Annotated in this window: 52 protein-coding genes (1 of these 52 running past the window's edge); 18 read left to right on the top strand and 34 right to left on the bottom strand. The window is 63.3% G+C overall.

Features of this window, described 5'->3' with window-relative positions; translation table 11 throughout:
- Both ftsH and rlmE read right to left on the bottom strand, forming a co-directional pair.
- Positions 1-1,373, bottom strand: partial view of an ATP-dependent zinc metalloprotease FtsH gene (gene ftsH, locus JHD59_RS11980; RefSeq protein ID WP_103316540.1) — the 5' portion only. The gene continues 550 nt to the left of window position 1, outside the view; the window shows 1,373 of its 1,923 coding nt (coding positions 1-1,373); the start codon lies at positions 1,371-1,373; its stop codon lies beyond the left edge, outside the window.
- 84 nt (positions 1,374-1,457) lie between these two features.
- Positions 1,458-2,075: a 23S rRNA (uridine(2552)-2'-O)-methyltransferase RlmE gene (gene rlmE, locus JHD59_RS11975; RefSeq protein WP_103316537.1), complete on the bottom strand. Its 618-nt coding sequence runs from the start codon at positions 2,073-2,075 to the stop codon at positions 1,458-1,460.
- Positions 2,076-2,228: 153 nt separating this feature from the next.
- Here rlmE and yhbY point away from each other — a divergent pair, with 153 nt between their 5' ends.
- A complete protein-coding gene (gene yhbY / locus JHD59_RS11970; protein WP_043621842.1) occupies positions 2,229-2,549 on the top strand; it encodes a ribosome assembly RNA-binding protein YhbY in 321 nt (106 codons plus the stop codon).
- 91 nt (positions 2,550-2,640) lie between these two features.
- Here the strand turns inward: yhbY and JHD59_RS11965 are convergent, their stop codons facing one another.
- From JHD59_RS11965 to JHD59_RS11865, 21 genes are all read right to left on the bottom strand, one after another.
- Complete coding sequence (locus JHD59_RS11965; protein ID WP_043621845.1) at positions 2,641-3,069, bottom strand: DUF4149 domain-containing protein; 429 nt, start codon at positions 3,067-3,069, stop codon at positions 2,641-2,643.
- Between the two features lie 71 nt (positions 3,070-3,140).
- Positions 3,141-3,617, bottom strand: coding sequence for a transcription elongation factor GreA (greA, locus tag JHD59_RS11960; RefSeq protein ID WP_043621847.1), 477 nt, complete (start codon positions 3,615-3,617; stop codon positions 3,141-3,143).
- 142 nt (positions 3,618-3,759) lie between these two features.
- The gene (gene carB, locus JHD59_RS11955; RefSeq protein ID WP_103316535.1) at positions 3,760-6,969 is read right to left on the bottom strand and encodes a carbamoyl-phosphate synthase large subunit; all 3,210 of its coding nucleotides are present in this window, start codon (positions 6,967-6,969) and stop codon (positions 3,760-3,762) included.
- 73 nt (positions 6,970-7,042) lie between these two features.
- Positions 7,043-7,693 (bottom strand): leucine efflux protein LeuE, encoded by a 651-nt coding sequence (gene leuE, locus JHD59_RS11950; protein ID WP_199154408.1) that lies wholly within the window; start codon positions 7,691-7,693, stop codon positions 7,043-7,045.
- Between the two features lie 15 nt (positions 7,694-7,708).
- Positions 7,709-8,836, bottom strand: a complete 1,128-nt coding sequence (gene carA / locus JHD59_RS11945; RefSeq protein WP_103316531.1) for a glutamine-hydrolyzing carbamoyl-phosphate synthase small subunit — start codon at positions 8,834-8,836, stop codon at positions 7,709-7,711.
- Between the two features lie 203 nt (positions 8,837-9,039).
- Positions 9,040-9,789, bottom strand: coding sequence for a type II secretion system protein N (locus JHD59_RS11940; RefSeq protein ID WP_199154407.1), 750 nt, complete (start codon positions 9,787-9,789; stop codon positions 9,040-9,042).
- A complete protein-coding gene (gene gspM / locus JHD59_RS11935; RefSeq protein WP_199154406.1) occupies positions 9,786-10,292 on the bottom strand; it encodes a type II secretion system protein GspM in 507 nt (168 codons plus the stop codon). Before gspM ends, JHD59_RS11940 begins: the two co-directional genes overlap by 4 nt.
- A gap of 2 nt (positions 10,293-10,294) precedes the next feature.
- On the bottom strand, positions 10,295-11,485 hold the full coding sequence (gene gspL, locus JHD59_RS11930) for a type II secretion system protein GspL (protein WP_199154405.1): 1,191 nt from the start codon (positions 11,483-11,485) through the stop codon (positions 10,295-10,297).
- The gene (gene gspK / locus JHD59_RS11925; protein WP_199154404.1) at positions 11,442-12,434 is read right to left on the bottom strand and encodes a type II secretion system minor pseudopilin GspK; all 993 of its coding nucleotides are present in this window, start codon (positions 12,432-12,434) and stop codon (positions 11,442-11,444) included. The genes gspL and gspK overlap by 44 nt, the downstream gene beginning before the upstream one ends.
- Entirely contained in the window at positions 12,431-13,009 is a 579-nt protein-coding gene (locus tag JHD59_RS11920; protein ID WP_199154403.1) for a type II secretion system protein GspJ, read from the bottom strand. Before JHD59_RS11920 ends, gspK begins: the two co-directional genes overlap by 4 nt.
- Positions 13,006-13,386: a type II secretion system minor pseudopilin GspI gene (gene gspI, locus JHD59_RS11915; RefSeq protein WP_043621872.1), complete on the bottom strand. Its 381-nt coding sequence runs from the start codon at positions 13,384-13,386 to the stop codon at positions 13,006-13,008. Before gspI ends, JHD59_RS11920 begins: the two co-directional genes overlap by 4 nt.
- Complete coding sequence (locus JHD59_RS11910) at positions 13,383-13,859, bottom strand: prepilin-type N-terminal cleavage/methylation domain-containing protein (RefSeq protein ID WP_199154402.1); 477 nt, start codon at positions 13,857-13,859, stop codon at positions 13,383-13,385. The genes gspI and JHD59_RS11910 overlap by 4 nt, the downstream gene beginning before the upstream one ends.
- A gap of 15 nt (positions 13,860-13,874) precedes the next feature.
- Positions 13,875-14,318, bottom strand: a complete 444-nt coding sequence (gene gspG, locus JHD59_RS11905) for a type II secretion system major pseudopilin GspG (RefSeq protein WP_103316516.1) — start codon at positions 14,316-14,318, stop codon at positions 13,875-13,877.
- Between the two features lie 98 nt (positions 14,319-14,416).
- The gene (locus tag JHD59_RS11900) at positions 14,417-14,749 is read right to left on the bottom strand and encodes a hypothetical protein (protein ID WP_199154401.1); all 333 of its coding nucleotides are present in this window, start codon (positions 14,747-14,749) and stop codon (positions 14,417-14,419) included.
- Positions 14,750-14,777: 28 nt separating this feature from the next.
- A complete protein-coding gene (gene gspF, locus JHD59_RS11895; protein WP_199154400.1) occupies positions 14,778-15,989 on the bottom strand; it encodes a type II secretion system inner membrane protein GspF in 1,212 nt (403 codons plus the stop codon).
- Positions 15,989-17,446: a type II secretion system ATPase GspE gene (gene gspE, locus JHD59_RS11890; protein ID WP_304491563.1), complete on the bottom strand. Its 1,458-nt coding sequence runs from the start codon at positions 17,444-17,446 to the stop codon at positions 15,989-15,991. The genes gspF and gspE overlap by 1 nt, the downstream gene beginning before the upstream one ends.
- Entirely contained in the window at positions 17,446-19,569 is a 2,124-nt protein-coding gene (gene gspD, locus JHD59_RS11885) for a type II secretion system secretin GspD (RefSeq protein WP_199154399.1), read from the bottom strand. The genes gspE and gspD overlap by 1 nt, the downstream gene beginning before the upstream one ends.
- Before the next feature lie 9 nt (positions 19,570-19,578).
- The gene (locus tag JHD59_RS11880) at positions 19,579-20,217 is read right to left on the bottom strand and encodes a type II secretion system protein N (protein WP_199154398.1); all 639 of its coding nucleotides are present in this window, start codon (positions 20,215-20,217) and stop codon (positions 19,579-19,581) included.
- Between the two features lie 269 nt (positions 20,218-20,486).
- Positions 20,487-22,268 (bottom strand): acyl-CoA dehydrogenase, encoded by a 1,782-nt coding sequence (locus JHD59_RS11875; protein ID WP_199154397.1) that lies wholly within the window; start codon positions 22,266-22,268, stop codon positions 20,487-20,489.
- 152 nt (positions 22,269-22,420) lie between these two features.
- Positions 22,421-23,353 carry an electron transfer flavoprotein subunit alpha/FixB family protein gene (locus JHD59_RS11870; protein ID WP_199154396.1) on the bottom strand — a complete coding sequence of 311 codons (933 nt, stop codon included), beginning with the start codon at positions 23,351-23,353 and terminating at the stop codon, positions 22,421-22,423.
- 3 nt (positions 23,354-23,356) lie between these two features.
- Positions 23,357-24,106 carry an electron transfer flavoprotein subunit beta/FixA family protein gene (locus tag JHD59_RS11865; protein WP_199154395.1) on the bottom strand — a complete coding sequence of 250 codons (750 nt, stop codon included), beginning with the start codon at positions 24,104-24,106 and terminating at the stop codon, positions 23,357-23,359.
- Positions 24,107-24,367: 261 nt separating this feature from the next.
- Here JHD59_RS11865 and JHD59_RS11860 point away from each other — a divergent pair, with 261 nt between their 5' ends.
- Entirely contained in the window at positions 24,368-24,784 is a 417-nt protein-coding gene (locus tag JHD59_RS11860) for a MaoC family dehydratase (protein WP_043621896.1), read from the top strand.
- On the opposite strand, the gene queG is transcribed toward JHD59_RS11860, so the two are convergent.
- The gene (gene queG, locus JHD59_RS11855; RefSeq protein ID WP_199154394.1) at positions 24,781-25,863 is read right to left on the bottom strand and encodes a tRNA epoxyqueuosine(34) reductase QueG; all 1,083 of its coding nucleotides are present in this window, start codon (positions 25,861-25,863) and stop codon (positions 24,781-24,783) included. The two genes, JHD59_RS11860 and queG, sit on opposite strands and share 4 nt — an antisense overlap.
- On the opposite strand from queG, the gene tsaE reads away from it, so the two are divergent.
- The gene (gene tsaE, locus JHD59_RS11850; protein WP_199154393.1) at positions 25,862-26,356 is read left to right on the top strand and encodes a tRNA (adenosine(37)-N6)-threonylcarbamoyltransferase complex ATPase subunit type 1 TsaE; all 495 of its coding nucleotides are present in this window, start codon (positions 25,862-25,864) and stop codon (positions 26,354-26,356) included. The two genes, queG and tsaE, sit on opposite strands and share 2 nt — an antisense overlap.
- Positions 26,314-27,555: an N-acetylmuramoyl-L-alanine amidase gene (locus tag JHD59_RS11845; protein ID WP_199154392.1), complete on the top strand. Its 1,242-nt coding sequence runs from the start codon at positions 26,314-26,316 to the stop codon at positions 27,553-27,555. Before tsaE ends, JHD59_RS11845 begins: the two co-directional genes overlap by 43 nt.
- A gap of 70 nt (positions 27,556-27,625) precedes the next feature.
- Here JHD59_RS11845 and yacG read toward each other — a convergent pair whose 3' ends face one another.
- From yacG to JHD59_RS11795, 10 genes are all read right to left on the bottom strand, one after another.
- The gene (yacG, locus tag JHD59_RS11840; protein WP_103316495.1) at positions 27,626-27,820 is read right to left on the bottom strand and encodes a DNA gyrase inhibitor YacG; all 195 of its coding nucleotides are present in this window, start codon (positions 27,818-27,820) and stop codon (positions 27,626-27,628) included.
- Between the two features lie 5 nt (positions 27,821-27,825).
- The gene (zapD, locus tag JHD59_RS11835; protein ID WP_199154391.1) at positions 27,826-28,584 is read right to left on the bottom strand and encodes a cell division protein ZapD; all 759 of its coding nucleotides are present in this window, start codon (positions 28,582-28,584) and stop codon (positions 27,826-27,828) included.
- A 36-nt stretch (positions 28,585-28,620) separates the two neighbouring features.
- Entirely contained in the window at positions 28,621-29,220 is a 600-nt protein-coding gene (gene coaE, locus JHD59_RS11830) for a dephospho-CoA kinase (protein ID WP_368671578.1), read from the bottom strand.
- On the bottom strand, positions 29,220-30,140 hold the full coding sequence (locus JHD59_RS11825) for an A24 family peptidase (protein WP_199154390.1): 921 nt from the start codon (positions 30,138-30,140) through the stop codon (positions 29,220-29,222). Before JHD59_RS11825 ends, coaE begins: the two co-directional genes overlap by 1 nt.
- Positions 30,140-31,363, bottom strand: a complete 1,224-nt coding sequence (locus JHD59_RS11820) for a type II secretion system F family protein (RefSeq protein WP_199154389.1) — start codon at positions 31,361-31,363, stop codon at positions 30,140-30,142. Before JHD59_RS11820 ends, JHD59_RS11825 begins: the two co-directional genes overlap by 1 nt.
- Positions 31,364-31,424: 61 nt before the next feature.
- A complete protein-coding gene (gene pilB / locus JHD59_RS11815; protein ID WP_199154388.1) occupies positions 31,425-33,131 on the bottom strand; it encodes a type IV-A pilus assembly ATPase PilB in 1,707 nt (568 codons plus the stop codon).
- 187 nt (positions 33,132-33,318) lie between these two features.
- A complete protein-coding gene (locus JHD59_RS11810) occupies positions 33,319-34,536 on the bottom strand; it encodes a porin (protein ID WP_199154387.1) in 1,218 nt (405 codons plus the stop codon).
- Between the two features lie 16 nt (positions 34,537-34,552).
- A complete protein-coding gene (locus tag JHD59_RS11805; protein WP_146042035.1) occupies positions 34,553-34,891 on the bottom strand; it encodes a hypothetical protein in 339 nt (112 codons plus the stop codon).
- A 34-nt stretch (positions 34,892-34,925) separates the two neighbouring features.
- Positions 34,926-35,234: a ComEA family DNA-binding protein gene (locus JHD59_RS11800; protein WP_199154386.1), complete on the bottom strand. Its 309-nt coding sequence runs from the start codon at positions 35,232-35,234 to the stop codon at positions 34,926-34,928.
- A gap of 58 nt (positions 35,235-35,292) precedes the next feature.
- Positions 35,293-36,114: an inner membrane protein YpjD gene (locus JHD59_RS11795; RefSeq protein ID WP_103316481.1), complete on the bottom strand. Its 822-nt coding sequence runs from the start codon at positions 36,112-36,114 to the stop codon at positions 35,293-35,295.
- A 113-nt stretch (positions 36,115-36,227) separates the two neighbouring features.
- Here JHD59_RS11795 and ffh point away from each other — a divergent pair, with 113 nt between their 5' ends.
- From ffh to JHD59_RS11725, 14 genes are all read left to right on the top strand, one after another.
- Positions 36,228-37,583 (top strand): signal recognition particle protein, encoded by a 1,356-nt coding sequence (ffh, locus tag JHD59_RS11790; RefSeq protein ID WP_103316479.1) that lies wholly within the window; start codon positions 36,228-36,230, stop codon positions 37,581-37,583.
- Positions 37,584-37,867: 284 nt separating this feature from the next.
- Complete coding sequence (gene purB / locus JHD59_RS11785) at positions 37,868-39,238, top strand: adenylosuccinate lyase (RefSeq protein ID WP_199154385.1); 1,371 nt, start codon at positions 37,868-37,870, stop codon at positions 39,236-39,238.
- 261 nt (positions 39,239-39,499) lie between these two features.
- Positions 39,500-41,659 carry a hypothetical protein gene (locus JHD59_RS11780; RefSeq protein ID WP_103316476.1) on the top strand — a complete coding sequence of 720 codons (2,160 nt, stop codon included), beginning with the start codon at positions 39,500-39,502 and terminating at the stop codon, positions 41,657-41,659.
- Between the two features lie 308 nt (positions 41,660-41,967).
- Positions 41,968-45,159: an efflux RND transporter permease subunit gene (locus JHD59_RS11775; RefSeq protein ID WP_199154384.1), complete on the top strand. Its 3,192-nt coding sequence runs from the start codon at positions 41,968-41,970 to the stop codon at positions 45,157-45,159.
- Position 45,160: 1 nt separating this feature from the next.
- Positions 45,161-46,321 (top strand): efflux RND transporter periplasmic adaptor subunit, encoded by a 1,161-nt coding sequence (locus tag JHD59_RS11770; RefSeq protein ID WP_199154383.1) that lies wholly within the window; start codon positions 45,161-45,163, stop codon positions 46,319-46,321.
- Positions 46,322-46,325: 4 nt separating this feature from the next.
- Complete coding sequence (locus tag JHD59_RS11765; protein WP_199154382.1) at positions 46,326-47,747, top strand: efflux transporter outer membrane subunit; 1,422 nt, start codon at positions 46,326-46,328, stop codon at positions 47,745-47,747.
- A 304-nt stretch (positions 47,748-48,051) separates the two neighbouring features.
- Positions 48,052-51,108, top strand: coding sequence for a formate dehydrogenase-N subunit alpha (gene fdnG, locus JHD59_RS11760; RefSeq protein WP_199154381.1), 3,057 nt, complete (start codon positions 48,052-48,054; stop codon positions 51,106-51,108).
- Positions 51,109-51,120: 12 nt separating this feature from the next.
- Complete coding sequence (fdxH, locus tag JHD59_RS11755) at positions 51,121-52,008, top strand: formate dehydrogenase subunit beta (protein WP_103317844.1); 888 nt, start codon at positions 51,121-51,123, stop codon at positions 52,006-52,008.
- Positions 52,005-52,622 carry a formate dehydrogenase subunit gamma gene (locus JHD59_RS11750; RefSeq protein ID WP_043621945.1) on the top strand — a complete coding sequence of 206 codons (618 nt, stop codon included), beginning with the start codon at positions 52,005-52,007 and terminating at the stop codon, positions 52,620-52,622. Before fdxH ends, JHD59_RS11750 begins: the two co-directional genes overlap by 4 nt.
- Before the next feature lie 434 nt (positions 52,623-53,056).
- The gene (gene fdhE, locus JHD59_RS11745) at positions 53,057-53,953 is read left to right on the top strand and encodes a formate dehydrogenase accessory protein FdhE (protein ID WP_199154380.1); all 897 of its coding nucleotides are present in this window, start codon (positions 53,057-53,059) and stop codon (positions 53,951-53,953) included.
- Between the two features lie 63 nt (positions 53,954-54,016).
- Positions 54,017-54,736 (top strand): two-component system response regulator RstA, encoded by a 720-nt coding sequence (gene rstA, locus JHD59_RS11740; protein WP_043622070.1) that lies wholly within the window; start codon positions 54,017-54,019, stop codon positions 54,734-54,736.
- A gap of 6 nt (positions 54,737-54,742) precedes the next feature.
- Positions 54,743-56,017 (top strand): two-component system sensor histidine kinase RstB, encoded by a 1,275-nt coding sequence (gene rstB, locus JHD59_RS11735; protein WP_199154379.1) that lies wholly within the window; start codon positions 54,743-54,745, stop codon positions 56,015-56,017.
- 133 nt (positions 56,018-56,150) lie between these two features.
- Positions 56,151-57,041, top strand: coding sequence for a hypothetical protein (locus JHD59_RS11730; RefSeq protein WP_146042094.1), 891 nt, complete (start codon positions 56,151-56,153; stop codon positions 57,039-57,041).
- A gap of 89 nt (positions 57,042-57,130) precedes the next feature.
- Positions 57,131-57,671 (top strand): serine protease (locus JHD59_RS11725; protein WP_199154378.1); only part of this gene is annotated, 541 nt, incomplete at its 3' end.

Raw genomic sequence — 57,671 nt, 5'->3', positions numbered from 1 at the left:
TCCGGCAGCTGCATGGTCACGCCCAGCGCGCGGCCGCGCGGGATGATGGTGACCTTGTGCACCGGGTCGGACTTCGGCAGCAGCTTGGCGACGACGGCGTGGCCGGACTCGTGGTAAGCGGTATTGCGCTTCTCTTCCTCGGTCATCACCATGCTGCGGCGCTCGGCGCCCATCATGATCTTGTCCTTGGCGGACTCCAGATCTTCCATGTCCACCAGACGCTTGTTGCGGCGGGCGGCGAACAGGGCGGCCTCGTTGATCAGGTTGGCCAGGTCGGCGCCGGAGAAGCCCGGCGTGCCGCGGGCGATCACTTCGGCGTTGACGTCGGCGGCGATCGGCACCTTGCGCATGTGCACGTTCAGGATCTGTTCGCGGCCGCGGATGTCCGGCAGCGGCACCACCACCTGGCGGTCGAAGCGGCCCGGGCGTTGCAGCGCCGGGTCCAGCACGTCCGGACGGTTGGTAGCGGCGATCACGATCACCGTGGAGTTGGTGTCGAAGCCGTCCATTTCCACCAACAGCTGGTTCAGCGTCTGTTCGCGCTCATCGTTGCCGCCGCCAAGACCGGCGCCGCGCTGGCGGCCGACCGCGTCGATTTCGTCGATGAAGATGATGCACGGCGAGTTCTTCTTGGCCTGCTCGAACATGTCGCGCACGCGCGCCGCGCCGACGCCGACGAACATTTCGACGAAGTCGGAGCCGGAGATGCTGAAGAACGGCACCTTGGCTTCGCCGGCGATGGCCTTGGCCAGCAGGGTTTTACCCGTGCCGGGCGAGCCGGCCAGCAGGATGCCGCGCGGAATGCGGCCGCCCAGGCTCTGGTAGCGGGAAGGATCGCGCAGGTAATCGACGATTTCCTTCACTTCTTCCTTGGCTTCGTCGCAGCCGGCCACGTCCGCGAACATCACGGTGTTCGCGTCCTGGTCCAGCATGCGCGCCTTGCTCTTGCCGAAGGAGAACGCGCCGCCCTTGCCGCCGCCTTGCATCTGGCGCATGAAGAACACCCACACGCCGATCAACAGCAGCATCGGGAACCAGCTGATGAAGATGCTCATCAGCATGGACGGCTCCTCCTCCGGCTTGGCGGAGAAGCGCACATTGTTCTTGATCAGGTCGTCCACCAGTTGTGGATCGTACGGAGCGTAAGTGGAGAAGGCGGTGCCGTCGGTCAGCTTGCCTTTCAGCCACTGGCCGCGCAGCGGATGACCCTCTATGGTCAGGGACTGCACCTTGCCGGACTCGACATCGCTGACAAACTGCGAGTATTCGAGCTGGTTCTGGGTGTCCTGGCGCTTGCTGAACTGATTGAACACCGTCATCAGCACCAAGCCGATGATCACCCAGATGGCGATGTTTTTGCCGATATTGTTCACGAGTAGCGGACTCCTCTGTGCCCTGACTTTATTGGTTGCTTGTACGTTAAATGGCTACGATTGTACGCTCCGCGCCCATTCGTGTCAGCGGCGATGCTTGCCCAGCAGATAGATTTCGCTGGAACGATCGCGCGACGCCTTGGGTTTGCGGGTGACCACCTCGCCGAACAGCTCGCGCATGGCTTTGAGGTAATCCTGAAAATCGCTGCCCTGGAACACTTTGACGAGAAAGTGGCCGCCGGGTTTCAAATGATCGCGCGCAAAATCCAGCGCCAGCTCGCACAGGAGGAAACTACGGGCCTGATCGATGGCGCTCATGCCTGACATATTGGGTGCCATGTCGGAAATTACAAGATCCAGCGCGCGGCCGCCCAATAATTGCTCGAACTCGCGCAAAACCGCTTCTTCGCGGAAGTCGCCCTGGATGAAATCGACACCGGGCACCGGGTCCATCGGCAGGATATCGAGCGCGAACACCTTGCCCTTGTCGCCGACAATGCGCGCCGCCACCTGCGACCAGCTGCCCGGCGTGGAGCCCAGATCCGCCAGCACGGTGCCGGGGCGGATCAGTTTGTCCTTGTCGTTGATCTCCAAGAGCTTGTAGGCGGCGCGGGCGCGATAGCCATCTTTCTGCGCCATTTGCACATATTGGTCGTTGACGTGTTCCTGCAGCCAGCTGTTGCTGCTCTTGCTTCTTGCCATCTCGGCGCTTTCTGTGGTCTCAATGCTCAGGATAGCCGATGGACCCGCGGCGCACGACGCTATCCTGTTGTTTTTCGGTTAATTCAGGCCCAAATTTGGGGCGGAGGGGCAAATTCTAGTAGAATCGCGTTTTGCTTTGAATTCCGTATTTCCATGAAAATTGAAATCAAGCCGTTTCAGCGCAAGTACCTGCAAGGTCTGGCGCACGGCATCGACCCGGTGGTAATGATCGGCAACAACGGCCTGACCGAGTCCGTAGTGCGCGAAATCGCCATCAATCTGGATGCCCACGAACTGATCAAGGTTCGCGTGCTCGGCGACGATCGCGAAGCCCGCGTCGCCATGTTCGAGCAGATCTGCGACGAGCTGGGCTGCGCCCCGGTTCAGCATATCGGCAAGCTGTTGGTGCTGTGGCGCCCCAGCGACAAGCAGCGCATCCCGCTGCCGAAAAACAAGCAGGCGATGAAGGACTGAGTCCGTTTGCCGGTAAACAAAAAGCGGTGGCCCAGCCACCGCTTTTTTGTTGCCTGCGCGGCACAGCGCCGGCCATCCGGGCATACGGCGCTTACTCGCTGCGCCAGATAAAAGCCAGGCCGAGCAGGCTCTGCACCAGGTAGATCAGGCTGGAAATGGCATGCCAGGTGGCGAAGCCGCCGCCGAACAGGCCCTCGGCCGCATGGTTCATCTGTTGCTTCAGCGTAACAATGATCGGCGCCACGCCAAACTGGTTGATCAGCGTGCACGCCAGCATGCCGACGATGAGCCAGAACGCGCCCTGCTTCAAGCCGGACACGCCGTTGCGCCATACCAGGTCCACCATCAGGAACACGCCGCACACCAGCCCAACCCAGGCGATGACGGCGAACAGACGCCCGGCCACCATGCCGGCGGTCACCGCGTCCAGCGTTTTGAACAGCACCGGCGCCACGATCAGGCCGATTACCCACAAACCGCCAATCCAGAAAGTTTTGGCGAAAGCACGCAAGCCGTCCATTTTCCCCCCAGCAACAGAAAGCCGCTCATGAAAAACGCGCGATCAGGCGTCGCGCGCGGTTCGGATTCAGGTCAGATGTACTTGACGTCGAGCACTTCGTACTCGCGGATGCCGCCCGGGGCCACGACTTCGGCCACGTCGCCGGCTTCCTTGCCGATCAGGGCGCGCGAGATCGGCGAGTTCACCGATACCTTGCTGACCTTGATGTCGGCTTCGTCGTCGCCGACGATCTGGTAGGTCACGTTCTCTTCGGTTTCCAGATCCATCAGTTCGACGGTGGCGCCGAACACCACGCGGCCATCGGCGTCCAGCTCGGCCGGATTGATGATCACGGCGTTGGACAGCTTGGCTTCCAGCTCGGCGATGCGGCCTTCAACAAAGGCCTGACGTTCTTTGGCCGCGTCGTATTCGGCGTTTTCCGACAGGTCGCCATGAGAACGGGCCTCGGCGATCGCCTCGATCACCGCCGGACGCTCCACGCTCTTCAGGCGTTGCAGTTCTTCCTTCAGAAGCTCGGCGCCGCGTACAGTCAACGGGACTTTGGTCATTACAGTATTCTCCACAGGCGGTTGTCCGCCTTTATCAAAAGCACAAGCCGCCGTACAGGACGGCGGCTTGCACAAGCGGGTTTGAGCGGAATTGTAACGGCAAATCGCCTCCGCATCAAAGCCTACCGATGGACTGCTACCCTCAACCCGCGATCTGCGCGTGCAATTGCTGCACGCTGTACACATCGAAGGCCTCGGCATGCTTCATGCCCACGCACACCGCCTTGGCGGCGGACAGCGTGGTGTACTGCGGCACGCGCGCCTGCAGGGCGGAGCGGCGGATCGAATGGCTGTCCTGGATCGCGGTGCGCTTCTCGTCCACCGTGTTGATCACCAGATCGATTTCGCCGTTCTTGATCATGTCCACGATGTGCGGGCGGCCTTCGTTCACCTTGTTGACCACCTGCACGATCAGGCCGGCCTCGGTCAGGTGCTTGGCGGTGCCGCGGGTGCAGCAGATGCCGAAGCCCAGACGCTGCAGCTCGCGCGCCACATCCACCGCGCCGTTCTTGTCGCCGTCGCGCACCGACAGGAACACCTTGCCGGTCTTGGGCAAGCGGTCGCCGGCGCCCAGCTGCGCCTTGACGTAGGCTTCGGCGAAGGTTTTGCCGACGCCCATCACCTCGCCGGTAGACTTCATTTCCGGCCCCAGGATGGTATCGACGCCCGGGAACTTGATGAAGGGGAACACGGCTTCCTTCACCGCGTAGAACGGCGGGATCACCTCCTTGGTGAAGCCCTGCTCGGTCAGGCTGATGCCGGCCATGGCGCGGGCGGCGATCTTGGCCAGCGGCGCCGAGGTCACCTTGGAGACGAAAGGCACGGTGCGCGAGGCGCGCGGGTTCACTTCCAGCACGTAGATGGTGTCGCCCTGGATGGCGAACTGCACGTTCATCAGGCCCACCACGTTCAGCGCGCGCGCCATGGCCTCGGTCTGGCGGCGGATCTCGTCCTGCAGCGCCGGGAACAGGCTGTACGGCGGCAGCGAGCAGGCCGAGTCGCCGGAGTGGACGCCGGCTTGCTCCACGTGCTGCATGATGCCGCCGATCACCACGTTCTGGCCGTCGGACACGCAATCCACGTCCACTTCGATGGCGTCGTTGAGGAAGCGGTCCAGCAACACCGGGCTGTCATTCGACACCTTCACCGCTTCGCGCATATAGCGCTCCAGATCGGCCGGCTCGTGCACGATTTCCATGGCGCGGCCGCCCAGCACATAGGACGGGCGTACCACCAGCGGATAGCCGATTTCCTCGGCCAGCTTCATCGCCTCGGCCGGCGCGCGGGCGGTGCGGTTCGGCGGCTGCTTCAGGCCCAGCTCGTTCAGCAGTTTCTGGAAGCGCTCGCGGTCTTCGGCGGCGTCGATCATGTCCGGCGAGGTGCCGATGATGGGCACGCCGTTGGCCTCCAGCGCGCGCGCCAGCTTCAGCGGGGTCTGGCCGCCGTACTGGACGATGACGCCGAACGGCTTCTCGATGCGGCAGATTTCCAGCACGTCTTCCAGCGTCAGCGGCTCGAAATACAGGCGGTCCGAGGTGTCGTAGTCAGTGGACACGGTTTCCGGGTTGCAGTTGACCATGATGGTCTCGAAGCCCGACTCGCGCAGGCTGAGCGCGGCGTGCACGCAGCAGTAGTCGAACTCGATGCCCTGGCCGATGCGGTTCGGCCCGCCGCCCAGCACCATCACCTTCTTGCGGTCCGACGGCTTGGATTCGCACTCTTCCTCATAGGTGGAGTACATGTAAGCGGTATTGGTGGCGAACTCGGCGGCGCAGGTGTCGACGCGCTTGTATACCGGGTGCAGGCCCAGCGCCCAGCGCTTGGCGCGCACGGCAGCCTGGTCGGTTCCCAAGAGTTCGCCCAGGCGGCGGTCGGAGAAACCCTTGCGCTTCAGGCGGCGCAGCTCGGCGTAGTCCATGTCCTCGACCTTGCGGCCGGACAGCGCCTGCTCCTCGCCGACGATGTCTTCGATCTGCGCCAGGAACCACGGGTCGATCTTGCTGACGGCGTGGATGTCGTCGCGGCTCATGCCGATGCGGAAGGCGTCGGCCACGTACAGGATGCGTTCCGGTCCCGGCGCGCCCAGCTCGTGGCGGATGGCGGCTTCGTCGGTGGTGACCGAGTCGAAGCCGGACAGGCCGGTCTCCAGGCCGCGCAGGGCTTTTTGCATCGATTCCTGCAGCGTGCGGCCCATGGCCATCACCTCGCCCACCGACTTCATCTGCGTGGTCAGGCGGTCGTCGGCCTGCGGGAATTTTTCAAAGGCGAAACGCGGAATCTTGGTGACCACGTAGTCGATGGACGGCTCGAACGAAGCCGGGGTGGCGCCGCCGGTGATGTCGTTCTTCAGTTCGTCCAGCGTGAAGCCGACGGCCAGCTTGGCGGCGATCTTGGCGATCGGGAAGCCGGTGGCCTTGGACGCCAGCGCGGATGAACGCGACACACGCGGGTTCATCTCGATGACGATCATCTCGCCGGTGGCCGGATTGGTGGCGAACTGCACATTGGAGCCGCCGGTATCCACGCCAATCTCGCGCAGCACCGCCAGCGAGGCGTTGCGCATGATCTGGTATTCCTTGTCGGTCAGCGTCTGCGCCGGGGCCACGGTGATGGAGTCGCCGGTGTGCACGCCCATCGGGTCGAAGTTTTCGATGGAGCAGATGATGATGCAGTTGTCGTTCTTGTCGCGAACGACCTCCATCTCATACTCTTTCCAGCCCAGCACCGACTGCTCGATCAGCAGCTCGTGGGTGGGAGACGCCTCGAAGCCGCGCTCGCAAATGGCGACGAACTCTTCCTTGTTGTAGGCGATGCCGCCGCCGGAGCCGCCCATGGTGAAGGACGGACGGATCAGCGTGGGGAAGCCCACCTTGGCCTGCGCCTCCAGCGACTCTTCCATGGTGTGGCAGACGAAGGACAGCGGGCAGGACAGGCCGATCTTGGCCATGGCTTCCTTGAAGCGGCCGCGGTCCTCGGCCTTGTCGATGGCGTCTTCGGTGGCGCCGATCAGCTCCACTTTATATTTTTCGAGGACGCCGTGCTTGGCCAGGTCCAGCGCGCAGTTCAGCGCGGTCTGGCCGCCCATGGTCGGCAGAATGGCGTCCGGACGCTCCTTGGCGATGATCTTTTCCACCACCGGCCAGCTGATGGGCTCGATGTAGGTGACGTCGGCCATGTCCGGGTCGGTCATGATGGTGGCCGGGTTGGAGTTCACCAAGATGACCTTGTAACCCTCCTCGCGCAGCGCCTTGCAGGCCTGGGCGCCGGAGTAGTCGAACTCGCAGGCCTGGCCGATGACGATCGGGCCGGCGCCAATGATCAGAATGCTTTTGATGTCGGTACGCTTTGGCATGGCTTCTACTCTTTGATGACTTGTATTTTCCGGCCGCGCCGCACACGGCGACGCGGCATGTTCACTATTGACCTTACAGGCTGGCCGCCGCCAGCTTGGCGCCGAATCCGACGAAGATGGCTCCCACCGAGCCACCGAGCGCCGCCGTCAGCTTGCGGCGGCGGCGGAAGGCCGCGGCCAGCTTGTCGCCCAGCAGGATCAGCATGGACAGATTGGCGATGCTGCAGCACTGCACGATGGCGCCCAGCGCGGCGAAGGTCAGAGCCGGGTGCGGATAGGCCGGATCGACGAACTGCACGAAGAACGATACGAAGAACAGGATGGCCTTCGGGTTCATCAGGCTGATCAGCAGCGCCTTGCGGTAAGGGTGGCCGCCGGACAACGGCGACGCGGCCGAGGCGGACTCTTCGCCGCGACGCGCGCGGCGCCAGGCCAGCAGGCCGGACTTCAGCATATTGATGCCCAGCCAGGCCAGATAGCCGCCGCCTATGTACTTGACCACCGCGAACAGCGCCGGATTGGCCTGCAGCAGACCGGCCGCGCCGGTGGCCGCCAGCGTCATCAGGATGAAGTCGCCGCTGACCACGCCGCCCGCCGCGGCGAAACCGGCGCGCTTGCCGCGCTGCGCCGCCACCGACAGCACATACATGGCGTTCGGCCCCGGCAACAGGATGACGATCAGCGTGCCGATCAGGTAGGTGGTAAGGTCGGTAATGCCCAACATGATTCGACTCCGCCCTTACTGCCGCGCGGCCATCGCGTCGATGAAACGGTCGAACAGATAAGCCACGTCCTCCGGTCCCGGGCTGGCTTCCGGGTGGCCCTGGAAGGAAAAAGCCGGGCGGTCGGTCAGCGCGATGCCCTGCACCGTGCCGTCGAACAGCGAACGGTGGGTGACGCGGACATTGGCCGGCAGGCTGGTTTCGTCCACCTGGAAGCCATGGTTCTGGCTGGTGATCATCACGCGGCCGCTGTCCAGGTCCTGCACCGGATGGTTGGCGCCGTGGTGGCCGAACTTCATCTTGGAGGTGTTGGCGCCGGTGGCCAGGCCCAAGAGCTGGTGGCCGAGGCAAATGCCGAACACCGGCAGCTTGGTTTCCAGAATCTCGCGGATGGCGGAAATGGCGTAGTCGCACGGTTCCGGGTCGCCGGGGCCGTTGGACAGGAACACGCCGTGCGGATTCATCGCCAGCACATCGGCCGCCGGCGTTTGCGCCGGCACGATGGTCAGCTGGCAGCCGCGTTCGGCCAGCATACGCAGGATGTTGTGCTTGACGCCGAAGTCATAGGCCACCACGTGGTAGCGGGTGGACGACTGCACCTGGTAGCCCGCGCCCAGCTTCCATTCCTTCTCGGTCCAGGCATAGGGCTTCTGGCAGCTGACCACCTTGGCCAAGTCCTGGCCGGCCATGGAGCCGAAGCCGCGCGCCAGCTCCAGGGCTTTGGCCTCGTCGATGTCGCCGGCCATGATGCAGCCGGCCTGGGCGCCCTTCTCGCGCAGGATGCGGGTCAGCTTGCGGGTGTCGATGTCGGCGATGGCGACGACATTGTGCTTTTTCAGGTAATCGGACAGCGAATCTTCGGCGCGGAAGTTGCTGTGCAGCAGCGGCAGATCGCGGATGATGAGCCCGGATGCAAAAACGGCGCGGGATTCGGTATCTTCCGAATTCGCGCCGACATTGCCAATGTGGGGATAAGTGAGAGTGACGATCTGCCTGGTATAGGAGGGATCCGTCAGGATCTCCTGGTAACCGGTGATGGCGGTATTGAATACCACCTCACCCACCGTATGGCCGGTGGCACCGATAGCACTACCTTTGAAAAGCGTGCCGTCAGCCAAGACAAGGATTGCGGGGAGGTTTGACACTGGCTGGCTCCTGTTGCTTTGCCTGGGCGCTTACACAAAAACCGGCTGCGCCGGTTTCTGGTTTCACACCCTGGGATTTTCAAAATTCTTATGTGAATAACGGGACTCGGCGCCTGCGCCTGTCCCGTTTGGTTAAACCTTTCTATAGTACCGCACATTTTTCGACTGCACAATACCATCCAGCCTGTTTTGCTGAAAAATCCTTACATGCCGGTCTTGGATTGCCAACTGACGCTGGTCGGCCCCGACGGCTGCCCCAGCATCAGCATCAAGGGCTTCAGCGCGTCGTACTTGTCCGGCGGGCTATCCGCCGTGCCGGCCATATTGAAAGCGCCGTTGGCCGGCCAGCTGCCCTGGCCATTCAGCATCAGCGGGCCCTCCAGCGTGGACAGGTTCAGACTCAGCCCTTGCGGCGTGCCGGACAGGTCCAGCTGATAGCTGCCGAACGGCAGCGCCGTCGTCAGCGGGGTGGACGCGCCGCGCCATAGCACTTGCGCGGTGCCGCTGATAGTCTTGCCCTGGCGCGCCAGCTGCGGGATGTTCAATTGCAGCTCGCCGCCCAGCCGCGCCGCCTGCCAGGTCTTGGACAGATTGGCCAGCGCCGCCACCGGCAAGGAGACGGCCAACCCTCTCACCTCCTGCTTGCCGAATCCCAGCTGCACCAGCCCCGGCTGGCCGGCGCTGTCCACATGCCACACCAGCAGGCCGGATAGCAGCGCGCGCGGCTGCCATTGCCAGGCCAGCGGGCTCGTCGTCTGCACTTCGCCTGACGGTCCCAGATACACCAGCTGCGCGCTGCCGTTCCACAGCGTGCCCTTGGCCTCGTTGACATCCCAGTGCCGATCGCTGAGCCTGGCCACCGGCCACGACAGCCAGCTGGCCGGCAATGCCGACAGCGCGCCCGCCAGGAACAGCAGCGCCAGGGCCAAGCCCTTCCCTATCTTGCGCCTCATGCTTCTGCCCCCGTATGCGCCAGCAGCGCCTTGATCTTCACCTGCCCCGGCACCGGCTGCGCCTCCACCTTGACGTTCAGCACGCGCACCTGCTGCTGCGCCGACAATACGCCGGCGAAGCGCACCCAATCGTCAAACCCCATCACGCCTTCCATGCTGACGCCGGAATCGCCTTCGGGATTGAACTGGATGCCGCCCGGCAAGCCCTGGCTCTTGGCCGTTTGCTGCAGCAGCGGTATCAGCTCCTTGGCCGGCAGCGGAGCCTGCGCCGGCTGGCGCTTCAATTTGGCCGCTTCGTCCGCCAGCGCCTGCACCATGCCCTGCTCCGCCTGCAAGCGCGCCACCGCCGCGCGGTTGCGCTGCAGCGAGGCATTGGCCGGCTCCCATACTCCCAGGTACAGAAAAGCCGCGCCCAGCACCGCCGCCATGGCCGCCAGCAGCCGTTGCTCGCGCACGGTGCGCTGCTGCCAGTAATCGAGAAACTGTTGCTTGTACGCTTTCATCGTCACGGCTCCCGCGCCACCACCAGTTGCTTGCTGCCGGGCTGGCTGCTCGTCGCGTCCAGCATGATCTGCCGCGCCGCCAGCAGCTTGCGCCAGCGCGCCAGGCTTTCCGCCGGCACCTCCGCGACCTGCAGCCTCAGGCGGCCGGCCTCATATTCCATTTGGCGCACCTGCAGATCGCGCCCGGCCACCGCCGCCAGCGCGCCCATCAGTTCCACCATATCGTCGCGCGCCGGCAAGCCATGGCTCAGCCTGAGCTTGTCCACCGCGCGCAGCATGGGCAAGGCGCTGCTGCCCGGCAAGGCTTGGCCGCCTATCCACGGCGTGGCGGCGCTCCTGATCTGCTGCGACAGGCTGTACTTCTGCCAGGCATACCAGGCGGACTGGCTCAACGTCAGCGCCAGCTGCGCCGCGAGCAGGCCGCCCAGCAGCCAGCCCGCCCGTTTCAGCGACGGTGCCCAGTCGCGCCAACGCCGGTTGGCGGCCAATTCGCCTTGGGCGAAGTCGAAGTGGCCATGGCGGCGGCCGCTGCGCCAATCGTAAGCCTCGCCGCGCGCGGTTTCGCCCTGCCATCCCGGCAGGCGCGACAACAGCTCGTCCGCGCTGTCGACGCCGCTCAGCTGCAAGCGCGCCGGCACGGCTGCGGTCAGCAGCGAACTGAACAGCGCCTGTTCCAGCGCCGCGCCGCCGCGCGGCAAGCTGGCGGCGAAAGGCGAAGCGGCGCGCACCAGCCAGCGGTCGGCCAGCCGAGTCACGCTCCAACCGCCAGCCGGCGGCGGCGCCAGCAGGCATTCCTCCGGCACGATGCGGTCGCACAGCCGGCCCAGGCTTTTCAACATGGCCACGGCGCGGCGCACCGCTGCCGCTTCAGTCACCGCCACCGCGCGCCGGCCGTCGGCCGCCGCGTCGCCCAGCGCGTACAGATTGGCCGCCGGGTCATTGCCCAGGCCCTCTTCCAGCGCGAAGCCGATCACCGCCGGCGTCGGCTGCTTCACCGCATCCGGCAGTTTCACCTCGCTGAACAGCGTGCGGCCGGCAGGCAGCACCAGTTCGCAATGGTCGGCCTTGGGCCATCCTCCGGGCGCGCTGTCGCCCTGCGCGGCCAGCTCGCCGCGCGCGCCCAGCAAGGCCCACGGCAGGCCCGGCTCGCTATCGGGCCAGCCGGCCCGCAGATAGAGTCGCAGCGTCGTCATTGATTTCTCCACCAGACCGCGCCGCCAGGGCGCGGTCGTCATTGCCATCCTGTCGCCACACCAGCCGGACGACATTGAGGTTGCTGTAAATCATCGCCCGCATCCGCAGCTTGGCTTTGCCATAGCTGGAGCGGCTGTCGAGCAGAAAATAATTGGAGGCGGCGCCTATCATGTTGCTAAAGTTGCTCTTGACCATATTGCCCGGCGGCCGAGCCAGAAAATCGGCCTTGTCGCGGTAGTAAACGGTCTGCCGCTGCTTCATCATCACCATCAGATTGCCGTCGCCTATGCCCGGCATCAGCGTCTTCAGCACCTTGTCGGTGGCGGTATTGACGTTGATCGTCGTCGCCGTCGGCGGCAAGGCGGCGATGTGCGGCAACAGCTTGTCCATCACCTCTGGCGTATAGCCCGGCAGCCAGCGCAGCATCTCCACCCGCGCCAGCGGATGGCTGGGCCGCGGCGCCGAGTTTTGATCGGTCTGGGCCATCGGATCCTCGCTGTCCGACATGCCGCGCAGCTTGCGCAGCAAGGGCTCGGACAAGGTGCTGGGCAAACCCAGCGTCTTCAGCAGGTCGCGGTAGAACATCAGCTGATCCTTATCCACCTGCCCACCGTCATTGACCAGCGAGTTGATGTTGAAGCGCCCCTGCAAATCGGTCAGCGCGCCGCTGACCTTCACGCCCTGCGCCTCGGTCTGCGGCAGGGGCTGTGCCCAAAGCTGGGACAACGCCACCACGCCGTTGCCGCTGACATTGTTGAAGCGCAGGATTTCCATCGCCCAGCCCAGGCCCGCCTCTGCCACCAGCCGCAGCTGGGCGCGGCTCTTGTCGTTTTCCAGCTGATGCCACCACAAGCCCTGCTGCCACAGCACCAGGCTGGCCGCCGTGGTGGCCAACGCCACGATCAGCAGCGCCATGATCACCGCCATGCCGGACTGCCGCCGTCTCATGGCAACACCCATAATCTATGCACTTGGCGCGCGCCCGGCATCGCGATGCGCATTTCCAGCCCGCGCGCGGACAGGCCCTGGCCGCCGCTGGGCCAGGCATCCTGCCAGCTGCCATCGTTCAGCAGCACCCGCCAGCTCACCTTCATCTCCGCGCCCAATAGCGGATAGACCGCCGGCTGCCCGCCGCCGGCATCGCCGGCCGACCACGACAGTCCGCCCGCCCCGGCATGGTAGATCACCCGCTCCTTTCCGCTGGCGTAGCGGGAAGACACCGACTCCAACGCCAGCGTCTGGCCATTGCCATCCTGCTGCAAGGTCAGCGTGCTGGCGCCCAGCGCCTGGCCTTGCATGGGATCGGCCTGGCTGGCCTGCGGCTGCAGGCCCGTCAGGTCGCTCTCCAGCCGGCGGAAGGCCCGCGCGGCATCCACCCACTGCTGGCCGGTCTGCATCAGCCGCTCGCGGGCGATCAGCAAGGAGCCGAAGGCCTTGTATCCCATCACCGACAGGATGGCCAACAGGCTCATCGCCACCAGGATTTCCAGCAGCGTCATGCCGCCCTGCTTGCGCGCGCTCAACCGCCGCCTCCCGGCTGCTGCCTGAGATAGCCGGTGATCTCGGCCAGCACATAGCGGCCGGCACCCGGCGCCAGAATGCGCACCACCACCTTGCGGAAATTCGGATTCGGCGTGGTGGTCACCTCTCGCTCCCAGCGCCACTCCACGCCATCCGACTTGCTTTCGCCGGCTTGCTGGCCCGGCTCGGGAAACTGGCGCAGCGCCTGCATGGCGGCGATCTGGTTCTGCGCCTCCCAGTTGGCCTGCATCCGCCGCTCCATGCCTTCGGCGTTGTCGGCCGCCAGGCCGGTGGCGCGCAGCAACGCGCCGAGCGCCACCGCGATGATGGCCAAGGCAACCAGCACTTCGAACAAGGTGAAACCGGCCTGCCGCTTCATGAGCCGTCCGTCACGGTCACCCGTCCCAGTGGAGATTGCAACACCGTCAGCTTGCGGCCCGCGCCGTCCAGTTGCAGCGCCAGGGCCACGGCGCGGCCGTTCTGCCACAACAGCAGCGGCCTGTCGGCCGGCCACGGCTGGCCATCCAGCAACAGGCCGCCGCCGGCGATGCCGTCCGGCCACGCGTGCGGGGCCAGCAGCTCATCGCCGACGGGGCTCCAATTGCCGTCATCGTCCTGCCGGCTGAACACATAACCTTTGCCATTCCAGCTCAACGCCAGCATGTCGCCCATCTCGGCGGCGTCGCCGGCCTGCTCCAGCACGCGCGCGAAGCGATAGCCCTCGTCGCTCAACAGACGATGGGTGTCCGGCCTCAGGCTCAAGGTCACGGTGGTAGCGAGGACGCCGATGATCAGCATCACCACCATCACCTCGATCAGCGTGAAGCCGCGCGCGCGCGCCGCCAGGCTCAAGTCCAGCCCTCCGGCTTACTTGCCGCTGTCCCAGTTGCCGATGTCGGCGTCGTTGCCTTCGCCGCCCGGCTGGCCATCGGCGCCGAAGCTCCAGATGTCGATTTCGCCGTGCGTGCCCGGATTGGCGTACTGGTAGGGATTGCCCCAAGGATCCTTGGGCAGGCGTTCCAGATAGCCGCCCGGCTTCCAGTTCTTCGGTTCCGGCGCGGCGGCCGGCTTCTGCACCAGCGCCTGCAGGCCCTGGTCGGTGGTCGGATAGCGGCCGTTGTCCAGGCGGTACAGCTTCAGCGCCTGGCTGATGGCGCCGATGTCCTGCTTGGCGGCGACGATGCGCGCCTCATCTGGCCGGCTCATCACCTTGGGCACCACCAGCGCGGCTAGCACGCCGAGGATGACGATCACCACCATGATTTCGATCAGGGTGAAGCCGCGCTGGGCGGCGTGTTTCAACTGTTTCATTGCATCTCCATCATTTGATCCGGAAGAACACGCTCTTCTCGGTAACGTCTCATTACCCATTCGTGCCTAATGTAAAACTATGCTTTTCAAACTTGCATTCACAATGCCTTGTTCTTGTCAATTTCCCTCAGCAGCAGCACCTGCAGCGCATCAAGCCGTCTCCGCAAATTCATGCATTCACGCACGCAGAGCAAAGCCAGGAAAAATCCAGCGTAAGAGGCGACCGCCAGCAATGCCATCCACATGGAAGCAGTGGCTTCAAAAAGCACCGCCCCCATGCCAACCGCCATCATCAAACCCAAGATTACCTGCAACAAGGACACAGGGCTGGGTCGGCGTACAGTGAGCACCTCTCGGGCAGTTACGTCCTCAGCTACGCCATTCAGCAACTTCTGATACTGCAGATTCAAAATTGGATCCTGATCCAACATTTTTGCCCCCCGTTCCCAAATGCTCCGCTCAATGCACCATCTGGTTCATATCGATGATCGGCATCATGATGGCCAGCACGATCAACAGCACCATGCCGCCCATCACCAGAATCAGCAGCGGCTCCATCAGTGTGGTGAAGGTGGCCAGCTTGCGCTCCACCTCCTGCTCCTGCTGCTGCGCGGCGCGGTCCAGCATGTGGGACAGCGTGCCGCTGGCCTCGCCGCTGGAGATCAGGTGGATCAGCACCGGCGGAAACTTCTTGCTGGCGTTCAGCGCGCGCGACAGCGAAATGCCCTCGCGCACCTTGTTCATCGCATCGGCCACCGCGTCCTGCATCGGCAGCATGGACATCAGGCCGCGCGCGGTTTCCAGAGCGGTAAGCAGAGGCACGCCGGAACCGACCAGAATGGACAGCGTGCTGGCCATGCGCGCGGTATTCAGCGCGCGGAACAGGCGGCCGAATACCGGCAGCTTCAGCACCCGCTCGTGGAAGCGGCGTTTCAGCGCCGGCGCGCGCCAGGCGCGCACGGCCAAAAACACCGCGGCGATGATGGCGATCAGCAAGACCACGCCCCACTGGCGCAGGAAATCGCTGCAGGCCATCAGGGCGCGGGTCAAAAACGGCAGCGTCTGCTTGGTCTGGGCGAAGACGCTGACCACCTGCGGCACGACATAGCTCATCAGGCCTGCCACCACCAGGATGGCCACCAGGGTCACGACCGCCGGATAGGCCAAGGCCAGCGTCACTTTCTGCTGCGTGTTCTGCCGCTTGTCCAGATATTCCGCCAAGCGCGCCATCACCATGTCCAGATGGCCGGACTGCTCCCCCGCCTGCACCAGCGAGCGGTACAAGGGCGAAAACACGCCGGGCGCGGCGGACAGCGCCTGGGCAAAGCTCTTGCCTTCCAGGATGTCGCTGCGCAGCGCGGCCAGCACGGTGCGGCTGCGCGGGTTTTCCGCTTGCTCGGTCACCGCGGTCAACGCTTTTTCCAGCGTCAAGCCGGCATTCAGCAAGGTGGACAGCTGCTCGGTGATCATCACCAATTCGGCGCGCGGCAAGCCGCGGCGCAGCACATTGCTGGCCGCGCCGCCGGTCTTGGCGTTGACGCTGTCCACCGTCACCGGCAACAGGCCGCGTTCGCGCAGCTGGACGCGCGCGGCGCGGGCGGAGTCGGCCTCCAGCAGGCCGCTTTGCTCCTTGCCCGCCGCGTCGTAGGCGGTGTACTTGAAGGCTGCCATCAGCTCCTCGTCACCCGCAGGATTTCTTCCAGACTGGTCTCGCCGGCCTTGACCCAGCGCAGGCCGTCGTCGCGCAGGCTGCGCATGCCGTGGCGCGCGGCGTGGTCGCGCAGGCGCTGCTCGGACGCGCGGTCATGGATCAGCCGCTGCATGGTGTCGTCCACCAGCATCAGCTCGTAAATGCCGTAACGCCCCTTGTAGCCGGAGCCGCCGCAAGCCGGGCAACCGACAGGACGATAGTGCACCGCCGTCGGATCGTCCTCCAGCGGCACCGGATGCGGCGCCTTGCACTGCGGGCAGACGCGGCGCACCAGACGCTGCGCCATCACCCCCAGCAAGCTGGACGCCAGCAGAAACGGTTCGACGCCCATGTCGGTGAGCCGCGTCACCGCGCTGGCGGCGTCGTTGGTGTGCAGCGTCGCCAGCACCAGGTGGCCGGTCAGCGAGGCCTGGACGGCGATCTGCGCGGTTTCCAGGTCGCGGATCTCGCCTATCATCACCACGTCCGGGTCCTGCCGCAGGATGGCTCGCAAGGCCTTGGCGAAGCTCATGTCGATCTTGGGATTGACCTGGGTCTGGCCCACGCCGTCCAAGTGGTACTCCACCGGGTCTTCCACCGTCATGATATTGGTGTGGCTGGCGTCCAAGCGGGACAGCGCGGCGTACAGCGTGGTGGTTTTGCCGGAGCCTGTGGGGCCGGTGACCAAGAGGATGCCGTGCGGCTGATTGATCAGCTTGTCGACCGAGGCCAAGGTGTCGGCGGCCATGCCCAGCGTGGCCAGGTCCAGCCGCGCGTTTTCCTTGTCCAGCAAACGCAGCACCACGCGTTCGCCGTGGCTGGTGGGCAGCGTGGAAACCCGCACGTCCACCGGCCGGCCGCCCAGGCGCAGCGAGATGCGGCCGTCTTGCGGGATGCGCTTTTCGGCGATGTCCATGCCGGACATGATCTTGATCCGCGACACCATGGCCGCGTGCAGCGCGCGGTGCGGGCTGACCACGTCGCGCAGCGTGCCGTCCAGGCGGAAGCGGACGACGGAGCGGTCTTCGAACGCCTCGATGTGGATGTCGGACGCCCCGTCGCGCAGCGCCTGCGTCAACAAGGCGTTGATCATGCGGATGATGGGCGCGTCACCCTCGCTCTCCAGCAGGTCTTCCACCGTGGGCAAGGATTCGACCATCTGGTTCAGGTCCATGTCCTGGCCGATGTCGTCCACCATTTCCGCCGCCGCGCCGTCGCGGCTGGCGTAGTGCTCGGACAAGCGCTTGTCGAACTGGGCGGCAGTCAGCATTTCCGCGCCCACCAGCGGCCCGCCATGCAGGCGCAGGGCCTCGGCCCAGGCGGCCGGCTTGGCGTCCTCGCGCAGCAGCAACTGGCGGCCGCTCTCGCCATCCAGCAGGATGACCCCGTTGGCGCGGGCGAAGGGGAACGGCAGCAAGGTGGAGAGCTTGGCCGACATCATTGCGCTGCCTTGGCTTTGTCTTGGTTTTTGCTCAGATCGTCCAGCGCGCCGCGGATGCCCTTGTCGGGCAAGGCCTTCAGCGCGTCATCCAGCGTCAACGGCAATTTGCTCTTCATTTGCTGGTGCAGGTCGCCTACCACGTAGTTGTAGCGCTCGCCCGCCATCGCGCTGTTGCCGGTCTCGTCGCGGATGATGGTGGGGCGGATGAAGATCATCAGGTTGGTCTTCTTCCGCGCCTTGCCCTGATACTTGAACAGATTGCCCAGCCAGGGGATATCGCCCAACAACGGCACCTTGTCCTCGGCATTGCTGGTATTTTCCTGCGTCAAGCCGCCCAGCGCCACCAAGCCGCCGTCATTGACCGTCACGACCGTATCCAGCGTGCGGCGGTTGAATGTGGGGTTGGCCGAGCTAGCCGTGGTGGGATCGATGGAGTCGGCCGCCTGGCTGATTTTCAGTCGGATAGCGCCGCCCTCTGAGATCTGCGGCGTGATTTTCAAGCCGAAGCCGACCGTCTTGCGGTCATAGGTATTGTACGGGGCATTGGACGAGCCGCTGGCGCCGGCCGGATAGGACGCGCTGAGCACGCCGATTTCCTGGCCGATCACGATTTTGGCCTCTTCGTTGTCCATGGTGACCAACTGCGGCGTCGCCACCAGATTGCCCTGCGCTTCTTGTTCCAAAGCCTGGGCCAGCAAACCCAGCGTGGGAATCTGCACCCCATCCACCGTGATGGTGTTGATAATAGCGGCCGTCAGCCCTCCGCCAGTCAGGCTGCTGACCAGGTTCCCCAGCGGCGAAGTCGTAGCAGAAGTGCCAGTTCCCGGAAAAAGGGAAGGTGAATTCGGGCTAGGCAAGCTGTTGCCGATCAAACCATTGCCGCGCACGCTGGCCGCCCACTGCACGCCAATCGACGTGGAGTGATTGGCCGTCACTTCCATCACCAGCGCCTCGACATAAACCTGGGCGCGCCGCTTGTCGAGCAAGTCGATCACATTCCGCAAATTCTGGTACATCGGGTCCGGCACGTTCAGGATCAGGGCGTTGCTGTTGCTGTCGGCCTGGATCATTGCCGCCACGCCGGTGCCGGAGGGGCCGGAAGATGCGGAGGCGGCCGGCGCATTATTGTCCAGAACCGGCGCAGCACTTGGCGCAGTATTGCCGGAGCCCACGTTGGCGCCGCCGGTTTGATTGCCGCTGACGCCGCTCATCAGACTGGAACTTCCCGTTGCGCTGCCGCCGATGACACTGCGCGTCTGCACCGGGCTGCCATCGGCCGCCAGCAGGGCGCGCAAGGTTTTGGCTACTTCGGTGGCCTGGGCATTCTTCAGATACACCACCCGCACATTGGAGCCGGCCTGGCTCGGCTGATCCAGGACTTTCAGCAGGCTCTTGAGCTTGCCTATCTTGCCTGGCGCGTCTGTCTTGACCATCAGCACATTGGCGCGCGGATCGGCCAGGATGCTGGTCTTGCCGCCCTCTGCGCCACCGTCCTGCATCAGCTTGTTCAAGGTGCTGGCCAATTCAACCGCCGAGCCGAACAGCACCGGAATCACAGCGGTGTCGCCGGAAGAGGCCGACTCCACCGACTCGATGATGGACTCAATGCGCTGGATGTTCTCGGCGTAGTCGGTAACGATCAGGGCGTTGGACTGCGGATAGGCCGCCACCGTGTTGTTGGGCGACACCAATGGCCGGATCACCGGAACCAGCTGATTGGCGTTGCTGTTCTGCAGCGCGAATACCTTGGTGATCAGCCGGTCGCCATCGCCGCGCGGCACGCGCTTGACCGCCCGGGCATGCAGCTTGGCGTCGGCCTCCGGCACGATCTTGATCACGCCGTTGCCTTCCACCGCGGAAAAGCCCTGCAGCCGCAGCGAGGACAACAGCACTTGGTAGGACAAGGCGCGCGGCACCGGCCGGCTGGACACGATATTGACCGTGCCCTTGACGCGCGGATCGATGATGAAGTTCTTGCCGCTGATTTCGCCTATCGCCTTGACCACGGTCTCGATGTCGGCGTTGACGAAGTTGAGCATCACCGTGTCGTTCTGCGGCGCCGCCAGCAGTTGACAGCTGTAGACCAGGGCCAGGGTGGCGACGAGTTTGGAAATTCGCATTGCACTCTCTTATTGGCGAATCATCGCGGCAGGATCGACCGCGGGTTGGGGCGGAGTATCGGGTACGGAATTCTGGCTGGGCACCGGCACTGGCACGGCGCCGGGCATCGGCGGGGGCTGCATCTGGCCAGGCGCCTGGGGCGGCGGCTGCGTCGCGGCGTCCGCGCCGCCCGCTGCGCCATTGCGAGCCTGCAGCGGTACGAACTGCTCGCTGCCGCCGGAACGGATGGTCACGCCATTCGGCGCGACTTTCACCAGCTCCCAGCCATCAGCGGTTTGCTTGCCCTGCAGCAGCGGTTCGGCATGGCCGTTGTTGTCCACGATGGCGAAACCGAGAACGCCGGGCAGCGAAGGCGCGTATACGCCCAACAGGCGCAGCGGCGGCAGCGCGGCCGCCTGCTGCTGCGGCGCTTCGCCAAACCAGTGTCCCTGAGCCACAGCCGCCGCGGCGGCCTGCGGCTGGGCCGGCGCCAGCGCCCGATACGCGCGCGACGACGGGGATAGCCAGCCGCTCAACTGCTGGCCGAGCCAGAACACGGCAATGCCCACTGCCAACGCAGGCAAGGCTTTGTGCCATTGCGCGCCCGGCAAGCGCAGCTTGTCGAAATTCAACTTGCCGACCAACTTGTTGTGATCCCCGAGACCCATCGACTTCCCGCCATCAAAAATTATGCTGAACACATCCCGCCTTGGCACGCTAGATTAAGCAGCAAGGCGGCGATTTTGCAATAGCTTGCAAGTAGTTTTGATGACAGATCAAATTTCAGTCATCGTTAATATTTACAACCAAACCATAAGGAGACTGGCTTGCAAGCCTCATGCCGCAAGCATTTCAATCCTTGCGGCATGGAATTTTCTGCATTCTCGCATAAAAAACGCCACGGCATGCCGTGGCGTCATGATAAATCAAAGCGAGCTCAGAACTGGGCTTCATCCAGCGCCAGCACGCTATCCGCGCCGCGCACGATGGCCGCGGCCAGACCGGATGCCTGCGGCAGCAGATGTTCGGCGAAGAAGCGGGCGGTGACGATCTTGGCGTTCAGGAAATCGGCGTCCGCGTCAGCCTCCTGCAGCTTGTCCTTGGCGATCAGCGCGGCGCGGCCGAGCTGCCAGCCGCCCAGAGCTATGCCCATCAGCTTCAAGAACGGCACCGAGCCGGCTGCGGCCAACTGCGGCTGGCTGCCGAAAGTTTCCAGGATGAAGGCGACGCAGCGCTCGGCATCAGCGATGGCGGACGCCAGATTGCCGGCGATGCTGTCGAAGCCGGCAGCCTGCAGCTTGGTCACGGTGGACTGGGCCTCGGCCAGCAGCGCGCGGGCGGTGACGCCATGCTCGGCCGCAGTCTTGCGGCCGATCAGGTCCAGCGCCTGGATGCCGGTGGTGCCTTCGTAAATGGCGGTGATGCGGGCATCGCGATAATACTGGGCGACGCCGGTTTCCTCGATGAAACCCATGCCGCCATGCACCTGGATGGCCAGGCTGGTGATTTCGTTGGCCTGCTCGGTGTTCCAGCCCTTGACGACGGGAATCAGGAAGTTCAGCAGCGCCTGGTTGCGCGCGGCCTCGGCCGGCACCGGATGGCGGGCGGCGCGGTCCAGCGCGGCGGCGGCGTAGAAGGTTAGCGCGCGCTGCGCTTCGATCTGGGCGCGCATGGTCATCAGCATGCGGCGCACATCCGGGTGCTGGATGATGGGCACGCCGGCCGGGTCCGGCGAGCCGACAGCGCGGCTCTGCACGCGCTCGCGGGCATATTCCACGGCTTTCTGATAGGCGCGCTCCGACACCGCCATGCCCTCGATGCCCACGCCCAGGCGAGCGTGGTTCATCATGGTGAACATATAGTTCAAGCCCTTGTTCGGCTCGCCCACCAGATAACCCACGGCGCCATCGTTGTCGCCGAAGCTCATCACCGCCGTCGGGCTGCCGTGAATGCCCAGCTTGTGCTCCAGCGACACGCAGCGCACGTCGTTGCGCGCGCCGAGCGAACCGTCGGCATTGACGAGGAACTTGGGCACGATGAACAGCGAGATGCCCTTCACGCCGGCCGGCGCGTCCGGCAGACGGGCCAGCACCAGATGGACGATGTTCTCGGCCATGTCGTGCTCGCCCCAAGTGATGAATATTTTCTGGCCGCTGATGCGATAGCTGCCGTCCGCCGCCGGCACGGCGCGCGAACGCACCTGAGCCAGGTCGGAGCCGGCCTGCGGCTCGGTCAGGTTCATGGTGCCGGTCCATTGGCCGCTGGACATCATCGGCAGATAGATATTCTTCAGCTCGTCCGAGGCGTGATGATGGATGGCCTCCACCGCGCCCAGCGTCAGCAGCGGGGCCAGGGAGAACGCAAGGTTGGACGCGCACCACATTTCCTCCACCGCCGCCGCCACCAGCGCCGGCATGCCCTGGCCGCCAAACTCCTCCGGCGCGCGCAGGCCTACCCAGCCCGATTCGACATACTGCTGCCAGGCGTCCTTGAAGCCCGCCGCTGCGGTCACTTCGCCATCCTGCCACTTGGCGCCCTGATCGCCCTGCTTGTTGATCGGCGCCAGCACGCCTTCGGCGAACTTGGCGCCCTCCTCCAGCACGGCGTCCACCAACTCGACTGAACACTCGCCATAACCGGGCAAGCCGCAGATGGCTGGCAATTCGGCCAGTTCATTCAAGACAAAACGAATATCCTTGACTGGTGCGTGATAAATCATCGCGCTTCTCCTCTGTTTCTCTCGCGTTGGGCCGCCAAGGCGGACCGTAAAAAAACCGGCGCTCAAATCTTGGGCGCCGGCTGCTGTTGTTTGTTCCGGCGGCTATGCTGCCTGCTCGGTCGGGGGCGCGTGCGACCGCCCCCGGCTGCCGCTTATTTCGACAGTTCGGCCATCAGTTCCGGCACCACGGTGAACAGATCGCCCACGATGCCGTAATCGGCCACTTGGAAGATAGGCGCCTCTTCATCCTTGTTGATGGCGACGATGACCTTGGAGTCCTTCATGCCGGCCAGGTGCTGGATCGCGCCGGAAATCCCGACGGCGATGTACAGCTGCGGAGCCACGACCTTGCCGGTTTGGCCAACCTGGTAGTCGTTCGGCGCGTAGCCGGCGTCCACCGCGGCGCGGGACGCGCCCACAGCGGCGGCCAGCTTGTCAGCCAAGGGCTCGATCACCGCTTTGAACTGTTCTTCCGAACCCAAGGCGCGGCCGCCGGATACGATGACCTTGGCCGAACCCAGTTCCGGACGGTTGGACTTGGTCAGTTCCTGGCCGACAAACACCGACACCTGGCTTTCTGCGCCGGCGGCGATGCTTTCCACCACAGCGGCGCCACCCTGGCCCGCCGCGTCGAAAGCGGTGGTGCGCACGGTGATCACCTTGATCGGGTCGATCGATTGCACGGTCGCCATCACGTTGCCGGCGTAGATCGGACGGACAAAAGTGTCGGCCGATTCAATGGCGGTGATTTCGGAAATCTGCGCCACGTCCAGCAAGGCGGCGACGCGCGGCAGCAAGTTCTTGCCGAAGGACGAGGCAGGGGCCAGCACGTGGCTGTAAGCCTTGGCCAGGCCCACCACCAGCGAGGACAGGTTTTCTGCCAGGCCATGGGCGTATTGGGCGGCGTCGGCCAACAGCACCTTGGACACGCCGGCCAGGTTCTTGGCGGCATCGGCGGCGCCGGCGGCGTTGTGGCCGGCCACCAGCACGTGCACTTCGCCCAGCTTGGCGGCGGCGGTGACGGTATTCAGGGTGCCTGCTTTCAGGCTCTGGTTGTCGTGTTCAGCGATAACGAGAATAGCCATGTCTTACAGCACCTTTGCTTCGTTCTTGAGTTTGGCGACCAGCTCGGCGGCACTGGCCACCTTGACGCCGGCGGAACGCTTGGCCGGCTCGGCCACTTTCAGCGTCTTCAGGCGCGGAGCCACGTCGACGGACAGATCAGCAGGGGTCGTCTTGTCCAGCGGCTTTTTCTTGGCAGCCATGATGTTCGGCAGCTTGATGAAGCGCGGCTCGTTCAGGCGCAGGTCGGCGGTCACTACGGCCGGCAGGCGCAGCTTGACGGTTTCCAGGCCGCCGTCGATCTCGCGCACCACGTCCGCGGTCTCGGCGGACAGGTCAACCTTGGAAGCGAAGGTGCCTTGGGCCCAGCCCAGCAGCGCCGCGGTCATCTGGCCAGTCTGATTGGCGTCGTCGTCGATCGCCTGCTTGCCCAGGATCACCAGCTGCGGCTGTTCCTTCTCTACCACGGCCTTCAGCAGCTTGGCCACGGCCAAGGGCTGCAGCTCGGCTTCGCTTTCCACCAGGATGGCGCGGTCGGCGCCCATCGCCAGCGCCGTGCGCAGGGTTTCCTCGCACTGCTTCACGCCCATGGACACGACGACGATTTCGGTCGCCTTGCCGGCTTCTTTCAGACGCACGGCTTCTTCGACGGCGATTTCGTCGAACGGGTTCATCGACATCTTGACGTTGGCGATATCAACGTCGCTGCCGTCGGCTTTGACGCGGACTTTCACGTTGTAATCAACAACGCGCTTCACTGCGACTAGAACTTTCATATTCCTCCAGCAAACATCTGTTGGGTTAGGACCGGTTCAGGCCCGAAAACGCGGAAGGCAACGAACGGCCAGCTGAGTCTGATTATGCCCCAAGCAAATTTCAAACGAGCGTTTGGTTTGTATGCCGACACCCCAAGCGTGGTGAAAATGCAACTCGGCGTCGATAGTACGTCATTTCCCGCGGGTTTGCATTTCAAGGCGAAGCTGTCACAATGCGGCTGTGCATTGCAGCATTTCCTTGTCATAAACCGTGGAGCTGTCATGACCGTCTATTTCGAAGACCTCGTCGTGGGACAAAGCGCCGAATCCGGCAAAACCGTCACCGAGGCCGACGTGCTGTTGTTCTCCGCCGTCAGCGGCGACAACAATCCCGTGCATCTGGATCAGATTTACGCGGCGTCCACGCCGTTCGAGACCCGCATCGCCCACGGCATGCTGACCGCCAGCCTGATCTCTGGCGTGATCGGCACCCGCCTGCCCGGCTACGGCACCATCTACCTGTCGCAGTCCACCCGTTTCAAGGCGCCGGTCCGCATCGGACAGACCGTGATCACCCGCGTCACCGTCGCAGAATTGATCCCGGAAAAGAAACGGGTGCGACTGACCACCGAATGCCGCGTTGGCGATCATGTGGTGCTGGAAGGCGAATCCTTGGTGATTGCGCCTTCGCGCGGCTAATCGCCAGAACTGACGCCATGCCGAGCCAGGGCCCAGCGCACCGGCTCGGCCACCAGCTCGTCGGGAAAATCCAGACGCCGCTGCAAGGCGGCGATGACTTCGGGGCTGGTGGGCGCATTGCCCAGCCCGACCGCCAGATTCGACAGCCACTTGTGATAACCGATGCGGTAGATCGGGCTGCCGGCCATCCGCTCGCGGAATGCCTCCGCGCTCCAGTCGAACAGTTCTACCAGACTGGCGCGATCCAAACCATGACGCACCGCAAAATCAGACTCTTCTGATAAAGCTCCGAAACGATTCCACGGACAGAACAACTGGCAATCGTCGCAGCCATACACCCGGTTGCCGATCAGCGGACGCAATTCATGCGGAATCGCGCCTTTCAGTTCTATAGTCAGGTAGGAAATGCAGCGCCGCGCATCCACCTTGTACGGTTCGACAATGGCGCCGGTGGGACAGACATCCAGGCAACGAGTGCAACGACCGCAATGCCCATCCTCCGCCTCGTCCGGCGGCAGCGGCAGATCGGTCAGGATTTCGCCCAGGAAAAACAGCGACCCCTGCTTCTTGGTCAATAATAATGTGTGCTTGCCGCGCCAACCCAAGCCGGCCTGCGCCGCCAGCGCCACTTCGGCCAGCGGCGCGCTGTCGGTGAATACGCGGTAGCCGAAGGCGCCGATAGCGCCTTCGATGCGCTCGGCAAGCTTTTGCAAGCGGTTGCGCAGCACCTTGTGGTAGTCGCGACCCAGCGCGTAACGCGACAAATAGGCGAGCGACGGATCGGCCAGCACCTGTTCGGCCGGCTTCGCCTCCGGCCAGTAGTTCATGCGCAGCGAGATGACGGACAAGGTGCCCGGCACCAGTTCGGCGGGACGGACCCGCAAGGCGCCGTGGCGGGCCATGTAGTCCATCTCGCCGTGGTAGCCGGCCGCCAACCAGGCCTCGAGTTCGCGCTCGGCCTCTGCCGGCAGCGCCGCGCGGGTGATCCGGGCATCGGCAAAGCCGGCTTCGCGCGCCCAGGCTTTGATTTGGCGCGACAATTCGGGATAATCCGGTTTTTGAGGAGGATTCTCAGTCATGGCGATGGATGATACCAGCGTTGTGGCCGGCAGCCTGCCGGACGAACGCGCCACGCTGATGCTGGGCGCCGCTTTCGCCGCCGCGGCCCGCCCCGGCCTCACCGTTCACCTGCAGGGCGACCTGGGCGCCGGCAAAACCACGTTTACCCGCGGCCTGCTGGCCGCGCTCGGGCACCAGGGCAAGGTGAAAAGTCCCACCTATACGCTGGTGGAAAGCTATCCGCTGTCCGAATATAGTATCCATCATTTTGACCTTTACCGCTTCGCTGACCCGGAAGAGTGGAACGACGCCGGCTTCAGCGAATATTTCGGTCCTGATAGCCTATGCCTGGTGGAGTGGCCAGACAAAGCCGACGATCTATTGCCCGCAGCCGACATCGTGCTGGAACTTGCCGTCGCCGGCGATGGTCGCACTTACCAATTCCAAGCTCAGACACCAACCGGACAGTCATGCCTGATTCGACTTTCGACCCAAACCGCCGCGCATTGCTAGGCGTCGCGGCCGCTACCTTTCTGCTTGCCGTCAGCCGTACGGGGCTGGCAGCCGACAACCAGATCGTCGCCCTGCGCATCTGGCCTTCGAGCACTTACACCCGCATCACGCTGGAATCCGGCAGCGCCATCCAGTACAAGCAGTTCACCCTGGCCAATCCAAGCCGGCTGGTCATCGATCTGCAGGGCGTGCAGTTGAACGGGGTGCTGAAGGACATCAGCGGCCAGATCACCAAGGCCGACCCATTCATCGCCAACGCCCGCGCCGGCCAGTTCGACCCGGATACGGTGCGGCTGGTGCTGGAACTGAAGACCGACGTCAAGCCGCAGGCTTTCACGCTGGCCCCGGTGGCGGAATACAAGCATAGACTGGTGGTGGACCTGTATCCGGCCAGCGGCGTGCAGGATGATCCTTTGCTGGCGCTCTTGCAGGATTACAACAAGGGCAAGCTGGAGCAGCCGCCCACGCAGATCAAGCCCAAGTCCAAGAACAGCGACCGCCCCATCGTCGTGATGCTGGATCCGGGCCACGGCGGCGAGGACCCCGGCGCCATAGGCCTGCAAGGCAACCGCGAGAAGGACGTGGTGCTGAAGATCGGCCATCAGCTGAAACAATTGATCGACGCCGAGCCGAATATGAAAGCCTATATGACGCGCAGCGACGACGTGTTCATCCCGCTGGGCGTGCGCGTGGCCAAGGCCAGGAAGCTGAATGCCGACCTGTTTGTCTCCATCCACGCCGACGCCGCGCCCAACCGCGCCGCACGCGGCTCCTCGGTGTTCGCGCTGTCGGAAAAAGGCGCCACCAGCGCCTTCGCCAAGGCGCTGGCGCAGACGCAGAACGACTCCGACCTGATAGGCGGCGTCAAGATCGGCAGCAAGGACAAATATCTGGCGCATACCCTGCTGGACCTGACCCAAACCGCCACCATCAACGACAGTCTGAAACTGGGCAAGACGGTGCTGGGCCAGCTCGGCGGCCTGAACAAGCTGCACAAGAACGCGGTGGAGCAAGCCGGCTTCGCCGTGCTGAAGGCGCCAGACATCCCGTCCATCCTGGTGGAAACGGCTTTCATTTCCAATCCGGAAGAGGAACAGCGGCTGATCACCGCCGAGTTCCAGCAACAGATGGCCAATGCCATCTTCAGCGGCGTGAAAAACTATTTTGCCTCCGGCGCCGCGCTGGCCGCCCGCGCCTGATCGCCTGCCCCAAAGCAAAACCGCCAGGTCGAGTCCTGGCGGTTTTTTCATGCCTAAGGCCTGGCGGCGCTCAGTGCGCGGCCGGCGGCAACTCGCCCGGCGGCGTTTCCTCTTCTGCCGGCACGCGATAATTCTCGCTGGCCCACTGCCCCAGGTCGATCAAACGGCAGCGCTCGCTGCAAAATGGGCGGTAACGGCTCTGCGCCTCCCAGCGCACTTCGGCGCGGCAGGTGGGGCAGGCGACAATGCGGATGGATTCAGCCATGAAACTCAGAACTTGCAATTGGTCAGATAAAACTCGACATCCTGCTCGGTCTGGCGGGGCCGGGCCTCGCCGGTCACCGCGCCGACGAAACGGATGTTGAGCGCGTATTTATTGGCGGACAATTCCGGCAGCAGCGCCAGCGTGTCGTCGTAGGCGACGCGGATCAGCTGCACCACCTTGCCGCCGGACATCTGCTGGAACGCGCCGCGGCGCGCCACATAATGGTGCGTCTTGCCGCTGTCTCGCAGCAGCCGCAGCAGGATGTCGGACGCGTCGGCCGTCGGCATCAGCGGCGCGGACCAGCGCTGCATGTCATGGCGACGCTCCTCGGCCGGCTTCTGCTGCCACAAATGATAAGAAGGCAGATCGAACTGACAGGTGCCACCGGGGATGCCGGCGCGCTGCTTGATCGCCATCAGCCACTCGTTTTCGCGCAAGTTCTGGCCAAACTTGCCGGTCAAGGCCAGCAACTTGCCGGACGCGCGCTCGATCTCCTCCAGCACGCCTTCCAGCGTCTCTTCGGCCACATTGGGATTCTCGCGCAAGGCCTCCAGCATCTGCTTCTGCCGCTCCAGCTCCTGCAGCAGATCGGCCTTCAGGTCTGCGCGCGAAGCGGTTTCCATCAGTTCAAACAGAACCAGCAGCGCGGCATGATGGTCATGTGGATGATCCTTGCCGACGAAGTAGGCCAGCCGCCCGTACAGATATTCCAGACGCAGCAGAATACGGGTGCGCTCGGTGACAGGAAATTCAAAACTGATCACGGCAGATCTGCCCTTCTCCACGGCTTGCATCAAGCCTCAAAACATTGCATTGACAAGATTTGCCAGATAATAACCGTGTTTGGCATCAACTTGAAGCCTCAATTCTGCCAAGCCGCTGTTATTGTCGATGACATCGTCCGCGCGGCGCAGCCGCTCCTCCCGCGGCAACTGCGCCGCCATGATCGCCCGCACCGCCGGTTCGGCAAAACCATTGCGCCGCATAACCCGCTCAATCTGGGTATGCTCGTCGCAATCCACCACCAGCGTGCGCGCCAAGAGTGGCAGATAGCGCTCATTTTCAAACAGCAGCGGCACCACCAGCACCGCGTACTCGCCCTGCGCCGCCTGCAGCCTGCGCACACTTTCGTCATAGATGGCCGGATGCAGAATCGCTTCCAATTGATGCTTGCTATCGGGATTCGAGAAGACTTTTTGTCGCATCGCTGCACGATCCAAGGCGCCATCGGCTGTCAGCGCCTGCGGGCCGAACGCCTGTGCGATCGCCGCCATCGCCGCGCCGCCCGGGCCGGTCAACTGATGGGCGATCTGGTCGGTGTCGATCACCGGCACGCCCAGCTCGGCAAAACGGTCCGCCGCCGCGCTCTTGCCGGAACCGATGCCGCCGGTCAGCCCCACTACCGGGATAGCCATGCCAGATACCCCTCGACGATCTGCGGCCCCCACACCAGCGCGATCCAGCCGGCTGCGGCAAGATAGGGCCCAAACGGAATCGGCTGCCCGCGGCCGACGCGCGAGGCGGCCATCATTGCCAGGCCGCAAACCGCGCCGACCAGCGACGACAGCAGAATAATCAAGGGCAGCATGCCCCAGCCTAGCCAGGCGCCCAGCGCAGCCAGCAGCTTGAAATCGCCATACCCCATGCCCTCGCGGCCGGTAGCCAACTTGAACAGCTGATACACCAGCCACAGCGCCAGGTAGCCGCAGGCCGCGCCCAGCACGGCGTCGGCCAGCGGCACCATGCCGCCATGCAGATTGAACAACAGGCCGGCCCACAACAGCGGCAGCGTCAGGCTGTCAGGCAGCAGCTGGGTATCGAGATCGATGAAAGTCAAAGCCAGCAAGGCGGCGGTCAGCGCCATCGCGCCAAACAGCGGCCAGCCCCAGCCCAGTTTCCAGGCGAGAAAACCAAACAAGACGCCGCACAGCAACTCCACCAGGGGATAACGCAAACTGATGCCGGCGCGGCAAGCGGCGCAACGGCCGCCCAGCAGCGCATAGCTCAACAGCGGGATGTTCTGCCAGGCCCGCACTGCCGCGCCGCAAGATGGGCAATGCGAAGCGGGCCGCCACAGATTATAGCCCTGAGCCTCCGTCAGCTCCCCCATCGCGCCTTGCGCCGCCAATTTCAATGCGGGAAAGCGGTCGCACTCGGCCAGATAGCCCACGCTGTCTGCCAGGAATTCGTTCTCCAGCATCCGCGGCATGCGGTGAATCACCACATTCAGAAAACTGCCCACCATCAACCCAAACACTACGGCCACACCCAGCAGATAAGCCGGGTGGGTCGCCAGCAACCACGCCATATCCTGCAACATCAACCCACCACCTGACCCATTTTGAAAATCGGCATGTACATCGCGATCACCAAGCCCCCGATCAATACCCCCAGAATCACCATGATGGCGGGTTCAAGCAGGCTGGACAATGCCGCCACCGCGTTGTCCACCTCCTCTTCATAGAAATCAGCCACCTTATCGAGCATCTGGTCCAGCGAGCCGGACTCCTCGCCAATGGCGGTCATCTGCAGCACCATATTCGGGAAAAGATCGGTTCGCTGCATGGAGAAACTGAGGCTGGAGCCGGTATTGACGTCGGCCTGGATGCGGCGCGTCGCCTCCGCATATACCTGGTTGCCGGCGGCCCCGCCGACGGAGTCCAGCGCCTCGACCAGCGGCACCCCGGCGGTGAACAGCGTCGACAGCGTGCGCGCCCAGCGCGCGATGGTGGCTTTGCGGATGATGTCGCCGATCACCGGCAATTTCAGCAGAATGCGGTCCATCTGCTCCTGCAGTTTGGGCGTGCGCTTGAATGCATAGAAGAAAGCAAACAGCCCGCCAAAAATGGAACCGAAGATCAGCCACCAGAAGCGGACGAACAAATCAGACAGCCAGATCACGAACAGCGTCGGCGCCGGCAGATTGGCGCCGAAACTGGAAAACAGGTCCTTGAACGCCGGAATCACGTAGATCATGATCACCGCCGTGATGACGAAAGCGGTGCCGACGATGGCTGATGGATAAATCAGCGCCGATTTGATCTTGGACTTGATGGCCATTACCTTTTCCTTATAGGTGGCCAGTTTGTCCAGCAGCGAATCCAGCACGCCGCCGGCTTCGCCCGCGGCGATGATGTTGCAGAACAGCTTGTCGAAATGCAGCGGCCGCTTGCGGAACGCCTCCGCCAGCGACATCCCGGTCTCCACGTCGGCCCGCACCTCCAGCAGCATGCGCGTCACCGCGGGGTTGCTGTGCCCCTTGGCGGCAATGTCGAAAGCCTGCAGCAGCGGCACGCCGGCGCGCATCATGGTGCACAGCTGGCGGGTGAACAGGGTAATGTCTCTTTCCGTGATCTTGCGGCCGAAACCGGCGCGGCGTTTGCGGATTTTCACCACGCTGATGCCCTGGCGGCGCAATTGCATCTTGGCGACGTTTTCCGACTCGGCACGCAACTCGCCGCGGATGGCGCGGCCGGTCTTGTCCTTGCCCTCCCACTCCCAGATATGTCCCGGATTCGCTTTTTTTGTTGCCGTCGTCGCCATCACTCCAACCTTCCTTGTTCACTTCGGGACCACGCCATGCGCCGTGCCGCTTTTCGCCTGCTCAGTCGTTGGTGACCGCTTCGATTTCCGCCAGCGAAGTGACGCCGCGCTTCACCTTCAGCAAGCCTGACTGCCGCAGGTTCAGCATGCCCTCTTTCTTCGCCAGATCGGCGATATCGACCGCCGTGCCGTTCTTCATGATCAAGCGCGTCATGGCGTCGCTGATCGGCATCACTTCATAAATCCCCACCCGCCCCTTGTAGCCGGTGTTACGGCACTCTTCGCAACCGACCGGGCCGTAGGGTTGCCAGCTGCCGTCCAGCTCGGCCTTGGCAAAACCCGCGCGCAGCAGCGCTTCTTCCGGAATTTCCAGCGGCTTCTTGCAATGCGCGCATAGCCGACGCGCCAGCCGCTGCGCCATGATGAGCAACACCGAGCTGGCGATATTGAACGGCGCCACCCCCATATTCAGCAGGCGGGTCAGCGTGGCGGGCGCGTTATTGGTGTGCAGCGTGGAAAATACCATATGACCGGTCTGCGCGGCCTTGATGGCGATGTCGGCGGTTTCGAAATCGCGGATTTCGCCCACCATCAGCACGTCCGGGTCCTGCCGCAGGAAGGCGCGCAGGGCGGAAGCGAAGGTCAGCCCGGCCTTCTCGTTGACGTTGACCTGATTGATGCCCGGCAGGTTGATTTCCACCGGGTCCTCCGCGGTGGAAATATTGGTATCCGGCTTGTTCAGGATATTCAGACAGGTATACAACGACACGGTCTTGCCGCTGCCGGTCGGCCCGGTCACCAGCACCATGCCATAGGGCCGCGCGATGGTGTCCAGCAGTTGTTGCTTCTGCTCCGGTTCGAAGCCTAACTGTTCAATGTCCAATGATGCCGACGAGGAATCCAGAATCCGCATCACGATCTTTTCGCCATACAGCGTGGGCAGCGTGCTGACGCGGAAGTCGATGGCGCGCGTCTTGGAAATGACCAGTTTCAGCCGACCGTCCTGCGGCACGCGTTTCTCGGAGATATCGAGCTTGGAGATCACCTTGATGCGCGAGGCGATCTTTTCCTTCAGGATCAGCGGCGGCTGCGCCACCTCCTTCAGCACCCCGTCCACCCGGTAGCGGATGCGATAGTACTTTTCATAAGGTTCGAAGTGGATGTCCGACGCGCCCACACCTATGCCGTCCAGCAGCATCTTGTGGATGAACTTGACCACCGGCGCGTCATCCACCTCCATTTGCGGACTGGCTTCGGATGGCGCGTCCGGATCGCCAAACTCCAAATCGCCGAAGTCCTCGCCTTCCAGTTCCTTCAAGGCCGCCGCCGGGCTGTCCTGATAACGCCCCACCAGCTTGGACAGCTTGTCGTCCTCTACCACCACGATTTCCACCGTCAAGCCGGTCTTGAAGGTGATCGCATGATAGGCGGAGGTCTGGGTCGGATCGGAGGTACCGATATACAATTTGTTGCCGCGCTTCAGCAAAGGCAGCAGGCGCCGGCTGGTTATCAGCTCATCGTCCACCAGCCCCTTGGGCAATTGCTCGGTATCCAGCGCCGCCATATCCAGCAGCGGGTAACCAAAAACGCGGGAAGCAAAAACGGCCGCATCGCGGGCGCTCATCTTCTTGCTGAGTATCAGCTGTTCGACAAAGCTGATATGCGAGGCGGCAGCGTGCTTTTGAATCGCCTCCGCATCCTGCTGCAACAGCATATTATGCTGAACCAAGGCCCGTCCGAGGCCGGAAATCCCTGCCGTAGCTTCCATATAGAAATTGATCCAGTTCTGACTTTTGCGCCGCTATCCGCTGCGGGTGGTGACGATATTATATGCATAATCGGCGGAAGCCCCAGAACAAATCATCAGTCTGCCTGAGCAGCTCAGGAAAAACCCGCCAGAACATAAAAAAGGACTGCCGAAGCAGTCCTTTTTACAAGCCTGAATGATGTTTGGCTTAGAAGTTGTGGATGACGCCCAAGCCGAAGGAACTTTCGTTTTGCGCGCCTTGAGTCTTCCAATTCACATGGCCGTAAGAAGTGTAAATCTCGGTACGCTTGGACAAGGCATAATCCAGACCCAACACCCACTGGTCGTAACCAGTATTAGTCAGATCGCCATAACCAGAGACATTCACATTATATCCCTTAGCGTAGCTCAAATAAGGGGTCAAAGCACCAAAGGTGTAACCACCGGTCAGCGCGATTTCACGCGAACGTGCCTTATACAGACCGCTTGCGAGACTACCAGCACCTGCATTGTCGCTATTGAAACCAGCAGCGTTAGCAGAGAGCTGATTTATGTTGTAGAACACACCAGGGTCCGAAATCGCGGTTACAACATTCACACCAGCAGAATTCTTACCCGTTGTGACGTCAAGATAACCAGTGGCTTGCTGGAAACCAAACGCAAGATAAATATTATTAGCGTTGTAGCCACCTTCAAAGCGGTGCCAGTCGCTCAGGGTGCCCAATTTGTCTGCGTCACCCCAAGTTCCGTAGTTGTACTTACCGAAGAAGCCGGAGTTTTCGTAGCTCAAACCCAAGTTGAAGAACTGGTTGTTGGTTGTGGAGCCTGTATTGGCCGGCACCTTTTCACGCGCCTCATCAGCCGCCCACAGAGCAGAAAAGCTGAAACCACCCCAGTTGGCGCTATCATAGCGGACTGCGTTGTTGTGACGCCCATCGATACGGGTAAACATTGCCAAGCCACCAACGCTAGGGGCAGAATTTCCTACACCACCATTGTTACTGTAGTGACCTGGGTCAACCTGTTCCATGTCCGAGTTGGCATAGTCTGACAGCTTACCAAGGCGCACCTTCCCCCAGCTATCGCCAGCGAAGCCAACAAAACTGTCCCGGGTAGCCAGCGTACCGGAACCACTGCCCGTAGTGGCACTGCCGTCGACATTTAAGCGGCTTTCCACCTGCCAAATCGCCTTCAGACCATTGCCGACATCCTCAGAGCCCTTGAAGCCAATCTTGGAAACCCAGTCATTGACTTCGGTGCGAGATTGCAAGGAACCGGCTTGCAAGTTGCCATTAAATGAAGTGGTATTGGCATTGTAGGTTTTAAGGGACTCAATGCCGCCGGCGATGGTACCGTAGATGGTCACATCCGCCATGGCGGCGGCTGGCAGGGCGGCCAGTGCCAAAGCGATGAGCTTCTTGTTCATTGCAGATCCTTTCAAGTCAGTTGATTTTGTCCTGTTGACTCATCGGCTTAGGCCGCTGGCCCGGACATTTATGTGCCGACGGTATATTCCGCCGGTCGCTGTTGCCAATATAAGACTGGCGTTGCGAAAAAACAAAGATCAACCGATTCAGGGCCTGCAAAATTACCAAAAAAACAACATCATCATCCGCAAACTCTTGATAGGAAAGCCATTCACGTAAGCGCAATGCATCAAGTTGTGCGGTTAAGAAACAACATCCCTGCTCTGTTGTGAATTTTTTACAACACAATTCAGCCAGCAGGCGCAGCACCATACATGCAAAAACCGCCAACCGTTGCCGGATGGCAGTTCCCATGCAAGCCGCCGCGCCCAAGACGCGGAAACCAGCGCTATTTCGCGGCCGGTTTCGCCGCCGGTTTCGCCGCCGGCTTGGCCGCAGGCGCGGCGCCGCCGACCACCAAATCCTTGCGCAGCTTGTCCAACGTCTTGTCGCCGATGCCGGAGACTTTTTTCAGATCATCCACCGTCTTGAACGGCCCGTTCTTGGTGCGGTAATCGACAATGGCCTTGGCTTTGGCCGGGCCGATGCCGTTCAAAGCCTCCAGTTGCTGGGGCGTGGCGGTATTCAGATTGACGGCCGCCCAGGCGAAATTGCACGACAGCAACAGGCTGGCCAACACAGCAAACCACTTCTTCATGGCGAACTCCTTGATGGAAGGTGTCTTGCAAATGGGTCTTGATTCCATGACATGCAGCTTATGCGCGCTGCAGGATCAATTCTAAGACCACTTTGCTGCCCACGTATGCCAGCATCAAGGACAGGAAGCCGGCCAAGGCCCAGCGTATCGCCACTCGGCCGCGCCAGCCTTTCAGGCGCCGGCCTATCAGCAATCCGGCAAAGATCAGCCACGACAGCACGCCGAACACCGTCTTGTGCGTCAGCGCCGCGGCCTTGCCGAAAACCTCTTCCGAAAACACCACCCCGGTCAGCAAGGTCACCGTCAACAGCAGAAAACCGACGGCGATCACCTGGAACATCATGGTTTCCAGCGTCAGCAACGGCGGCAGCTGCTTGGCCAGCAGCGACACCCTGCGGTGATGCAGCGCGCGCTCCAGCAGTAGCATCAACACCGCGATCAGCGCGCCGATGGCGAACAGGCTGTAGGCCAGCATGGACACCAGAATATGCAGCACAAAGGCCGGATTGGACAGATCGCTGACCATGTGGCGGCCCGGGAAGGCGACGGCGAAAGCCAGCGCGCCCATCGCCAGCGGCATCATGAACAACTGCAGCCCTTCCACCTTGTAGAAGAAGCTGCAGGTCCAATAGATCAGCAGCATGATCCACACCATCACGCTCAAGGCGTGGCCGACGCCCAGCGACAATCCGCCGCTGACGCTGAGCGGCGTCACCACCACCACGGCCTGCACCAGCAGCAGCACGCCCAGCAGGCTGTGCTCCATGCGCGGATTGCGCGGCCAGCGGGCCACGCCCTTCCAGTTGGCCAGGTAATGCCAGGTGAAGGCGCCATAGGACAGGATCAGAAACAGGGTCAAAACGAGCAGGAGGCTGGTCATATATAAGGTGTGTGATCAAATCCGGGCGCTTACCCGGCGGCTCGTGATAAAATCGACAGTTTGAGAGTCTACACCAAGCTGCCTAATCGTTGGCAGAGAGTAAGGACAGCACCATGCTAGACAACCTGACCAGCCGCCTGTCCGGCGTGATGAAAACCTTGCGCGGCAACGCGCGGCTGACCGAATCGAATATCCAGGACGCGATGCGCGAAGTGCGCATGGCGCTGCTGGAAGCCGACGTGGCCTTGCCCGTCGTCAAAACCTTCATCGCCCAGGTGAAGGAGCGCGCGCTGGGCCAGGACGTGATGGGCAGCCTGACGCCGGGCCAAGCCCTGGTGGGCGTGGTCAACGAAGAGCTCATCAAGCTGATGGGCGAGAAGAACGACGAGCTGAACCTGGCCGCCGTGCCGCCGGCCATCGTGCTGATGGCCGGCCTGCAAGGCGCGGGTAAAACCACCACCGTCGGCAAACTGGCCAAAAGGCTGAAGGAAACCCAGAAGAAGAAGGTGCTGGTGGTATCGGCCGACGTCTACCGTCCCGCCGCCATCGAGCAGCTGAAGCTGTTGGCCTCGCAAGTCGGCGTCGAATGGTTCCCGTCCGATGTGTCGCAAAAGCCGGTGGACATCGCTCGCGCGGCGATCGACCACGCGCGCCGCCACTTCTTCGACGTGCTGCTGGTGGATACCGCCGGCCGCCTGGCCATCGACGAAGCGATGATGGACGAGATCAAGGCGCTGCACGCCGCGATCAATCCGATTGAAACGCTGTTCGTGGTGGACGCGATGCAGGGCCAGGACGCGGTGAACACCGCCAAGGCCTTCAATGAAGCGCTGCCGCTGACCGGCGTGATCCTGACCAAGATGGACGGCGATTCGCGCGGCGGCGCCGCGCTGTCGGTGCGCCACGTTACCGGCAAACCCATCAAGTTCATCGGCGTAGGCGAAAAAGTCACCGGCATCGAACCGTTCCACCCGGACCGCATCGCCAGCCGCATTTTGGGCATGGGCGACGTGCTGTCCCTGATCGAAGAAGTCCAAAAGGGCATCGATCAGAAGGAAGCCGAGGTGATGGCCAAGAAGCTGAAGTCCGGCAAAGGTTTCGACCTGGAGGACTTCAAGGCCCAGATGCAGCAGATGAAGAAGATGGGCGGCATGGCCAATCTGCTGGAAAAGATGCCTGGCCAGCTGGGTCAGATGGCGCAAGGCATCCAGGGCGCGGAGGCGGAGAAATCCATGCGCCGCATCGAGGGCATCATCAACTCGATGACGCCGACCGAGCGCCGCAAGCCGGAGCTGATCAAGGCCAGCCGCAAGCGCCGCATCGCCGCGGGTTCCGGCGTGACGGTGCAGGAAGTGAACCGCCTGCTGAATCAATTCGAGCAGATGCAGAAGATGATGAAGCAGTTCTCGTCCAAGGGCGGGATGATGAAGCTGATGCGAGGCATGAAGGGCATGATGCCCGGCATGTAAGCCAAAACAACGGGCGCCAGTCGCCCGTTTGTTTTGAGATAAAGACAAGCCGCCGGCAAGGCGGCGTCGAAGCGCTACAGTGATTAAGAGCCGATAACAAAATCTCATCGCCCACCTCAGCCCAGGCGCGCCGACGCAGACAGCACGCGTCGCGCGGCCAGCGGGCGCAAGGCAGGATCGGGAGTTTTGTTAGCGGCGCCAAGGGATCGAACCGGCGTCGCCGCCGGAGCCGTTAGTACCGCAACCCGCCGTTGTTTGGCAAACCACGTTTGGAAATACCCCGCATGAATCTGACTACGTTGACCGCTCTGAGCCCGCTGGATGGCCGCTACGCCGGCCAGGTCGAGGCCCTGCGCAACCTGTTCTCCGAATTCGGTTTGATGAAGTGCCGCGTCAAAGTGGAACTGGAATGGCTGAAGATGCTGGCCGCCGAGCCGGGCATCGAGGAAGTCAAACCGTTCTCCGAGGCCACCATTCGCGAGATCGACGACGTGATCGCCAACTTCAGCGTCGAGCACGGCGAAGAGGTCAAGGCGATCGAGGTCCGCACCAATCACGACGTCAAGGCCATCGAGTACTGGCTGAAGGAACGTCTGTCCGGCAATCCGGAAGTGATGGCCGCCAGCGAGTTCATCCACTTCGCCTGCACCTCCGAGGACATCAACAACCTCAGCCACGCCCTGATGCTGAAGGCCGCGCGCAACACCGTGCTGCTGCCGACGCTGGACGAGGTCATCCACAAGCTGCAGAAGCTGGCCCACGAACTGGCCGCCGTGCCGATGATGTGCCGCACCCACGGCCAGCCGGCCACGCCGTCCACCATGGGCAAGGAACTGGCCAATGTGGTGTACCGGCTGAAGCGCCAGCGCGAGCAACTGGTGCATCAGGAAGTCCTGGGCAAGATCAATGGCGCGGTCGGCAACTACAACGCCCATCTGGCGGCCTACCCGGACATCGACTGGGAAAGCCTGTGCGGCCGCTTTGTCACGGGCCTGGGCCTGACATTCAACCCGTACACCATCCAGATCGAGCCGCACGATTACATGGCCGAGCTGTACCAGGTGATGAGCCGCATCAACACCATCCTGATCGACCTGAACCGCGACGTGTGGGGCTACATCTCGCTGGGCTACTTCAAGCAGAAGGTGAAGAAGGACGAAGTGGGTAGCTCCACCATGCCGCACAAGGTCAACCCGATCGACTTCGAGAACGCCGAAGGCAACCTGGGCATGGCCAACGCCATCATGGGCCATCTGGCGGAAAAGCTGCCGGTATCCCGCTGGCAGCGCGACCTGACCGACTCCACCGTGCTGCGCAATATGGGCGTGGGCTTCGGCTACACCCTGCTCGGCCTGAAGTCTTGCCTGAAGGGCCTGAACAAGCTGGAGATCAACCCGGCGCAGATCGCCGCCGAACTGGACGCCTCCTGGGAGCTGCTGGCCGAGCCGGTGCAAACCGTCATGCGCCGCCATGGCATCGCCAATCCGTACGAGCAGCTCAAAGAGCTGACCCGCGGCAAGGGCGGCATCACCCGCGAAACGCTGCATGCCTTCATCAAGAGCCTGGAACTGCCGGAAGCGGTCAAGGCCAGCCTGCTGGAACTGACGCCTGGCAACTATCTGGGCAAGGCAGAAGAACTGGCGCGCCGCGTCTGATCCGGCCGATTGATCCGTCCTGCACGCCGCCCCCAGGGGCGGCGTTTTGCATTTCACCCGATCTTTATCGCCAAATTTGCGGCAACTTCGCCGCAAAAGCCATGCCGCTGTCGCATGCCAAGCAGAATTTAGTGGTCAAAAAGCCGTTTGCCCACGACAATGGAGTGTGAATAAGACCAGAATATCAGCTGCTGCAAATTGGAAACGCGGTTCTGTTCCCGCGAGACCGCCCGGACAAGGGTAAACCTTGAATGAGAATGGATGATCATGCAATCAATGTACGACCAATCCTCGAATCCCCCGGCAAGCGATGACGAAGTCGCCGCCATCCCGCAGCCGTCGTCCCCCCGTCAGCTGCTGCAACTGAACGAGCGCGTCCAGTCGGGGCTGTACCAATACTTCATCGAGCACGACACCAATCGCATCCTGCAGCATCTGGACACGCTGCGTGGCATGGCTTTCGCCCGCGAGATCGAAGACGACGAAGGCGCCCATGTGGAGCGTCCGTTCCCGTCGGTCTGCCTGATCGGCCTGGGCCGATGCGGCTCCAATATCGCGCTGGACGTGGCGACGCTGGTCTACAACGCGCGCCGCTTCTACATGAATGAATTCTCGGGCGACGAAAAAACCCCGCCGGAGCAGGAACAGCGCCCGCGCAAGTGGATACGCCGCAATCTGCTGTCGCAGCACAAGACCGCCAAGCCGGCCTTCCTGATCGAACCCATGGTGATGCTGGGCGACCTGGACAAGGACATCAAGGGCCGCATCCGCTTCTCGCGCCGCGGCGAGCAGAGCGATTTCTTCAGCAATTACAACAAGATGAAGATCATGGACCTGGCCGAGGTCCATGCCGGCGGCGCCGGCAACGCCCCCATCCTGGGCCAGTACCTGGCCAAGATCATCCTGAACAAGGACACGGTCAGCTTTTCCGACCCGGAATGGGCGCTGATCCACTCCTACCTGATGGACTCCTGCGGCATCAAGGCCAACCAGTCGCGGCTGTACTTCTACATCTTCAGCGCCGGCGGCGGCACCGGCTCCGGCATGGCCTCGGAATTCGGCCTGGCTCAGCAGTACGCCTACATGAGCAAGACCTTCGAGACCCGCAACGACGACAAGCCGGGCCAGGTCGACGATTACGGCTTCGTGTTCGAGCCCATCTTCACCAGCGGCATCTGCATTCTGCCGAATATCTCCGGCCAGCATGCCGAAGGCTCCGAGGCGCTGCACATCAACGCCGGCCGCCTGCTGTGCAAATACCTGGCTGAGGAGTGGGACTTCTCCTACAACTTCGTCAACGAGGAAGCCGGCGCCGAGAGCGTGATGCGCCGCATCCGGCCGTGGAACGCGATGATGCTGATCTCCAACGACATCATGCGCTACGCCGAAGAGAGCGAAGGCGGCAATATCGAGCACCTCGACGTCAACGCGATGGAGCGCCACGCCAACCAGTACATCTCGCAGCAGATCTTCAACATTCTGACCGCGCAGGCCGTCACCAGCGATTACGACGAGAACTACTTCCTGCGCGCCGGCATCGACATGGGCGAGACGATACGGCTGGACGCCAACGACCTGTTCATGAGCCTGGCCGGCCCGGTAGCGGTGGCCTACGCCGAATCGGTCGTCAGCGACCCGCTGGGCTCGGACGGCTTCGTCAACAAGCTGGACATCGACGATCTGTTCTTCCGCTCCATCGACCTGCCCCACTTCAACCAGCAGACGCAGGCGATCGAGGGCATCAGCCTGCTGCCGATCGAATGCGAAAGCTATCGAGCGGCGCTGGAAGAGTACAAGCAGTCCGGCTACGCGGCGGAAAAGCTGAACCAGCTGTTCTTCTTCCAGAACTGCTCGTCGGTGGTGGCCATCCTGTCGCTGCCCAAGGGCTACAAGCTGTCCTACCTGGACTTGAACCGGCTGAAGCGCCACCTGAACGACCTGTTCCCCAGCACCACGCTGAAGCGCTACGCGCTGGTCATCGGCGCCTCCACCAACCTGTCCTTGACTACCCTGGTGGCCAAGAGCCCGTGCTTGAGCGATGACTTCCTGACGCTGATCGTCGCCTACATCAAGCGCTGCTTCGCCCATGGCAACCACCGCTTCGACGACAGTCTGGACAATGTCATTCTGGATCTGATCACCTCGGACACTTTCGACGAGACGCTGCTGGAAAAGCTGCTGAACGACTACGAGAACCCGGCCAAGATCCTGGACACCAACTGGTTCGCCATCAAGCCGATGTACGAGAAGAAGTACCGCGAGCTGATCCGCGACAACAAGAAGTTCGTGTCGATCAACGACATCCGGCTGACTCGCGAGCATGTGCAAAAAGCGGTGTGCTACCTGCGCGAGATCTACCGCCATCGCATCGGCAAAACCCGCGTCGTTTCGCTCAACCGCTACGCGCGCAAAAAGTCCTGACACGCCGCGCCGCCCTCAAACAGCCCTCCCATCCGGAGGGCTGTTTTCATTGCGTTTATGCACGCTAGAACTTTTTTTCACGCTTCGCGTCACTTGCCGTCAACGGTATGGTCTCTTGACCAGTTAATGCAGTTTGGATGATTGGCTCCGCCGGCCTTGCTGGCAGCAATCCTTAACAAAAACCGCACGGCATCGCCGTGCAATCCTGCCACAGAACATCCCAAACCTGGCATAAGCTGCAAAGACGGCGCGCATCATGGCGTGCCCGCCGCGACCGCGCGCCAACCTAGCGAGGCAAGCCGTACCCTATGTGGATTGTCGAAACGGCCCTGAAACGGCCCTATACCTTCATCGTGATGGCTATCGTCATCCTGCTGGCCACGCCGCTGGCCATCATGCGCACGCCTGTCGACGTGCTGCCGGAGATCGACATCCCGGTGATCAGCGTGATCTGGGGCTATGGCGGCCTGGCGCCGCAGCAGATGGCGGACCGCATCACCCAGACCCACGAACGCGTGCTGACCACCACGGTCAACGACATCGAGCACATCGAGTCGCAGTCGCTGGCCGGCATTGCCATCATCAAGATCTTCTTCCAGCCCAACGTCAACATCCAGACCGCCATCGCCCAGGTGGTGTCGGTTTCGCAGGCGGTGGTGAAGCAGATGCCGCCGGGCGCCACGCCGCCCTTGATCATCAAGTACACCGCGTCCAGCGTGCCGGTGATCCAGGTAGGCCTGTCCAGCAAAACGCTGTCGGAACAGGATGTGTTCGACACCGCCATCAACACCATGCGGCCGCAGCTGGTGACGATACCAGGCATCGCCATCACCTACCCTTACGGCGGCAAGATACGCCTGCTGTCGGTGGATCTGGACAGCCGCGCCATCGCCGCCCATGGCCTGACGCCGACCGACGTGGTCAACGCGGTCAACGCGCAGAACCTGGCGCTGCCTTCCGGCACCGCCAAGATAGGCGGCACCGAATACGATGTGGAGCTGAACGGCTCGCCGGACACCCTCGCCGGCCTCAACGACATTCCGGTGAAAACCGCCGACGGCGCGACGGTATTTCTGCGCGAGGTGGCGCACGTGCGCGACGGCTTCTCGCCGCAGACCAATATCGTCAAGCAAAACGGCCAGCGCGGCCTGATGATGTCGATCTACAAAAACGGCGGCGCCTCCACGCTGGACGTGGTGAACCACCTGAAGGAAAAGCTGCCGGGCCTGCTGCCCTTGCTGCCTAAGGACCTGCACGTCGGTCTGCTGGCCGACCAGTCCATTTTCGTGAAAACAGCCGTGCAAGGGGTGATCCATGAGGCCCTCGTCGCCGCACTGCTGACCGCGGTGATGCTGCTGCTGTTCCTCGGCAACTGGCGCACCACCTCCATCATCGCCATCTCCATTCCGCTGTCCATTTTCGCGTCCATCGTCGCGCTGCACATGATAGGCGAGACCATCAATGTGATGACGCTGGGCGGCCTGGCGCTGGCGGTGGGCATCCTGGTGGACGACGCCACGGTGACGATAGAAAACATCGAACGCCACCTGCACATGGGCTCGCCGCTGTACACCGCCATCCTGGACGGCGCCGGCGAGATCGCCATCCCGGCCTTCGTCTCCACGCTGTGCATCTGCATCGTGTTCGTGCCGATGTTCTTCCTGGAAGGCGTGGCGCGCTATCTGTTCGTGCCGATGGCCGAGGCGGTGGTGTTCGCCATGCTGGCCTCCTACGTGCTGTCGCGGACCCTGGTGCCGACGCTGGCGCTACTGCTGATGGGACACCAGCATCGCCAGGGCCGCATCGCGGCGGCCATCCACCGCGTGCATGAACGGTTCAACGCGCGCTTCGAGCGGCTGCGCGAAGTCTATGTGCATCTGCTCAGCCACCTGCTGACCCGCCGCAAGGCCTTCATCGCCGTCTTCCTGGGCTTCTGCCTGGCCTCCTGCGGACTGTATTTGCTGCTGGGCCGCGACCTGTTCCCGGAAGTGGATACCGGCCAGATCAAGCTGCACGTGCGCGCGCCCACCGGCATCCGCATCGAGGATACCGCGGCGCTGGCAGATCAGGTGGACGCGGAGATCCGCAAGATCATCCCGCCGCAGGATCTGGACTCCATCATCGACAACATCGGTCTGCCGTATAGCGGCATCAACCTGTCGTACAGCAATTCCGGCACCATAGGCACGCTGGACTCCGATGTGCTGATCTCGCTGAAGCCCGATCACAAGCCCAGCGCGGACTACATCGCCGCCCTGCCCAAACGGCTGGAAAGCCGCTTCCCCGGCGTGGAGTTCTTCTTCCAACCGGCAGACATCATCACGCAGATCCTGAACTTCGGCGCCCCCGCGCCCATCGATGTGCAGATTTTCGGCAAGGACCTGAAGCAAAACGCCGCCTACGCCGGCCGACTGCTGCGCCGCATCCAGGCGATACCCGGCGCCGCCGACGTCCACATCCACCAACGGCTGGACGCGCCAGCCATCCAGTTGACGATGGACCGGCCGCGGCTGCAGGGCATGGGCATCGCCCCGCTGGACGTCGCCCAGAACTTGCTGCTGCCCTTGTCCGGCAGCCAGCAGACTCAACCGGCGTTCTGGCTGAATCCGAACAATCACATCGTCTATAACCTGCAGGCGCAGACCCCGCAATACCGCATCGACTCGCTAGACCAGCTGCTCAAGCTGCCGGTCAACGCGCCGGGCAACCATGGAATGGGCGCCCAGACCCTGGCCAATCTGGTGCGCGCCTCTCCGGGCCGTACCCCCGCCATCGTCACCCGCTACAACATCCTGCCGTCGATCGACGTCTACGCCAGCGCGCGCGGCCGCGACCTGGGCTCGGTGGCCGCGGACATCCAGAAGGCCATCAACGAAGAACAGGCCCAGCTGCCCAAAGGCAGCCATGTCGGCATGCGCGGCCAGGTGGAGACCATGCGCTCTTCCTACCTGGGCCTGGGCGTCGGCATTCTCGGCGCCATCGTGCTGGTCTACCTGCTGATCGTAGTGAATTTCCAGTCCTGGCTGGACCCGTTCATCATCATCAGCGCATTGCCCGCGGCGCTGGCCGGCATCGCCTGGATGCTGATCGTCACCGGCACCAACCTCTCCGTGCCGGCGCTGACCGGCGCCATCATGACCATGGGGGTGGCCACCGCCAACAGTATTCTGGTGGTGTCCTTCGCGCGCCAGCGCATGCGGGAAGGACTGCCGCCGCTGTCCGCCGCGCTGGAAGCCGGCGCCACCCGGCTGCGCCCGGTGCTGATGACGGCGCTGGCCATGATCATCGGCATGATTCCGATGGCCATCGGCATCGGCGAAGGCTCCGAGCAGAACGCCCCGCTCGGCCGCGCCGTGATCGGCGGCCTGATGTTCGCCACCGTGTCCACGCTGCTGTTCGTGCCGGTGGTATTCGCCTCCTTCCACCGCTATCTGGAAAAACGCAAACAAGGCGCGACTGGCGCGGCCGACAACGCCGCCCCTTCCGCACAGGACGCATGACATGACTGAGCCACGCCACGGCCATCAGGGCCTGCCCGAACTACATCTGCACCACGCCCGCCGCGGCGCGGTGGCGCGCAAGGCGCGCATCGCCGCTGTCGTCGCCATTGGCCTGCTGCTGGCGGGGCTGGGCCGCACGCTGCTGGTGCGCCACGCCAATGCCGAAGCGCTGGCCAAGGAGGCCGAACGCCACGCGGTGCTCACCGTCAGCGTCGTCACCCCCACCCGCGGCCGCGGCGATGCCAAGCTGACGCTGCCTGCCACGCTGCAAGGCATCGCCGAGGCGCAGATCTACGCCCGCACCAGCGGCTACATCAAGCGCTGGCACAAAGACATCGGCCAGCCAGTGAAAAAAGGCGAGCTGCTGGCGGAACTGGACATCCCGGATGTGGACAAGCAGGCGCAGCAAGCCCAGGCCAACTTCGCGCTGGCGAAAACCGCTTACCTGCGCTGGAAAACGCTGCGCGCTCAGGACGCGGTGTCGCAGCAGGAATTCGACGAGAAGGAAAGCGCCTACAAGCAAGCCGACGCCGAACTGAAACGGCTGCGCGATCTGCAGGACTTCGCCCGCGTCGTCGCGCCGTTCGACGGCATCGTCACCCGCCGCAACATCGATACCGGCAGCCTGGTCAATGCCGGCAACGGCGGCACGCCGCAGGCGCTGTTCGCCGTCGCCCAGATCGACAAGCTGCACCTGTACGCCTATGTGCCGCAGGCCAATGCCGCCGCCATCCGCGTCGGCCAGACCGTGGACATCGCGCGCCAGGAAGCGCCGGGCCAGCCGGTCAAGGGCAAGGTGGCGCGCACCGCCGGCGCCATCGATCCCGCCACCCGCACCCTGCAGGTGGAAGTGTCCATTCCCAACGCCGACCACGGCCTGCTGCCGGGCCAATACGTGGATGCCACCTTCCGCCTGCCCAAGGGCGACGCGCTGACGCTGCCCACCAATACGCTGCAGTTCAACGCCAAGGGCAGCCGCGTGGCGCTGGTCGGACCGGACAACAAGGTCCACCTGCAGCCGGTGGCGGTGGGCACCGACTACGGCCATGAGGTGGAAATCCGCGCCGGGCTGAAGCCCGACGACAAGGTGATCATCAATCCGCCAGATTCGATCAATGACGGCCAGCCGGTGGCCATCGTCGCCCCTTTGAAGGAGGAATAAGGTCATGCGCGCGCTGCCCCTGCTGATTGCCGCCGCGCTGGCCGGCTGCGCCGCCGTCGGCCCAGACTACCAGCGTCCGGCGACGGCGCTGCCGGCGCAATGGAAAACCGACGGCGACTGGCGCCCCGCCGCCCCGACCGACGCGTTGTCCAAGCGCGAATGGTGGAAACTGTTCCACGATGCCGGCCTCGACCGGCTGGAAGCGGACGCGCTGGCCCATAGCCCGACGCTGCAACAGGCGCTGGCCAAACTCGATCAGGCCGAGGCGCAAAGCCGCATCCACGGCGCCGCCGCGCTGCCGTCGGCCAGCCTGGGCCTGGCCGCGTCGCGCGGCCGCCTATCCGCCGATCGGCCGCTGTCGAGCTACGGGGCCAGCAACGCCAGCACGGTGCAGAGCGACCTGAAACCCATGCTCAGCGTCAGTTACGAAGTGGACTGGCTGGGCCGGGTGCGCCGCGACATCGAAAGCGCGCGCGCCAGCGCCGAGCAGGCCGCCGCCGACCGCGCCAATGTGGAACTGCTGCTGACCGCCCAACTCGCCGCCGTCTATCTGCAATTGCGCCAGCAGGACGAGGAAATCCGGCTGCTGGACAGCATGCTGGAGGCCCAGCAACGCGTGCTGGAGCTGACCCGCATCCGTCACCAGGCAGGCCTCGCTTCCGCCGCCGACGAGGAACAACAGGCCGCGTCCGTGGCCGCCAGCCGCGCCCAGCGGGAACTGCTGCTGAATCAGCGCCGCGGCAACGAGGACTTGCTGGCCACGCTGAGCGGCACGCCGGCCCCCGCCTTTCACCTGGACGCCGGCGCCCTGCCCACCGCGCTGCCGCCGGTCCCAGGCGGCGCGCCCAGCGATCTGCTGCAGCGCCGCCCCGATATCGCCTCCGCCGAGCGGGCGATGGCCGCGGCCAATGCCCAGATCGGCGTGGCCAAAGCCGCCTATTTTCCGCAGCTGATGCTGACGCCGGCCTATCTGGGCAGCGAATCCACCGGCCTCACCCATCTGTTCTCCACGCCGGCGCTGATCTGGGGCATAGGGCTGCAGGCAACGCAGACGCTGTTCGACAACGGCAAGACTGCCGCCACGGTGGACTATGCCCAGGCAGGCTACCGCGCCGCCCTGGCCGGCTACCGCCAAACCGTGCTGCAGGCGGCGCAGGAAGCGCAGGATGCCCTGAGCACGCTGCACGGACTGGATGAAGCGCGCCGGCTCCAGGCCGAGGCGGTACGCAACCAGGACCAAGCCTACGCCATCAGCCAGCTGCGCCATCGCGAGGGCCTGGACAGCGCGCTGACGCTGGCCGCCGCCCGGCAAAGCCAACTGGCGGCGCACAGAACCCTGGCGCAATTGCATGGCGGCCAATTGCTGGCCAATGTCAGCCTGCTCAAGGCGCTAGGCGGCGGCTGGCAAGCCGACATCCGCCGCTGATAGTCAAAATCCATACCCTGCAAATCGTAATAAAACTGCTACAAATAACTGGACAGGCCGGTTGGGGGCATCCACGCCAGGCCAGCCGGTTTGCCGTAGCGGCCTGGCCATTTCTCTTCTCTTCAGTCAACGCCCCAATCTGTACGGCACCGACCAGCGGCGCCGCCTTCGCAAATCCCTGTCAATAAGGTGGTCATTATCGACATCGCGGAGTAGCATAAAAAAATAAGCCAATCGACAAAGTTATCAGTTTTGGATATTCCCCAGCGATTTGCTGGCGCGAATGTCCCGGAGGAGATGGACGATGGAAGTCACCCGACGCCAGCTGTTCAAGCTGACCGCGGCGCAGCTGGGCGCCTCCAGCCTGGTCGCCATGGGTTTCGCGCCGCAGCAGGCGCTGGCGGAAGTGCGCCAGTTCAAACTGCTGGGCGCGCGCGAGACCCGCAACACCTGTACCTACTGTTCCGTCGGCTGCGGCCTGATCCTGTACGGCCTGGGCGACGGCGCCAAAAACGCCTTCGGCGAGATCTACCACATCGAGGGCGATCCGGACCATCCGGTCAGCCGCGGCTCGCTCTGCCCCAAGGGCGCCGGCCTGCTGGATTTCATCCACAGCCCCAAGCGGCTGAAATATCCGGAAGTGCGCGAACCCGGCAGCAATGAATGGAAACGCATCAGCTGGGACGAGGCCATCCAGCGCATCGCCCGGCTGATGAAGGACGACCGCGACGCGCACATCGTGGAAAAAAACGCCGCCGGCGTGCCGGTCAACCGCTGGCTGTCCACCGCCATGCTGACCGCGTCGGCCGGCTCCAACGAAACCGGCATCATCTCGCAGAAATTCATCCGCAGCCTGGGCATCGTCGCCACCGACGCCCAGGCCCGCGTCTGCCACGGCCCGACCGTGTCGGCGCTGGCGTCCACCTTTGGCCGCGGCGCGATGACCAATAGCTGGGTGGACATCAAGAACGCCGACTTCATCCTGGTGATGGGCGGCAACGCCGCCGAGGCGCATCCGGTGGGCTTCAAGTGGGCGATCGAGGCCAAGAAGACGCGCGGCACCCGGCTGATCGTGGTCGATCCGCGCTACAACCGCACCGCCTCGGTGTCCGACCTCTACCTGCCGATCCGCGTCGGCACCGACATCGCCTTCCTGGGCGGCGTCATCAACTGGCTGATCAAGAACGACAAGATACAGTGGGACTACGTCAAGGCCTACACCAACGCGTCGCTGATCGTGCGCGAGGATTACCACTTCGACGAAGGCCTGTTCTCCGGCTTCGACGCCGCCAAGAGCAAGTACGACAAGAGCAGCTGGAACTACGAGCTGGGCGACGACGGCTACGCCAAGACCGACCCCACGCTGCAACACCCGCGCAGTGTCTGGCAGCTGATGAAACAGCACTACGCCCGTTACACGCCGGAAGTGGTCAACAATATCTGCGGCACGCCGGTGGACGGTTTCCTTCAAGTCTGCAAGGAACTGGGCGAAACCGCCCGCCCGGACAAAGCCGGCACCATTCTGTACGCGCTGGGCTGGACCCAGCACACCACCGGCGCGCAGAACATCCGCACCATGGCGATGATCCAGCTCTTGCTCGGCAACATCGGCATGCCCGGCGGCGGCGTCAACGCGCTGCGCGGCCACTCCAACATCCAGGGCCTATCCGACCTGGGCCTCTTGTCCACCAGCCTGCCCGGCTACCTGACGCTGCCGAATGAAGCCGACCATCCGGACCTGGCCACTTACCTCGCCAAGACCACGCCGAAAACGCTGCAGCCCAATCAGTTCAACTACTGGAGCAATACGCCGAAGTTCTTCGTCAGCCTGATGAAATGGATGTGGGGCGACAACGCCGGCAAGGACAATGATTGGGGCTACAACTGGCTGCCCAAGTGGGACAAGATGTACGACGTGCTGCACATGACCGAGCTGATGTACCAGGGCAAGATGAACGGCTTCATCGTGCAGGGCTTCAATCCGCTGGCCAGCTTCCCCGACGCCGCCAAGGTGACCGAGGCCTTCTCCAAACTCAAGTACATGGTGATCATCGACCCGATCGCCACCGAGACCTCCACCTTCTGGCAGAACCACGGCGAAGCGCACGACGTCGACCCGGCCAAGATCCAAACCGAGGTGTTCCGGCTGCCGTCCACCTGTTTCGCCGAGGAGGACGGCTCCATCGTCAACTCCGCGCGCTGGCTGCAATGGCACTGGAAAGGCGCGGAACCGCCGGGCCAGGCGCGCGGCGACAACGAGATCATCGGCGAGTTATTCGTCGCCATCCGCGACCTTTACCGCAAGGAAGGCGGCAAGCTGGCCGATCCTATCCTGAAAGTGAACTGGAACTACCGCAACCCCAAGGCCCCGACGCCGAGCGAACTGGCGATGGAAATGAACGGTAAGGCGCTGGCCGACCTGCCGGACCCGGCCGACCCGTCCAAGGTGCTGGTCAAGAAAGGCGAGCAGCTGCCCGGCTTCGCCGTGCTGCAGGACGATGGCCGCACCGCCTGCGCCTGTTGGATCTTCTCCGGCTGCTGGCCGCAGGCCGGCAACCAGATGGCGCGCCGCGACAACACCGACACCGGCCTCGGCAACACGCCGGGCTGGTCATGGTCGTGGCCGGCCAACCGCCGCATCCTGTACAACCGCGCCTCCTGCGACCCGTCCGGCAAACCGTGGGACCCGAAGCGCAAGCTGATCAGCTGGAACGGCGAAAAATGGGTGGGCGGCGACGTGCCGGACTTCAAGGCCGATGCCGCGCCGGACTCCGGCATGCTGCCCTTCATCATGAACCCCGAAGGCGTGGGCCGGCTGTTCTGCGCCGACAAGCTGGTGGACGGCCCGTTTCCTGAGCACTACGAGCCGATGGAAAGCCCGATCGGCACCAATCCGCTGCATCCTAAAGTCGTCTCCAGCCCGGCGGTGCGGCTGTTCGACAGCGACAAGAAGCGGCTGGGCACCCACCATGACTTCCCCTATGTCGGCACCACCTACCGGCTGACCGAACACTTCCAGTTCTGGACCAAATCGGTGCTGCTGAACGCCATCGCCCAGCCCGAGCAGTTCGTCGAAATCGGCGAAGCCTTGGCCCGCGAAAAAGGCATCGTCCAGGGCGACATGGTCAGGGTCAGCTCCAACCGAGGCTTCGTCAAAGCCAAGGCGGTGGTGACCAAGCGGCTGATGCCGCTGAAGGTCAACGGCCAGACCGTGCACCAGATCGGCATCCCGCTGCACTGGGGCTGGGAGGGCGTGGCGCGGCCGGGTTATCTGACCAACTCGCTGCCGCCGGCCGTGGGCGACTGCAATACGCAGACGCCAGAGTACAAGGCCTTCCTGGTCAAACTGGAAAAACTATAAGGAGCTCCGGCCATGCCATTGCAATCATTGGACATCAACCGCCGCTCCGCCAGCCCGACCGAAAGCCCCAAGGTCCGCAAAACGCTGGAAGTGGCCAAACTGATCGACACCTCCACCTGCATAGGCTGCAAGGCCTGCCAGGTGGCCTGTTCCGAGTGGAACGACATCCGCGAGGAGGTCGGCCACAACATCGGCGTCTACGACAACCCCACCGACCTCACGGCCAAGGCATGGACCGTGATGCGCTTTGCCGAGGAGGAAAGCAACGGCAAACTGGAATGGCTGATCCGCAAGGATGGCTGCATGCACTGCGCCGATCCGGGCTGCCTGAAAGCCTGCCCGTCGCCGGGCGCCATCGTGCAGTACAGCAACGGCATCGTCGATTTCCATCAGGAAAACTGCATAGGCTGCGGCTACTGCATCGCCGGCTGTCCGTTCAACATCCCGCGCATCAGCAAGGAAGACAACAAGGCCTACAAATGCACGCTGTGTTCGGACCGCGTCGCCGTGGGCCTGGAGCCGGCCTGCGTCAAGACCTGTCCCACCGGGGCCATACAGTTCGGCTCCAAGGAAGACATGAAGGAAGTGGCGGCGGAACGGGTGGCGGACTTGCAGCGGCGCGGTTATCAAAACGCCGGCCTGTACGACCCGCCAGGCGTGGGCGGCACCCACGTCATGTACGTGCTGCACCACGCCGACAAGCCGGAACAGTACTCCGGCCTGCCCCACAACCCCGAGATCAGTCCCACCGTGCAGCTGTGGAAGGGCTGGCTCAAACCGCTGGCGACGATAGGCATCGCCGCCGCCGGCCTGTTCGGCTTCCTGCATTACATCACCGTCGGCCCCAACCGCGCCGAGGAAGACGATGAAACGGCGCCGCACGAGGAGGACAAGCCATGAAGGAAAAACTGCTGCAACGCTATAGCGCGGCGGAACGGATCAACCACTGGATCGTGGCCATCTGTTTCATCCTGCTGGCGCTATCCGGCCTGGCCCTGTTCTACCCGGCCTTCTTCTGGCTGACCGGCGTGTTCGGCACGCCGCAGCTGGCGCGCATGGTCCATCCCTTCGTCGGCGTGCTGATGTTCCTGGGCTTCTTCCGCCAGTTCTTCCGCTACTGGCGGCGCAACCTGATCAATGGCCAGGACATCCAGTGGATGCTGTCGGTCAAAGAAGTGCTGCGCGGCCATGAGACCGTTGAGGTGGGCAAGTACAACGGCGGCCAGAAGGCGATGTTCTGGATCATGACCCTGTGCGTGGCCGTCATGCTGGTCACCGGCATCATCGCCTGGCGCCAGTACTTTTCCGACTACTTCCCTATCCCGGTGATCCGGCTGGCGCTGCTGCTGCACGCCTGGGCCGCCACGGCGCTGATCGCCAGCATCATCGTCCACATCTATGCCGCCTTGTGGGTGAAAGGCACGATACGTGCCATGGTGGAGGGCGTGGTCACCCACGCCTGGGCCAAGAAGCATCATCCGGGCTGGTATAAGGAAATGACGGGGAAAAAGTAGCAAGGCTTTGTGTCCGCTGCGCGGACGATATTGAGTTGCCAGTTCCAGCCGGCAAACGGGAAAGGGGGCTGCGCGGCCAGCCCCCTATCGCTGAGCGAATCAGAGATTCGCTAGCAGACATAAGCGAGCGTCGAAACCTCGGCTTGCGCTGCAGGGGAAACCGGACCCATTGATTCGATCCTAACGTCCGGGGCTGTTGATGTTTGCTGTGAGGATCGCGTTTGAGCTACGCCAAACCCGCAGGGCCGGGCGCCTTTCGCGCCGACTCTTCGTTGTTCCGCGCTGGCAGAGAATGACTATGCGGCGCGCGAAACGCCTCGATTCGGCGCAAAATGCATCCCGGCGCGACCCTCAGCAAACGTCAACAGCCCCTAGCGAATGCACGTTTTCGGCACTTTGAATTTCAAAATAACCTTCAAACCTCGACCGCCACCATGACATCCACCCACCCCATCCTCCCAGCAGAACAAATCCGCGCCGGCCACGCCCCCTTGCTGAGCCTACCGGTGCTAAGGCCGCCGGCCGATCTGTTCGCCCGCCGCGCCGCCCGGCTACGCCAATTGGCCGATGGCCATGCCATGGCAGATTTCCTGCGGCTGTGCGCCACGCTATGCGACCGGCAGCAAACGTTGCTGGACGCCGCCGCCGCGCCCTCGCTCGCGCCGGAATGGCTCGCCACCCTGTTGCGGCAGCTGGCGGAAGGACTCTCCGGCCAATTGCCCGCGCCGGCGCAAACCGCGCTGGATCAGCTGACGTCACTCCCGCCGGCCGCCTTGCAGACTGTTGCGTCGGCTTTAAGCGAAGGGGCCATCAACGACGACGCGCCTCTGGCGGCGCTGCCGTTGCTGGGCGCCGCGCTGCAGGTGCAATACACCGCATATCATCGCGCCCGGCCGTTGCCGCAACCGGATCATCAGACAGAGCGCTGTCCGTGCTGCGGCGGCCTGCCGCTGGCTTCGGTGCTGACGCGCGGCGACAGCGGCCATGCCCAACGCCACGCGCTGTGCGCCTTATGCGGCCATGCCTGGCCGGTGGGCCGCGTGCGTTGCCTGGGCTGCGGCAATAGCCGCGATCTGCGCTACTACTCGCTGGCGCCTCAGGATTACGAACCGCCGGAACCCGACCATCAGCGGCCGCACCAGACGCGCGGCGCGCAGGAGGTGGAAGCCTGCGGCGAATGCCATGGCGCGCTGAAGCAGGTATCGCTGCTGCAGGACCCGGACGCCGAGGCCGGCGCCGACGATCTGGCCAGCCTGGCGCTGGACCTGCTGGCCGGCGAAGCCGGCTACGCCCGCCTCGGCTTCAACCCGCTGTTCCTGCCCGGCACTTGAGCCCGGCAGCCGGCCGCGCCATACTTGCCGGCAATTCGCTCAATCAATGGTATGGACGCACGCATGACTCATCGCATCGTATTTGTCGAGGACGACGCAGACCTGGCCGAGTTGATCAAGGATTTCCTGGATCGCCATGAAATGGAAGTGGTGATCGAACCGCGCGGCGATACCGCGCTGGACACCATCGCCCGCGAGCAGCCTGACATGGTGCTGCTGGACATCATGCTGCCGGGCAAGGACGGCCTGTCCATCTGCCGCGAGCTGCGCCCCAAATTCGACGGCCCCATCATCATGCTGACTTCGCTGGACAGCGATATGAACCAGATCCTGGGTTTGGAACTGGGCGCCAACGACTACATCCTGAAAACCACCCCGCCTTCGGTGCTGGTGGCGCGGCTGCGCGCGCAGTTGCGCAATCTGCGCCCGGCCCAGCCCGCGGCGGAGGCTCAGCAGGGCAAGGGCGGCTCGCGCAAGGTGGTGTTCGGCCAATTATCCATCGATCCGGTCAGCCGCGACGTGGTATTGGCCGGCGAAAAGATTCCGCTGTCCACCTCGGACTTTGACCTGTTGTGGCTGCTGGCCAGCCACGCCGGCGAAACACTGAACCGCGATATCCTGTTGAAGGAAATGCGCGGCGTCAGCTACGACGGCCTGGACCGCAGCATAGACGTGGCCATTTCCCGGCTGCGCAAGAAGCTGGGCGACAACCCCAGCGAGCCGTTCCGCATCAAGACCGTGCGCAACCGCGGCTATCTGTTCTCGCTGTCCGGCTGGGAGTAAGCGCGGATGCGCCGTCTTTTCGTCCAGTTCTACCTGCTGCTGATGGCCTGCTTCCTGGTGGCCGTCATCATGGTCGGCCTGGTGTACAAGCAAGCGTCCAACGAGAAGGGCGAACGCTACCTGGCCGACCTGCTGCGCACCACGCTGTCGCTGATCGAGGCCGATCTGCGCGGCGTGCCGGAGGACCGCTGGAGCGAAACCCTGGCCAACTCCGACTACGGCTTCACCTTCCGCGTCAAAGTCGAGAAAATGAGCAACTACATCCTGGACGACGAATCGCGCCAGGCGCTGGACCGCGGCGAAATCGTGATGCTGGAGGACAAGTATCTGTTCCTGCAAAAGCTGCAGGACAGCAACTACCTGCTGGTGGCGGGCCCGCTGCGTTATCTGTTCTTCCTGCACCAACTCAAATGGGTGGACTACGCGCTGCTCGCACTGCTGGGCCTGTCGCTGGCGATACCGGTATTCCTGTGGATGCGCCCCCACTGGCGCGATCTGGTGGCGCTGGAGCGCGCCTCCGGCAAGCTGGCCAACGGCGACCTCACCGCCCGCGTCAATCTGCCGCCGCACTCCGGCGTCCACCATCTTGGCGTCGCCTTCAACCACATGGCCGACAACATCGCCACCCTGATCAACAGCAAGAAGACGCTGACCAATGCCGTGGCGCACGAGCTGCGCACGCCGTTGGCGCGCCTGCGCTACCGGCTGGCCTTGCTGGACGGCGACGAGGACACGCCGGAGCGGCAGGCGATAGAACGCGACCTCAACGCCATCGACAAGCTGGTGGAAGAGCTGCTGTTCCACGCCCGCCTGGATCGTCCCGAAGCGCCGCTGAAGCTGAGCAGCTTCAACGCCATTCCGTGGGCGCGCGAGCGCATCGCCGGCCAGGCGGCGCTGGCGCAGGAAATCCACTGGATCGAGCCGGTGGGCGAAACGCTGGACATCACCGCCGATGAACACCTGATCACCCGCGCGCTGGATAATCTGTTGTCCAACGCCCGCCGCCACGCCGGCTCCATCGTCGCCACGCACATCCTGATCGACAAGCAGCAGTTCTGCATCATCGTCGACGACGATGGCCCGGGCATTCCCGACGAAGACCGCGAACGCGTGTTCGACCCCTTCGTCCGGCTGGACGAGAGCCGCGGCCGCAAGACGGGCGGCCATGGGCTGGGCCTCGCCATCGTCGCCGGCATCGCCCGCGCCCACCACGGCAGCGTGGCGGTGGAGCGCTCCCCGCTCGGCGGCGCGCGCTTTCTGCTGAAGTGGCCAGTCGCCTGATGTACATTTTGTAACATTGAGATACAAGCATCCCCTAGACGCCCCGGGCTTGCCACCGCTAGCATCACGCCCTGAATTAGGACTATTTCATGTCCGTTTCAACCCAATCCAAAGAAACTTAGGAGTTTCGTAAATGAAAAAGCTGGCTCTGCTCGCCCTGACCGCTGCTTTCAGCCTGGCCTCCGCTAACGGCTTCGCCGCTGAAAAAGCTGCTGCTTCCGCTCCGGCCATCCACAAGGCCAAGAAAGTTGAAAAGAAAAAAGTAGCTTCCGCTGCTCAGAAGGCTCAAGCCGCCAAGGCCGAAGCTTCCGCTCCGAAGGCCAAGAAGGCTCACAAGCACCACGCCAAGAAGGACGCTTCCGCAGCTCAGAAGGCTCAAGCCGCTAAGGCCGACGCTTCCGCTCCGAAGGCCAAGAAGGCTCACAAGCACGCTGCCAAGAAGCACGAAGCTTCCGCTCAAAAGGCTCAAGCCGCTAAGGCCGACGCCTCCGCTCCGAAGGCCAAGAAGGCCAAGAAGCACGCTGTAAAGAAAGAAGCTTCCGCTCAGAAGGCTCAAGCCGCTAAGGCCGACGCTTCCGCTCCGAAGGCCAAGAAGGCCAAGAAGCACGCCGCCAAGAAAGAAGCTTCCGCTCAGAAGGCTCAAGCCGCCAAGGCCGACGCTTCCGCTCCGGTAGCCAAGAAGTCCCACAAGCACCACGCTAAGAAGCACGCTGCCAAGAAAGAAGCTTCCGCCGCTCAAAAGGCTCAAGCCGCTAAGGCCGACGCCTCCGCTCCGAAGGCCAAGAAGGCTCACAAGCACGCTGCCAAGAAAGAAGCTTCCGCTCAGAAGGCTCAAGCCGCTAAGGCCGACGCTTCCGCTCCGGTAGCCAAGAAGTCCCACAAGCACCACGCCAAGAAGCACGCTGCGAAGAAAGAAGCTTCCGCTGCTCAAAAGGCTCAAGCCGCTAAAGCCGACGCTTCCGCTCCGGCCAAGAAGGCTCACAAGCACGCTGCCAAGAAAGCCGCTGCTTCCGCTGCCAAGTAATCATGGCGCGAATGCCGCGGCTTCTCGCTTAGCGGCATAGCAAGATACGGGGCGCTCTGCGCCCCGTTTTTATTTCTGGTGCCCGCGCGATGAAACTCACCCGCCTTTTCCTCTGCCTCGTCCTGATCCCCGCGGTGTCCCATGCCGCGCCGCTGAGCCGCGAACACAAGATTCTGTTTTTCGGCAAAGACGATCGCGTGTTGACCAAGCCAAACAAGATGCCATGGCAGGCCGTCGGCCAGCTGGAAACCCGCTCGCAGAATATCTGCACCGGCACGCTGGTGGCGCCGGATGTGGTGCTGACCGCCGGACACTGCTTCCTGGACGACAAGGGCCGGATGGATAAGGCAATCAGCTTCACCGTCGGCTTATGGGGGAACGAGTACGAAGAGCAGAGCCGCATCACCGATGTCTACGTGGACAAGGCTTTTCTGAAAGGGCTGATCCGCCGCAAGGATGGCGTCTACATCCCGCCGGCTATCGCCCCGCGCGATTTCGCCTTCGTCCGCCTGGCCAAGGCGCTGGGTGTGCAGCAAGGCGTGATTCCGGTCTTCGCCGGCAACAGCGCGCAACTGAAGCAGCTGCTGGACGAACGCAAATGGACCATCACCCAGGGCGGCTATCCGGTGG

It is taken from the genome of Chromobacterium sp. ASV23 (genome assembly GCF_016428945.1).
GTDB lineage: Bacteria > Pseudomonadota > Gammaproteobacteria > Burkholderiales > Chromobacteriaceae > Chromobacterium > Chromobacterium sinusclupearum.
This window is presented reverse-complemented; position numbering and strand designations above follow the sequence as displayed.

What these genes read in the sequence shown, in the direction of transcription:
- greA (WP_043621847.1), bottom strand. Translation starts at nt 3,617, where the DNA reads ATGACCAAAGTCCCGTTGACTGTACGCGGCGCCGAGCTTCTGAAGGAA.
- JHD59_RS11845 (WP_199154392.1), top strand. Translation starts at nt 26,314, where the DNA reads ATGCCTGATTCGACTTTCGACCCAAACCGCCGCGCATTGCTAGGCGTC.
- gspF (WP_199154400.1), bottom strand. Translation starts at nt 15,989, where the DNA reads ATGGCAGCCTTCAAGTACACCGCCTACGACGCGGCGGGCAAGGAGCAA.
- JHD59_RS11900 (WP_199154401.1), bottom strand. Translation starts at nt 14,749, where the DNA reads ATGTTGGATCAGGATCCAATTTTGAATCTGCAGTATCAGAAGTTGCTG.
- gspK (WP_199154404.1), bottom strand. Translation starts at nt 12,434, where the DNA reads ATGAGACGGCGGCAGTCCGGCATGGCGGTGATCATGGCGCTGCTGATC.
- JHD59_RS11770 (WP_199154383.1), top strand. Translation starts at nt 45,161, where the DNA reads ATGACTGAGCCACGCCACGGCCATCAGGGCCTGCCCGAACTACATCTG.
- gspI (WP_043621872.1), bottom strand. Translation starts at nt 13,386, where the DNA reads ATGAAGCGGCAGGCCGGTTTCACCTTGTTCGAAGTGCTGGTTGCCTTG.
- JHD59_RS11870 (WP_199154396.1), bottom strand. Translation starts at nt 23,353, where the DNA reads ATGGCTATTCTCGTTATCGCTGAACACGACAACCAGAGCCTGAAAGCA.
- JHD59_RS11805 (WP_146042035.1), bottom strand. Translation starts at nt 34,891, where the DNA reads ATGGGAACTGCCATCCGGCAACGGTTGGCGGTTTTTGCATGTATGGTG.
- rlmE (WP_103316537.1), bottom strand. Translation starts at nt 2,075, where the DNA reads ATGGCAAGAAGCAAGAGCAGCAACAGCTGGCTGCAGGAACACGTCAAC.
- JHD59_RS11765 (WP_199154382.1), top strand. Translation starts at nt 46,326, where the DNA reads ATGCGCGCGCTGCCCCTGCTGATTGCCGCCGCGCTGGCCGGCTGCGCC.
- JHD59_RS11965 (WP_043621845.1), bottom strand. Translation starts at nt 3,069, where the DNA reads ATGGACGGCTTGCGTGCTTTCGCCAAAACTTTCTGGATTGGCGGTTTG.
- JHD59_RS11865 (WP_199154395.1), bottom strand. Translation starts at nt 24,106, where the DNA reads ATGAAAGTTCTAGTCGCAGTGAAGCGCGTTGTTGATTACAACGTGAAA.
- ffh (WP_103316479.1), top strand. Translation starts at nt 36,228, where the DNA reads ATGCTAGACAACCTGACCAGCCGCCTGTCCGGCGTGATGAAAACCTTG.
- fdnG (WP_199154381.1), top strand. Translation starts at nt 48,052, where the DNA reads ATGGAAGTCACCCGACGCCAGCTGTTCAAGCTGACCGCGGCGCAGCTG.
- JHD59_RS11780 (WP_103316476.1), top strand. Translation starts at nt 39,500, where the DNA reads ATGATCATGCAATCAATGTACGACCAATCCTCGAATCCCCCGGCAAGC.
- tsaE (WP_199154393.1), top strand. Translation starts at nt 25,862, where the DNA reads ATGGCGATGGATGATACCAGCGTTGTGGCCGGCAGCCTGCCGGACGAA.
- JHD59_RS11820 (WP_199154389.1), bottom strand. Translation starts at nt 31,363, where the DNA reads ATGGCGACGACGGCAACAAAAAAAGCGAATCCGGGACATATCTGGGAG.
- rstA (WP_043622070.1), top strand. Translation starts at nt 54,017, where the DNA reads ATGACTCATCGCATCGTATTTGTCGAGGACGACGCAGACCTGGCCGAG.
- fdxH (WP_103317844.1), top strand. Translation starts at nt 51,121, where the DNA reads ATGCCATTGCAATCATTGGACATCAACCGCCGCTCCGCCAGCCCGACC.
- JHD59_RS11825 (WP_199154390.1), bottom strand. Translation starts at nt 30,140, where the DNA reads ATGTTGCAGGATATGGCGTGGTTGCTGGCGACCCACCCGGCTTATCTG.
- leuE (WP_199154408.1), bottom strand. Translation starts at nt 7,693, where the DNA reads ATGTTGGGCATTACCGACCTTACCACCTACCTGATCGGCACGCTGATC.
- JHD59_RS11795 (WP_103316481.1), bottom strand. Translation starts at nt 36,114, where the DNA reads ATGACCAGCCTCCTGCTCGTTTTGACCCTGTTTCTGATCCTGTCCTAT.
- yhbY (WP_043621842.1), top strand. Translation starts at nt 2,229, where the DNA reads ATGAAAATTGAAATCAAGCCGTTTCAGCGCAAGTACCTGCAAGGTCTG.
- yacG (WP_103316495.1), bottom strand. Translation starts at nt 27,820, where the DNA reads ATGGCTGAATCCATCCGCATTGTCGCCTGCCCCACCTGCCGCGCCGAA.
- JHD59_RS11750 (WP_043621945.1), top strand. Translation starts at nt 52,005, where the DNA reads ATGAAGGAAAAACTGCTGCAACGCTATAGCGCGGCGGAACGGATCAAC.
- carB (WP_103316535.1), bottom strand. Translation starts at nt 6,969, where the DNA reads ATGCCAAAGCGTACCGACATCAAAAGCATTCTGATCATTGGCGCCGGC.
- JHD59_RS11875 (WP_199154397.1), bottom strand. Translation starts at nt 22,268, where the DNA reads ATGATTTATCACGCACCAGTCAAGGATATTCGTTTTGTCTTGAATGAA.
- rstB (WP_199154379.1), top strand. Translation starts at nt 54,743, where the DNA reads ATGCGCCGTCTTTTCGTCCAGTTCTACCTGCTGCTGATGGCCTGCTTC.
- JHD59_RS11730 (WP_146042094.1), top strand. Translation starts at nt 56,151, where the DNA reads ATGAAAAAGCTGGCTCTGCTCGCCCTGACCGCTGCTTTCAGCCTGGCC.
- JHD59_RS11810 (WP_199154387.1), bottom strand. Translation starts at nt 34,536, where the DNA reads ATGAACAAGAAGCTCATCGCTTTGGCACTGGCCGCCCTGCCAGCCGCC.
- gspD (WP_199154399.1), bottom strand. Translation starts at nt 19,569, where the DNA reads ATGCGAATTTCCAAACTCGTCGCCACCCTGGCCCTGGTCTACAGCTGT.
- JHD59_RS11800 (WP_199154386.1), bottom strand. Translation starts at nt 35,234, where the DNA reads ATGAAGAAGTGGTTTGCTGTGTTGGCCAGCCTGTTGCTGTCGTGCAAT.
- JHD59_RS11775 (WP_199154384.1), top strand. Translation starts at nt 41,968, where the DNA reads ATGTGGATTGTCGAAACGGCCCTGAAACGGCCCTATACCTTCATCGTG.
- gspL (WP_199154405.1), bottom strand. Translation starts at nt 11,485, where the DNA reads ATGACGACGCTGCGACTCTATCTGCGGGCCGGCTGGCCCGATAGCGAG.
- JHD59_RS11940 (WP_199154407.1), bottom strand. Translation starts at nt 9,789, where the DNA reads ATGAGGCGCAAGATAGGGAAGGGCTTGGCCCTGGCGCTGCTGTTCCTG.
- pilB (WP_199154388.1), bottom strand. Translation starts at nt 33,131, where the DNA reads ATGGAAGCTACGGCAGGGATTTCCGGCCTCGGACGGGCCTTGGTTCAG.
- queG (WP_199154394.1), bottom strand. Translation starts at nt 25,863, where the DNA reads ATGACTGAGAATCCTCCTCAAAAACCGGATTATCCCGAATTGTCGCGC.
- gspG (WP_103316516.1), bottom strand. Translation starts at nt 14,318, where the DNA reads ATGAAACAGTTGAAACACGCCGCCCAGCGCGGCTTCACCCTGATCGAA.
- JHD59_RS11860 (WP_043621896.1), top strand. Translation starts at nt 24,368, where the DNA reads ATGACCGTCTATTTCGAAGACCTCGTCGTGGGACAAAGCGCCGAATCC.
- purB (WP_199154385.1), top strand. Translation starts at nt 37,868, where the DNA reads ATGAATCTGACTACGTTGACCGCTCTGAGCCCGCTGGATGGCCGCTAC.
- JHD59_RS11880 (WP_199154398.1), bottom strand. Translation starts at nt 20,217, where the DNA reads ATGGGTCTCGGGGATCACAACAAGTTGGTCGGCAAGTTGAATTTCGAC.
- gspM (WP_199154406.1), bottom strand. Translation starts at nt 10,292, where the DNA reads ATGAAAGCGTACAAGCAACAGTTTCTCGATTACTGGCAGCAGCGCACC.
- gspE (WP_304491563.1), bottom strand. Translation starts at nt 17,446, where the DNA reads ATGTCGGCCAAGCTCTCCACCTTGCTGCCGTTCCCCTTCGCCCGCGCC.
- fdhE (WP_199154380.1), top strand. Translation starts at nt 53,057, where the DNA reads ATGACATCCACCCACCCCATCCTCCCAGCAGAACAAATCCGCGCCGGC.